Raw genomic sequence first — 57,539 nt, forward strand, 5'->3', positions numbered from 1 at the left:
GCCCGGTGTCGGTCAGCGACCGCAGCCGGGCCGGGTCGGCCAACGCGGCGATCTCGACAGCCGGCCGTTCGCTGCGCTCGGTCATCGACCACCTGTCTGCCGTGGAGGGGGGCGCCGTGCGACGTCCGACCCTCGGTTATACCCGCCCTGGCCGACCAGCGCCTGCGGACGTGGGCGACGTCGCCCGGTGCGGCGTCGTTCGGCGGCCCGTCGGCACCGCCCGCCGTCGGAGGGCTATCGTCGGCACGTGTGAAGGTATGGATTCCGCATCCCGCCGGTGTCGAGCTGCTCGGGCCGTTGCCGGCCGGTGTCACCGTACAGCCGTGGACCGACCCGGAGAACCCGCCCGGCGACCCGGCCGACGTCCGGTTCTGGGTGCCGCCGTTCCTAGCCGGTGCGGACACCACGGCGATGCTGGACCGGCTGCCGGATCTGGCGGTGGTGCAGCTGCTCTCCGCCGGGGCGGACGCCTGGACCGGCCGGGTGCCGGCCGGGGTCACCCTGTGCGACGCCGGGGGGGTACACGACGCCGGCACCGCCGAGTGGGTGGTCACGGCGATCCTCGCCCAGTTGCGCGGCTTCCCGGCGCTGGCCCGCGCCCAGGCGCGGCGGGAGTGGGCGTACGACCAGGTCGCGCCGACCGACGAGCTGACCGGCAAGCGGGTGCTGATCGTGGGGGCCGGTTCGATCGGTGCGGCGGTCCGGGCCCGGCTGGCCCCGTTCGACGTCACCTTCACCCTGGTCGCCCGGACCGCCCGGCCGGCCGAGGGGGTGCACGCGGTGACCGAGCTGCCCCGCCTGCTGCCCGGGGCCGACGTGGTGGTGCTGCTGGTGCCGTTGACCGCTGCCACCCGGGGGTTGGTCGACGCCGACTTCCTGGCCGCCATGCCGGACGGGGCGCTGCTGGTCAACGCCGCCCGGGGCCCGGTGGCGGATACGTCGGCGCTGGTCGCGGAGCTGACCTCGGGCCGGTTGCGGGCGGCCCTGGACGTGACCGACCCGGAGCCGTTGCCCGCCGACCATCCGCTCTGGGAGCTGCCGAACGTGCTGCTCACCCCGCACGTCGCCGGCTCGGTACGCGGGCTGCTGCCCCGCGCGTACCGGCTGGTGGGGGAGCAGGTGCGCCGGTTCGTCGCCGGGACGCCGCTGGTCAACACGGTGGTCGACGGCTACTGACGCCGGCGGTGCCGGGCGGGCCGGGGCGGCGGCGGGCCGCACGGGGTGGTGCCGGGCGGGCCGGGAGCGGTGGTCGGCCGGCGGGTCGCGGGCCCCCGGATCAGTGGGGGTCGGGCAGGGTCTGCCCGGTGATCGAGACCAGGCGGGGCAGGTCCACGCCCCGGACCGCCGGCAGGGGCAGCTGCTGCCCGTCGGCGAGCCGGACGACGGCCCGGCCGCGTGGGTCGGCAGCCAGCTCGACGACCTGTTCCCAGGGGATTCGTCGGCCCCCGGCCAGCGCCCGCAGCCGCAGCTCGCGCGGGTCGGCGTCGGTGCCGGAGCGCCAGGCCCAGATCGCGACGGCCAGCGGGACCAGCAGCACCGGCAGCAGGTACCACCGGGCGGCGGCCAGGGGCAGCGCGCCGATGGTGGCGATGACGGCCGCGACCAGGATGGCCTGGTTGTGCCGGAAGCGGATGGTGTCGGCGCGACTCACTGTCCGATGATCCCACCCCTGGCCGAGGCGGCTCCGGCCGGGCGGGCGACCGACCGCGACCACCGGCAGCTGGTGACCTGGATCACGGTGGGCGGGCGTAACCCGGTGAGTGATGCCTCGTTGAGCCGATAACCCCCTGTCGCACCGCCCCGTGTTCCCCCTCACGAAGGCGACCGCCGTGACCGTCGCTCACCTCCTCCGTCGCTCCCCGTCCGCACCGGTCATGCTGTCGGTGCTGGTCACGCTCCTGATCGGCGTCAGCCTGGTCGGTCTCCTCCGGCCGCTGGCGGCCACCACGATGGCCGGCGCCGCCGGTTGCGCCCTGGCCACCGTCCGGCTGTTCCAGTTGACCGCGACGGGCGGGCGGGAGCGCCAGGCCCGGCACCGGCGTCGGGCCGCCACCCTGCTCAACGTCGCGGTGACGGTGGTCGGGCTGACCGTGGCGGTCCTGCCGGTGGCGCCGACGTCCCGACGGGCCGAGGTCGTGGCGACCGGGCTCGGCGCGGCCACGCTGGCCTGTGCGATCGGTCTGCTCCTGCTGCCCGGCCACTCCCGCTTGACGCCCCGGGCCCGGTGTCGCCGTGGCGTGGACGTGCTCGGTCTCGGCACCGCCCTGCTCTTCGCCGGCTGGGTGCTGGTCCCGCCCGGCCCGGTGCCACCGGTGGTCCGGGTGGTCACCGTGGTCGGCGCGGGCGGGCTGGCCGGGCTGCTGGTGAGCGCGTTGGCCGACCGTCGTCGACGCCCCGGGGCGGCCCGCTGCCGGGTCGGGGTGGCGGCCGTCCTGCTCGGGCTGGCCGACCTGGTGGTGCTGCTCGCCTACCGGGCGCCGGAAGCGGCGCTGCTGACCGCGACGCCACTGCTGGTCGGTGGGGCGCTGCTGACCGCCGCCGGGATGGCCCGGGTCGCGGCGGGCGACCCGGCCGATCCGGTCGGCCCGCCGTCGGCCTGGCCCCGGGTGACCGCACCGGCGGTGGTGGCCACCGTGGCGGCGGCCGGCCACCTGGTGTTCGTCGACGGCTTCACCCCGACCGAGGTGCTGCTGGGGCTGGCGGTGATCCCGTCGTTGGTGGCCCGGGAGTTGATCTCCGCGACCGACAACCGGCGGTGGGCCGGGCGGCTGGCCGCCCGGGAGGCGTACTTCCGGACGCTGGTCTCCGGCGGCCGTGACCTGATCGTGGTGCTCGACGACGGGTTGCGGGTCCAGTGGCTCTCGGCGGCCGGTGAGCGCTGGTTCGGGTTGTGCCAGGACGAGGTGTGCGGGCTGCCGCTGGCCGACCTGCTGCACCCGGAGGACGCGCCGGTGGTGCTGGCCCGGCTGGCCGCCCGGCCGGACGACGGCGCTCCGCCGCTGGTGGCCCGGATGCGCACCGGTGACGGCGGTTGGCGGGAGATCGAGTCGACGGTGAGCGACCAGCGTGCCGTGCCGGAGGTGGCGGCGGCGGTGCTGTACGTACGCGACGTGGGGGACCGCCGTCGGCTGGAGCGGGAACTGCGTCGGGTCGCGGCCCCCGACCCGCTCACCGGGCTGGCCAACCGGCAGGAGCTGCTCCGGGTGCTCGGCGAGCGGGGCGGTCCGCCCGGTGCCCTGCTCCTGGTCGACGTGCACGTGCCCGGCCCGACGCAGGACGGTCCCGGCCCGGCGGTGGACGGCGACGCGCTCCTGGTCACCACCGCCCGTCGGCTGCGCGACGTGGTCGGCCCCCGGGACCTGGTCGCCCGGTTGTCCGGGGAGGAGTTCGCGGTGGTCACCGACGCCGGCTCGGTGCCGGCGTACGCGTTGGGCGAACGGCTGTTGGCCGCGTTGACCGAACCCTGCCCGGTGCCGACCGGGATGGCCCGGTTGCGGGTTGCCGTGGGCCTGGCCGAGCTGACCGGAACGGGACCGCAGGACGTGTTGCGCCAGGCCGACCTGGCCCGTCGCCGCGCCGTCCAACTCGGCCGGAACCGGATCGAGTGGTACGACGCCTGCCTGGAGGAACAGTTGGTCCGCCGGCTGGACCTGGAACGGGAGCTGCCCGGCGCGGCGGCCCGGGGCGAGCTGGACCTGGTCTACCAGCCGGTGCTGGCGCTGGCCGATCGACGGCCGGCCGGCATCGAGGCGTTGCTGCGGTGGCGCAGCCCCGTGCTGGGCACGGTGCTGCCGGCCGAGTTGCTGCCGGTCGCCGAGGATCTCGGCCTGCTGGGCGAGCTGGGGCGGTGGGTGCTGGACCGGGCCTGTCGGCAGCTCGCCGACTGGTCGACCGGGGGTCGGGAGCTGTGGCTGGCGGTCAACCTCACCCTGGCCGAGTTGTTGGCACCTGATCTGGTGCCCCGGGTGGCGGCGGTGCTGGCCGGGCACGGTGTCCCGGCGGAACGGCTGGTGCTGGAGATCGCCGAGTCGCGGCTCGGCGCGGATCTGCCGACGGTGGTGGCCCGGCTGACCGGGCTCCGGTCGATGGGGGTGCGTACCGCGTTGGACAGCTTCCGGGCGGAGCATGCCTCCCTGGCGCAGCTGCGTCGGCTGCCGATCGACCTGCTGAAGGTGCAACCCCGCCCGGTCGGGCCGGACGAGGATGCCCGGCCGCTGATCGACGTGGTGGTGGGCCTGGGGGAGCGGCTGGGGGTGACCGTGGTGATGGCGGAGCTGGAGTCGGAGCCGGAGGTCGACCGGGCTACGCGGGCCGGCTGCCGGTACGGCCAGGGCTTCGCACTGGCGCGTCCGGCGACCGCCGAGCGGGTGGAGGCGTACTTCGAGGAGTTCCCGACGACCTCCCGGTGACCTGCGCCGGCATGATCGCCGCTGAACCGGTTCATCTGACCCGGGGCGGTGCGGTGCTGCCGCGCGGGGTCAGGTGCGCCGTCTCGTCCTGGAACCCGCGCACCGACTCGCCGGCGATGACGGCGAGCAGTTGGCGGGCCGCGTGCGCGCCGTAGGCGGGAATGTCACGACCGAGCGCGGTCAACGGTGGGTGCACCAGTTGACAGAGCGGGGAGTCGTCCCAGGCCACGATGGACAGGTCGGCCGGGACGCCGAGGCCCATCTCCTGCGCCACGGCGAGCCCGGCGATCGCCATCACGTCGTTGTCGTAGATCACCGCGGTCGGGCGTCGGGCGGAGCTGAGCAGTCGTCGGGTGGCGCGCGCACCCTCCTCGCCGGTGTAGTCGGACCACACCGTCGCCGCGTCGGTCAGGCCGAGCCGGCCGCACACCTCGGCGAAGGCGTCGGTGCGGATCTCGGTGTGCAGCAGCGAGGGCAGCCCGCCGACCCGGGCGATCCGGCGGTGGCCGAGGGCGACCAGGTATTCCACCGCCTCGGCCAGCGCCGCGGCGTCGTCGGCCCAGACGTGGGCCAGGGTGCCGGTGTGGCCCGGCCCGCCGATCACCACGGCGGGCAGTTGCCACTCCTCCAGGGCGGGCACCCGGACGTCGTTCGTCCGCAGGTCGCAGACGAGCACGCCGTCGACCCGCCGTTCGGCCCACCACCGCCGGTAGACGGCGATCTCCGCCTCCTGGTCGGCGACCACCTGGAGGGTCAGCGCGTACGACCGGGCGGAGAGTTCGGCCTCGACGCCGCTGATCAGCTCCATGAAGAACGGCTCGATGCCCAGTATCCGGGCCGGTCGGCACAGGGCCAGGCCGACCGCGTCGGCGGTGGCGCCGGAGAGCGCGCGGGCGGCGCTGCTGGGACTGAAGCCGATCTCGGTGGCGATCGCCAGGATGCGTTGCCGGGTGGCCTCCGAGACACCCGGTTGCCCGTTGAGCGCATACGACACCGCGCCCTTGGACACCCCGGCGCGTCGGGCGACGTCGGCGATGGTCGGCCGCTTCACCGGCGTGTCTCCTCCATTTCCCACGGCCTGGGCGGGCCGTCCACGGGGCCGGGGTCGCCGGCGGTGCCCACGCTACCGGTGTCCGGTCGGGTCGACGCTCCCGGCCGGGGCGGTCATCCGTTACCGCCGACAAGGATTTGCTTGCCCGGTTAAGCGTACGGGGTGGGATGTGCGCGGGTGCGCCTCAGCAGCAGGTCGAGCGGGGTGAGGAGCGTCCCCGACCGCGCTTTCCCGCGCCGATGATCACGTGCAGATTGCCGGGTCGAGACGCTGTTAACCGGTCGTTGACACCGTGAGGGGTGGCCCGTACGGTGACCTCACTTATCCGGTTCAGTCAACGCCTGTCGATGTCATGGGCGTCCTCGACGTGTGCGCGGAGGATGAGACGAAACGGTCCTGGACGGCCGGCAGATCGTCCGGGGAATCATGGAAGGCGCGGTGAAGTCGTGAGTGAGCTGGCGTTGCGCGAGGGTTGGCAGCTGCGGGCGGTGGCCGGGGCGCAGGTGTCCGGCGCGGTGGCCGGGCGGGCGGTGCCGGCCACGGTGCCGGGCTGCGTGCACACCGATCTGCTCGCCGCCGGCCTGATCGACGACCCCTACCTCGACGACAACGAGACGGCGCTGGCCTGGATCGGCCGCACCGACTGGGAGTACGCGACCACGTTCGTGCACCGGCCCGGCGACGACGACCGGGTCGACCTGGTCTGCGCCGGGTTGGACACGGTCGCCACGATCACCCTCAACGGTGTCGAGGTCGGCCGCACCGCGAACATGCACCGGTCGTACCGGTTCGACGTGCGGTCAGCGCTGCGGCCGGGGGAGAACACCCTCGCCGTCCGGTTCGACTCGGCGTACCGCTATGCCGAGGAGCAGCGGGAACGGCTCGGCGACCGGCCGAACGCCTACCCGGAGCCGTTCGCGTTCATCCGCAAGATGGCCTGCAACTTCGGGTGGGACTGGGGGCCGACGGTGGTGACCGCCGGGATCTGGCAGGAGATCGGGCTGCACGCCTGGTCCACCGCCCGGCTCGGCACCGTCCGTCCACTGGTGACGGTCGTCGGCGGCCAGGCGCGGGTCGAGCTGCACGTCGAGGTCGAGCGGGTGGCCGACGTGCCGCTGACCGTCCGCGCCGAGGTCGCCGGGGTGGTCGGGGAGACGACCGTTCCGGCCGGGCAGCGCACGGCCGCGCTGACCCTCACCGTCGCCGACCCCGAGCTGTGGTGGCCCCGGGGGTACGGCGCGCAGCCGTTGCACCCGCTGACGGTGACCCTGTCGACGGCGGAAGGCCGCCCGCTGGACACCTGGTCGCACCGGATCGGGTTCCGCTCGGTACGCCTCGACACCACCCCCGACGCCCACGGCACCCCGTTCACCCTGCATGTCAACGACGTGCCGGTGCTGGTGCGGGGGGTCAACTGGATCCCCGACGACGCGTTCCCCACCCGGATCACCCGCGACCGGCTGGCCCGGCGGTTCACCCAGGCCGCCGACGCCCACGTCAACCTGCTCCGGGTCTGGGGCGGTGGCCGCTACGAGTCGGCCGACTTCTACTCCCTCGCCGACGAGCGGGGTCTGCTGGTGCAGCAGGACTTCCTGTTCGCCTGCGCGGCGTACCCGGAGGAGGAGCCGTTCGGCGCGGAGGTCGAGGCGGAGGCGCGGGAACAGGTGACCCGGCTGGCCGGCCACCCGTCGCTGGTGCTCTGGACCGGCAACAACGAGAACATCTGGGGTTGGCACGACTGGGGCTGGCAGGAGCCGTTGGCCGGGCGCAGCTGGGGGCGGGGCTTCTATCTCGACCTGCTGCCCCGGGTGGTCGCCGAGCTGGACCCGACCCGCCCGTACTGGCCGGGTAGCCCGTGGTCGGGCGTGGAGGCGATCCACCCCAACGACCCGGCGCACGGCACCACGCACATCTGGGACGTGTGGAACACCGACGACTACCCGAAGTACCGCGAGTACGTCCCCCGGTTCGTCGCCGAGTTCGGCTACCAGGCGCCCCCGGCGTACGCGACGCTGCGCCGGGCGCTGTCCGACGAGCCGCTGGCGCACGACTCGCCGGGGATGGCCCACCACCAGAAGGCGGCCGACGGGGACGCCAAGCTGCAACGCGGTCTCGACGCGCACCTGCCCGCCCCGGCCGACTTCGACGACTGGCACTACCTGACCCAGCTCAACCAGGCACGGGCCATCCAGCTGGGGGTGGAGCACTTCCGGTCGCACCGGGACATCTGCTCCGGCACCATCGTCTGGCAGCTCAACGACTGCTGGCCGGTCACCTCGTGGTCGGCCGTCGACGGTGACGGCCGGCGCAAACCCCTGTGGTACGCGCTGCGTCGGGCGTACGCCGACCGGCTGCTGACCGTCCAGCCCCGCGACGGCGGGTTGGCCCTGGTCGCGGTGAACGAGACCGGCACCCCGTGGCGGGCCCCGGTGACGGTGACCCGGACGACGCTGACCGGCGAGCCGAGGGCGAAGACGTCGTACCCGCTCGACGTGCCGGCGTACGCGGCGGTGACGGTGCCGCTGCCGGTGGACCTGGCGGTGGCGGAGGAGGGTCGTCGGGAGCTGGTGGTCGCCGAGGCCGGTGACACCGCCGAGCGGGCGCTGTGGTTCTTCGCCGAGGACCGGGACGCGCAGTGGCCGGCGGCCCGCTTCGACGCGACGGTGGAGCCGGTCCCCGGCGGGCAGCGGGTCCGGGTCACCGCCCGTACCCTGCTGCGCGACCTGACGCTCTTTCCGGACCGGCTCGACCCGGCGGCCGAGGTCGACGCGGCGCTGGTCACCCTGCTGCCGGGGGAGTCGGTCACGTTCAGGGTGACCTGCGGTGCGCCGCTGGACCCGGCGGCGCTGACCGCCCGGCCGGTGCTGCGCTGCGTCAACGACCTGGTCGACGGCGCGGCCCCGGCCTCTTGACACCCCCGATGCGATCAGCGAGGGTCGATGCATTCCGGGTGCGGCGGCGCGCTCCTCCCCTCGTTTCCGAAGGGCAGCCGTGATGTCGTCTGCGTTCACCCGCCGTCACCTGATCCGCCTCGGCGGGGCCACCCTCGTCGTCGCCGGCGTCGGTCCCGGCCTGCCCGCCCTGGCCGCCGGCACCGGTCTTGACCTGCCCGCCCTGGCCGCCGGCACCGTCACCGCCGACCTGGTGGTCTACGGTGCCACCTCGGCCGGCATCGTGGCCGCCGTGCAGACCCGCCGGCTGGGGCGGACCGCCGTGATCGTCGAACCGGGCAGCCACGTCGGCGGGCTCACCACCGGTGGGCTCGGCTACACCGACAGCGGCACCAGCGCCGCGATCGGCGGTCTCGCCGGGGAGTTCTACCGCCGGGTGTACGCCAGGTACCAGGGCGTCCCGGTCACCCCCGACTCGCCGATGCGGCTGGTCTTCGAGCCGCACGTGGCCACCGAGGTCTTCGACGAGTTGCTCGCCGAGCACGGGGTGCCGGTCTACCTGAACGCCCGACTGGCCACCGTGCAGCGCAGTGGTGACCGGATCACCGGCCTGGTCACCGACAACGGGCAGCTCTTCACCGGCCCGATGTTCGTCGACGCCACCTACGAGGGTGACCTGATGGCCGCCGCCGGGGTGTCGTACACGGTCGGGCGGGAGGCCAACGTCGCGTACGGCGAGACGATCAACGGGGTGCAACTGCGCGGGGCACACCAGTTCACCCTGCCGGTCGACCCGTACGTGGTGCCGGGCAACCCGGCCAGCGGGCTGCTGCCCGGCATCTCCGCCGGCCCGGTCGCGGCGAACGGCACCGGTGACGACCGGATCCAGGCGTACAACTTCCGGATGTGCCTGACCCAGTCCGCCGGCCGGGTCCCGTTCCCCCAGCCGGCCGGCTACGACCCGGCCGACTACGAACTGCTGCTGCGGTACGTGCAGGCCGGGTACACCGGGCCGTTCTTCACCACGCAGAGCGTCGGTGGTGGGAAGACCGACTCGAACAACACCGGGGCGTTCTCCACCGACTTCATCGGCGCGAACTACGCCTACCCGACGGCGACCCGGGCGCAGCGGGACAGCCTGACCGCCGACCACCGGACGTACCAGCAGGGGCTGATGTGGTTCCTGGCCAACGACCCCCGGCTGCCGGCGTCGGTCCGGGCGGGGGTCGCCCGCTGGGGCCTGGCGGCCGACGAGTTCACCGCTACCGGCGGTTGGCCCCCGCAGCTCTACGTCCGCGAGGCCCGCCGGATGGTGTCGGCGTACGTGATGACCGAGCGGGACTGCCGGGGCGCCGTCCGGGCCACCGACTCGATCGGGCTGGCCAGCTACACCATGGATTCGCACAACTGCCAGCGGGTGGTGGTGGACGGGCTGGTCAGGAACGAGGGCGACGTGCAGGTCGGGGTGCCCGGCCCGTACCCGGTCAGCTACCGGGCGATCGTGCCCGGCGCGGCGCAGTGCGCCAACCTCCTCGTCCCGGTCTGCCTGTCGGCCAGCCACATCGCCTACGGCTCGATCCGGATGGAACCGGTCTTCATGATCCTCGCCCAGTCCGCGGCGACGGCGGCGATGCTGGCCGTCGACGCCGGGGTGCCGGTGCAGCAGGTCGACGTCGCCGCCCTCCAGGCCCGGTTGCGCCGGGACGGGCAGCTCCTGAGCTGGCCGCCCACCGCCGACGGCGAGATCGTGGTGGACAACCGGGCGGCCGGGGTCACCCGGGCCGGGGTCTGGGTGGCCAGCACCGCCATCGGCGGTTACCAGGGGCCGGACTACGAGCACGACGGCAACACCGGCAAGGGCGTCAACCGGCTGCGCTTCACCCCGTCCCTGCCGACGGGCGGGAGCTGGGCGGTCCAGTTGCGCTGGACGGCCGACCCGAACCGGGCCGGCAACGTCCCGGTCGACGTGGTGCACGGCGGTGGGGTGACCACCCGGCTGGTCGATCAGCGCACCTCGGGTGGGCAGTGGGTGTCGTTGGGGACCTACCAGTTCCCGGCGGGTACGGCCGGCAGCGTGCTGATCCGTACCGACGGCACCGACGGGTACGTGGTCGCCGACGCGGTCCGCTTCCTGCCCGCCGTCGCCTGAGCCGGGGCGCGGTCCTCGGCAGCCCGGAAGCGGTGTTGCGGCGGTGCTGTGGCGTCGAGTACGTTTTTCCGGCACGCCGTCGAGCCGGAAGGAGGTCAGAACAATGTCCGATGTTCTGCGCCCCCTCCGCGTTCCGGCGTCCACGCGGAGCTGACCGGGGCGTTCGCCTTCCGGAGGATTCCCCATGACCGACCTGGTCATCCGCCCGCTCGTCGCGGGCGAGGAAGATCTGTTCGAGTCCATGCCCGACCCGCTGCCCCCACTACGCAAGATCGGTTACGCCGACGGCGTCGCCGGAGGTGGCTACCGCCCGGAGCGCACCTGGGTCGCCCTGCGGGGCGGCCGGGTGGTCGGCCGGGCCGCGTGGCTCCTGCCGCCCGGAGCCGCCGGCGCACCCTGGCTGGACCGCTTCGACCTGGTCGCCGAGCCGGAGGTGGGTGCGGCCCTGCTGCGCGCGGCCCACGACGCGCTCGGCGGTCCGCACCGGTACTACGCCGGCCTGCCGGCGCACTGGCGGCGTCGGCCGGAGGTGCTCGCCGTGGTCCGGGCACCACTGGCGGCGGCCCGGCTCGCCGGGCTGGTCGAGCAGGGTGAGCGGCTCCGGTGCTCGTGGGCGGGCACACCACTGCCGGCGGCCTCCGGCCGCTACGCCTTCCGTCCGGCCACCGACAGCACGGAGATCGACTCCCTCGTCGGCCGGATCGCCGAGCCGGACGTGCTGACCGGCCGCGAGATCGCCCAGGCGGTGGCCGGGGTGGACCTGGCCAGAGATCCACTGGCCTGGCTGACCGGTCCGGCCGCGACCTGGCGGATCGCCCTGGCCGCCGGGGAGCCGGTGGGGTTGGCCGGGCCGGCCGGGGACGCCTGTTTCCCGCTGCTCGGCTACCTCGGCCTGGTGGACGGGGCGGCGCGCGGCGACCTGCTGGCCGACTCGGTCGCGGCGTTGGCGGCCGAGGGCGCCCGGGAGGTGGTGGCCGACGTGGACGCCCACCGGGTGGCGGTGGTCGCGGAGTTGGAACGTACCGGCTTCCGGCAGCTGCGCTCCCGGTTGATCTTCGCGCCGGCCGACGGTGCCCTGGCTGCGGCGACCCGCGACCCGGGCGGGCCACGCTGACCATCGCCGTGCCTCGTCGGCCCAGCCTCGACTGACCCGCGTGGTGTGCCCCCGGCAGATCCGCCGGGGGCACACCACGCGATCGGGGTACCGAACGGGGAGTCACGAACCACGCGACAGGCTATTTGAAGAATTTCGCAAGTGCTAAAGTCTTCATGACTTCGAACGGAAGAAGGTCGCCGGTGTCGGTGCCGCTGTACCAGGCCAAGGCGGAGCTGTTCCGCACCCTCGGGCACCCGGTGCGCATCCGGGTGCTCGAACTGCTCCAGGACGGCCCGAAGCCGGTCCGCGACCTGCTCGCCGTCATCGAGGTCGAGCCGTCCAACCTCTCCCAGCAACTCGCCGTGCTGCGCCGGGCCGGCCTGGTCACCTCCTACCGGGACGGCCCGCTGGTGATGTACTCGCTGAGCACCCCCGACGTGGCCGACCTGCTGGCCGCCGGGCGACGCATCCTCGGCACCGTCCTCACCGACCGGGACGCCCTCCTCGACGAACTCCGCGCCGCCCCCGACCCGGCCACCGGCACCGTACCCGCCGTCGCCGTACCCGCCGTCGCCGTACCCGCCGTCGGTGGTCCGCCCGGCACCGGCGGGGCTGGGCGCGCGCCGCGTACCCCCGCCACGAACGGCTCGCCGACCCGGCCGGGCCGGTGAGCGTCACCGCCGTCGCCGACCGGGTCCTCGGCCTGCTGCCCGACCGCGCCGACTGGCAGGCGGTACGCCGCGCACCCCGCCGGGACCTGGTCGCCGGGCTGACCGTGGCGGTGGTGGCCCTGCCGCTCGCCCTCGCCTTCGGCGTCACCTCCGGGCTGGGCGCGCAGGCCGGGCTGGTCACCGCCGTGGTCGCCGGGGCGGTGGCGGCCGTCTTCGGCGGCTCCCACCTGCAGGTGTCCGGCCCCACCGGGGCGATGACCGTGGTGCTGGTGCCGGTGGTGCAGCAGTTCGGCCCGACCGGGGTGCTGATGGTCGGCGCGCTGGCCGGGTTGCTGCTGATCGCCCTCGCCCTGGCCCGCCTCGGCCGGTACGTCCGCTACCTGCCCACCCCCGTCATCGAGGGCTTCACCGCCGGCATCGCCGTGGTCATCGCCCTGCAACAACTCCCCGCCGCGCTCGGCGTGACCGACGCGCACGGCGACCGGGTCTGGGCCGTCGCCGCCGACGCGGTCGCCCGGTTCGTCGTCCATCCCCGGCCGGTGGCGTTGGCGGTGGCCCTCGGGGTGGCGGCGCTGATGTTGCTCGGCGCGCGCTGGCGCCCCGGCCTGCCGTTCTCGCTGCTCGGGGTGGCCGCCGCCACGGTGCTCGCCGAGACCGTCCCGGTCGACCTGGTCCGGATCGGCGCCCTGCCGCAGGGGTTGCCCGCGCCGTCACTGGGCTTCCTCGACCCCGGCGCGGTCGGGGTGCTGCTGCCGTCGGCGCTGGCGGTGGCCGCGCTCGCCGCGCTGGAGAGCCTGCTGTCGGCCACCGTCGCCGACGGGATGACCGTCGGGCAACGGCACGACCCGGACCGGGAACTGTTCGGCCAGGGCCTGGCCAACCTCGCCGCGCCGCTGTTCGGCGGCATCCCGGCCACCGCCGCGATCGCCCGGACGGCGGTCAACGTCCGGGCCGGGGCGGCGTCGAAGCTGGCCGCGCTCACCCACGCGGTGGCGCTCGCCGCGATCGTCCTGGCCGCCGCCCCGCTGGTGGGCCGGATTCCGCTCGCCGCCCTGGCCGGGGTGCTGCTCGCCACCACGGTACGGATGGTCGAGGCCGGCGCGCTCTGGGCGCTGGCCCGCGCCACCCGGGGCGACGCGCTGGTGCTGGTGCTCACCTTCGTCGTCACGGTGGCCTGGGACCTGGTCACCGCCGTCGCCGTCGGGGTGGCCGTGGCGGTGGTGATCGCGCTGCGCGCGGTGGCCCGCAGCGCCCGGCTGGAACAGGTCCCGCTCGACCGGGGTGAGCACAGCGCCGAGGAGCACGCCCTGCTGGCCGAGCACATCGTGGCGTACCGGCTGGACGGTCCGCTGTTCTTCGCCGCCGCGCACACCTTCCTGCTGGAGCTTTCCGAGGTGGCCGACGTCCGGGTGGTCATCCTGCGGATGTCGCGGGTGTCGGCGCTGGACGCCACCGGCGCACACGTGCTCGGCGACGCGATCCGGCGGCTGCGGGGCCGGGGGATCACCGTGCTGCTCTCCGGCATCACCCCCGACCACGACCAGGTGCTCGCCACCCTCGGGGTGGCCGACGACCTGCGCCGCGACGGGCTGGTCTTCGCCGACACCCCGGCGGCCATCGCCCACGCCCGGGAGATGCTGCGCGGCACCGTCACCACCTGACCGTGGCCGGCCGGCGCGCGGCGGTGGGCGACACCGTCGCCCACCGCCCGACGGGCGACGCGCACCTCGCCGCCCGTCGGGCTCCGGCCGGACCGGCCGCCGTCCTGGTCAGGCGCAGAGCGGCGAGCTGGTGTACGTGGTGCCGTTGTAGACGACCTCGCCGACCGCGCAGATCGTCGAGGTGTCGCCGTAGAGCTGGTCGCCGTAGTACTGGGCACCGGTGCCGCCGTACCACGACGTCGACTTGCGCGGGCTGTCCCGGTAGACGGTGACCTGCACCCGGTTCGGGGTCACCCGGTTGCTGATCTTGCCCCAGTTGGTGCCGCAGGTGGCGCTGTACCGCAGCTCCACCACCGCCAGCGTGGTCGCCCCCTTCACGATGTACGCCGGCTGACTGGTCGCGTTGCGGGCGTCGGCCGAGCAGCCGGTGTTGATCGGGTCGGTGCCGTCGCAGCCGGTGGTGGTGCAGCTGACGGCGCTGGCCGGGCTCGCCACGAGCAGGCTCGCGGCGACCAGGGTGCCGGCGGCCACGCTGGCCAACGTCCGGCGGGCGGCCCTCGACGTACGGGGTGCGGTGGTCATCGTTCCTCCGGTGTGGATGGTCGACTTTCGGTTCGGGATGAGTCGACTCCCATCTCTACCTTCCGTCGACGGCCGTCTCTACGCTGTGTGGCGTCGGACAATCAATAGCCGGCGCTGGTCAATCAATTTCGAGGAGTCACGGATGGCCCGGACGGAGCGGCCCCTCGATCCCGGCGCCGACCCGGTGCAGGCATTCGCCGCCGACCTGCGCAGCCTGCGCGAGCGGGCCGGCCGGCCGACGTACCAGGCGATGGCCCGGCGGGCCCACCGGTCGTCCAGCTCGCTGTCGGAGGCGGCCGGCGGCCGGAAGCTGCCCACCCTGGACACCACCCTGGCGTACGTCCGGACGCTCGGCGGTGACGAGACGGCCTGGGCCCGCCGCTGGCACGAGGTCGCCGCGCGTACCCCCGATCCTGCGCCCGACGACCTCGAACCTCCCGCCGCCGAGCCCCTGCCCGCCGGTGAATCGCCGTCCCCCGCCGCCCCGTCTCCCGTCGAACCGGCGGCCGTCGGGCGTCCGGCCGGGGACGCCGGTGCGGCTACCGGTGTGCGGGAGACCTCGCCCACCGGGCAGCCGTCGGGTGCGGTGCGGGCCGGCCGGTCCGACCGTCGGCTGCTGCTCCCCGCTGCCGGCGCGGGCCTGCTCATGGTGCTCGTCGTCGGCCTGGCCTCGATCGGCTGGCGCTCCGCCGACCGGCCGCAGGACTCGTCCGCCCCGCCCGCCGGGGTGGCGACCCCGACACCCGTCGGGTCCGTCCCCGCCGTGCGGGTGCACGACGGGGCGGACCCCAAGGACGCCGGATGTGCCGCCGATCCCGCCGTCGCCACCGTGGACAGCGCGGCGGTGCTGATCGACGAGCGGGTGATCGGCCTGGTGGAGCTGAGGTACTCACCGGTCTGCGGGGCGAGTTGGCCCCGGTTCATGCCGGCCCCGGCGGGCGCTCCGACCGTGCCCCGGCCGGCCCGGGTGGTGCTCGCCGTCACCGACGGGGACACCCCGGCCCGCAGCCACGACTTCACCATCGACTACGCCGGCATCTCGGCCTACGGCAACCTGCTGACCAGCACCCGGACCTGTGTCTGGGCCCAGGTGCTGATCACCGGCGCGGGCTGGTCGTCACCGCCGGCCCGGACCGGCTGTTACCGGGGCGCCACCCAGGTCCGCCCCATTCCCTGAGCCCACCGGGTCACTCCTGAGACCGGCCGGCCGACCCGTGTCGCACCGCCGGACCGTCGAACTCCGGGGCGTCCTGGGAGGAGATGGCGGTGGAGACGAGACTGGCGGCCACCGGCTGCACCGGGGTGACGTCGTCGGGGGTACGCAGCCGGGGTGGCGCAGGCATCCACGGCTTCAGGTTCTGGATGATGTGCTGATAGAAGTCGTCGACCGCGTGCAGCACGGAGTCGATGAACGCACCCCGGCCGGTGCCACGCTTGGTGCCTGCGGTGGTGCTCTGGGCGACCCGGAAGGCGCGCAGTTCACGGGACGGGTCGGTGATCAGCGTCGTGGGCTCCTCGCGGACCTGGCGCAGGAGGTCGGTCGCGCCGCCGCCCCGGGCATGCATGGCGAACGCCTCGATCCGCAGGCTGTCCGGTGCCTCCTTCAACTGGCGGACCAGCCAGTTCACCCTCGTCGTCGGTCGACCGGAGCGCGGGGCGTCCACGTCGACGTGGCAGACGATCTGCCCGGCCCGCAGGTCGGCCGTGACCTGAAGCGCGCCGACCGCACCGGGAATCCTGATGCTGCCGGTCAGGGTCCCGGTGGTGACGAGCTGGTTCACCAGCGACTGGGTACGGGCGGCCGGATCGGCGAGGTCACGACGGCTCAACGCGGGGGTGACCTCGGTGCCCAACTGTCGGCCGAGACGCAGGCAGGCGTAGCGGATCAGCGCGTCGAAGCGGCCGGCCACCTCCGCCGCGCCGCCGTCGTTGGCCCGTAGCGTCCCGGCGGACACCCCGTCGCGTACCGGCACCCAGGCCGGTCCCATGTCACTGAACTCCAGCGCGCCGGAGCGGGGATGTTCGAGGTATCTGATCAGCTCGCCGAGGACCCAGGCCTGGTCCGGGTCGGCGACGCCGCGATACTCCTTCTGGATCACCGCCTGGGTCAGGATCTCCGACCAGGGCAGGTGGTACAGGGCGACCTTGCGCAGCTTGCGCCGGTCGACGGTGGTCGGATGCTGGCCCGGCACGGGGGCGATCTCGTTGGAGATCGTGATGAGGGCGTCGAAGCCCTGCTCCCGGGCGATGTCGAGGTACGCCTCCAACTGGTCGGACTTCAGCGTGTTGCCGCCGGTCTTCACCTCGACCAGGGCGGTCCACTGCCGCTGTCCCCGGGTGACGCGGATCAGGCCGTCCGGGAAGAGTTGCTGGGTGCCGAGCTTGAAGGGGACCTCGATGAAGGTCTGCACGGTGCCGGCCGGCGCTCCGAGGGACTGGGTCAGGACCCGCCCGAACTCGCGTACCGCGCTCATCACCGCCAGCAGGGCGGAGGTCGCCCGGCGTTCCTGTTCCTCTGCGCCGTTGATGCCTGAGGTGGGGATCAGACGGGCGGCGAGCCAGGTCTCCTCGGACATGCGATGACTCCTCGTGAAGGCGGTGGTACGAGAAGTTACTCGGCGAACCGGGGAGAAACCGGCGCGACTGTCGGCGCGAACGCACCGAAGAAGCTGCCGGATCGGGCGTCAGTCGAGTCGCCCGGTCGGCTGCGGCTGTCGGACGGAGCTGTCGACATCATCGCTTTGGTCCGTCACGACACTTCTGTCCGGTAGCCGACTGCGGCCAGCCAGCGAAGCGCGTTGGTGCCGACGCCCGGGGTTGATTGATCGACTCTTTGGGGGCGATGTAGCGGTGTCCCCGTGTAGGGATACCGCTACATCGCCGACGTGGAGACGATCAACCCGCCCGGCCGGTCACTCCGGGACGCGGCGGTACGCGCCGTCGCTGGCCGAGGTCGCCATCGAGGCGTACGCGCGCAGGGCGGCGGACACCGGGCGCTGCCGGTCGAGCGGGGTGTAGGGCCGGTCGCGCTTCTCCTGTGCCACCCGGCGGGCCTCCAGCACGTCGTCGGGCACGTTCAGCTCGATCGACCGGGCCGGGATGTCGATGACGATCTCGTCGCCGGGCTCGACCAGCGCGATCAGGCCACCGGAGGCCGCCTCGGGGGAGGCGTGCCCGATGGACAGCCCGGAGGTGCCGCCGGAGAACCGGCCGTCGGTGAGCAGCGCACAGGACCGGCCCAGCCCGCGCCCCTTGAGGAACGAGGTGGGGTAGAGCATCTCCTGCATGCCGGGGCCGCCCTTCGGGCCCTCGTAGCGGATCACCACGACGTCGCCGGCGACGATCTCCTTGGCGAGGATCGCCGAGACCGCGTCGTCCTGCGACTCGTAGACCTTGGCCGGGCCGCGGAAGGTCAGGCAGTCGTCGGGCACCCCGGCGGTCTTCACCACGCAGCCCTCCGGCGCGAGGTTGCCGTGCAGGATGGCCAGCCCGCCGTCGGCGCTGTAGGCGTGCGCCCGGTCCCGCACGCAGCCCTCGGCGGCGTCGGTGTCCAGGGTCGACCAGCGGTTGGTGGTGGAGAACGGCTCGACGGTACGCACCCCGCCGGGCGCGGCGTGGAACAGCTCCACGGCGGCCGGCTTCGGCGAGCCGCCCCGGACGTCCCAGTCGGTGAGCCACTGGGCCAGCGAGGGGGAGTGCACCGCGTGCACGTCGCGGTGCAGCAGGCCGGCGCGGTCCAGCTCACCGAGGATGGCCGGGATGCCGCCGGCCCGGTGCACGTCCTCCATGTGGTAATTCGGGGAGTTCGGGGCGACCTTGGCCAGGCAGGGCACCCGGCGGGAGACGGCGTCGATGTCGGCGACGGTGAAGTCCAGCTCGGCCTCGCGGGCGGCGGCGAGCAGGTGCAGGATCGTGTTGGTCGACCCGCCCATCGCCACGTCGAGGGCGACCGCGTTGTCGAACGCCTTGCGGTTGGCGGTGTTGCGGGGCAGCACCGAGGCGTCGTCGTGGTCGTACCAGCGCTTGGCGATGTCGACGACGGTGCGGCCGGCCTCGACGAAGAGCGACCGGCGCGCGGCGTGGGTGGCCAGCGTCGAGCCGTTGCCGGGCAGGGCCAGGCCGATCGCTTCGGTGAGGCAGTTCATCGAGTTGGCGGTGAACATGCCGGAGCAGGAGCCGCAGGTCGGGCAGGCGGAGCGCTCGATCTCGCCGAGCTGGTCATCGGTGACCGCCTCGTTGGAGGAGGCGATCATCGCGTCGATCAGGTCGATCTTGGAGTGCACCACGCCCTCGATCGCCACCGTCTTGCCGGCCTCCATCGGGCCGCCGGAGACGAAGACGGTCGGGATGTTGAGCCGCAGCGCGGCCAGCAGCATCCCGGGGGTGATCTTGTCGCAGTTGGAGATGCAGACCAGGGCGTCCGCGCAGTGCGCGTTGACCATGTATTCCACCGCGTCGGCGATCAGCTCCCGGCTGGGCAGCGAGTAGAGCATCCCGCCGTGGCCCATGGCGATGCCGTCGTCCACGGCGATGGTGTTGAACTCGCGTCCCACCCCGCCGGCCTCGGCCACCGCGTCCGCGACCAGGCCACCCATGTCCTTGAGGTGGACGTGACCGGGGACGAACTGGGTGAAACTGTTCGCGATGGCGACGATCGGCTTGCCGAAGTCGTCGTCGGTCATCCCGGTGGCCCGCCAGAGGGCCCGGGCGCCGGCCATCGTCCGACCGTGGGTGGAGGTCCTCGACCGCAGCTCAGGCATGGGTACCAGTCTTGCACCGTCCGGCGGGCGACAACCACCGCGCACGCCGTGTCCCAACAGTTGCACACCCGGTACCCCGTGGCCGACGCCGATCCGGCACAGTTGAGGTCGTGCGTTTACCCCCGGGCATGGTCGCCGTGGCGGTGTTGAGCGGCCTGCTGGCCGCCGCCGCCACCGCACTGCTGGCCGACTCGGCCCGGCGACGCGGCGGGCCGCACCGTCAGGCGCACCTGCTCTTCGCCCTGGCCGCCGCCGTCGCCCTGGCCACCCTGGTGGCCGGCACCGTCGCGTTGCTCGGCGCGACCGAGCACGGGGCGCACCAGCGCGGGCAGAAGATGGGTTGGGCCTCGCTGATCTCCGTCGGCACCGCGCTGACCGGGCTGGCGTTCTGCGCCGGGCTGCTCCGGCTGCCCGGCGCGATGGTGGCCCGGGCCGCCGCCGCGCGGTTGCTGCTCGACGGGTTGACCGTGGCCGCCGCGATCTGGTTCGTCGGCTGGGTGCTCTTCTCGGAGCCGACCCGGCTGCTCGGGCCGGCGACGCCGACCGCCTGCCCGGCCATCCTGCTCGCGTCGGTGACCGCGGCGCTCACCGCCGGCCTCACCTCGATCGTGGTGGCCCGCGCCGACGGCCCCCGGGCCCGGCTGGCCGTGCTCGGCACCGGCATCACCGCGACCGCCACCGGTGGTCTCGGGGTGGCCGCCGGGGTCTGCCAGGGCGGCTCGGGGATGGCGGTGACCGGTATGGCGCTGCTCGCCGTGGGCCTGCTCGCCGGGGCGCTCGCCGTGCACCGGGTGGACGCCCCCGGCCAGGTCGACATCGACCTGATCCGCCGTGACGGCGAGTACGCCTTCATCCCGATGGTCGCGATGGCCGGCTCGGCGATGTACCACCTGGTGCAGGGCGGCCGGTTCGACGCGCTGGCCATCATCGCCGGCAGCCTGGAGGGGTTCGCGCTGGTCACCCGGCAGTACCTCACCCTCAACGACGTCCGCCGGTACGCCAGCCGGCTGGCCGAGCGGGAGGCGCACTTCCGTGAGCTGGCGCACACCGATCCGCTGACCAGCCTGGCCAACCGGCGCGGCCTGCTGCGGGAGATGCAGCGCTGTGCCGCCGAGGGGGCTGACTGCGTGCTGCTCGGGCTCGACCTGGACGGCTTCAAGAACGTCAACGACATGCGTGGCCACGACGTCGGTGACATGGTGCTGGCCGAGGTGGGCCGGCGGCTACGGAGCAACCTGCGCCCCGGTGACCTGGCCGCCCGGCTCGGCGGCGACGAGTTCGCGGTGCTGATGCGGGGCCGGCCTACCGACGCGGATGTGGTGGCCGAGCGGCTGCTGGGAGTGCTCGGCCGGCCGTACGACCAGGCGGGCGGGGCGGTCTTCCTCTCGGTCAGCATCGGGGTGGCCGGCCAGGCCGGCGATCCGGACGTGGTCGGCCTGCTGCGCCACGCCGACCTGGCCCTGCGCTACGCCAAGCAGCGCGGCAAGAACCGGATCGAGCGCTACGACGGCAGCTACGACCGGCTGCTGACCCGGCGGACCCGGCTGGAGCACGAGATGCGCGGCGCGATCGAGCGCGACGAGTTGCGGCTGGCCTTCCAGCCGGTCGCCTCGCTGCCCTCGGTCCGGCCGGTGGGCGCCGAGGCGCTGCTGCGGTGGCACCATCCCGAGCTGGGCAACATCCGGCCGGACGAGTTCATCCCGCTGGCCGAGGAGTGCGGGATGATCGCCAAGCTGGGGGCCTGGGTGCTGCACCAGGCGTGCTGGCAGTTGTCCCGCTGGCTCGCCGACGGCCACGACGTCTGGGTCTCGGTCAACGTCTCCCCGCGTGAGTTGCACGCCCCGGAGTACGTGGTGCAGGTCGCCGAGGCGCTGCGCGCCCACCACGTGCCGCCGCAGCGGCTGGTGCTGGAGGTCACCGAGCACGCCGTCGCCACCGATCTGGACGAGTTGATCCGCCGGCTGACCGCGCTGCGGCTGACCGGCGTGCGGATCGCGTTGGACGACTTCGGCGCGGGGTACTCGTCGCTGGGGCAGCTGCGCCGGCTGCCGATCGACATCCTCAAGATCGACCACAGCCTGGTCGCCGAGCACGAGCCGGTCCGCCCGGTGGGCCGGGACGGGCCGGCCTTCGCCCCGATGGTCGACATCGTCATGCGGCTGGGCCATCAGCTCGGCATGGAGGTGATCGCCGAGGGGGTCACCACCCCGACGGAGCTGGCCGCGGTGGTCGCCGCCGGGTGCCGGTTCGGTCAGGGCGCGCTCTTCGGCTGGGGGGTGCCGGCCGAGCATCTGGAGGCGATGCTGGAGGCGGCCACCTCGCCGGGAGCCCGCCCGGCCTCGGCCCCGCCGGCCCCACCGCCACCGCCACGGCTACCCACCCCGTCGCCGCTGCTGCCCCGGCTGCGATCCCACCCACCGGTGTCGCCGCCGGTGCCCACCCCACGCCCCGCGTACGAGGAGTCTGCGCAGGCCGGGCCGGTTGACGAGACGCCCACCGGAGACGGTGTCCCCCGTTCGTGAACCAACATGTGGGATCAGTTGACTCATCGCGTGAGATGCGTCAGGCTTGGCCCATGTCGTCGAACCGGTCGCTGCGAGTACTTACCTGAGCGCACTCTCCTGCTGTCGAGAGTGCGCTGGCCCCGTGCATCTGCACGAGGGCCGTTTTTATTGCCGTCGGAACCACCGGGGCGCGCAGTCGCCCCCGTCGCACCTGCCGTAGCAGCTCCACCCAACTCCAGCCGAAGGCCTGAACCGCCATGACGAGACCCACGCCAGAGACCCTCGCCCACTCCGCCCGGCGGGCCCGCACGGTCACCGAGCCGGCCGGCGACGCCGACCCCACCACCACGCCGCGAGCCACCGCCGCTGCGGCCACCCCGGCCGTACGGCCGTCCGGCCCGGTCCCGGTCTCCGGCGCCGGTTCGCTGGTGCGGTCCCTGGAGGCGCTCGGCGTCGACGTCGTCTTCGGCATCCCCGGCGGGGCGATCCTGCCCGCCTACGACCCGCTCTACGACTCGTCGGTGCGGCACATCCTGGTCCGGCACGAGCAGGGCGCGGGTCACGCCGCCACCGGTTACGCGCAGGCCACCGGCCGGGTCGGTGTGTGCATCGCCACCTCCGGGCCGGGCGCGACGAACCTGGTCACCCCGATCGCCGACGCGTACATGGACTCCGTCCCGATCGTCGCGATCACCGGCCAGGTGGCCCGCCCGTCGATCGGCACGGACGCCTTCCAGGAGGCGGACATCCAGGGCATCACGCTGCCGATCACCAAGCACAACTTCCTGGTGCAGACCGCCGAGGAGATCCCGCAGGTCCTCGCCGAGGCATTCCACCTGGCCGCGACCGGTCGTCCGGGACCGGTGCTGGTGGACATCCCCAAGGATGTCCTCCAGGCGGCGACCAGCTTCTCCTGGCCGCCCACCCTGGACCTGCCCGGCTACCGGCCGACCCTGCACCCGCACGGCAAGCAGATCCGCGAGGCGGCCCGGCTGATGAGCGGCGCCCGCCGGCCGGTGCTCTACGTCGGCGGCGGGGTGCTCAAGGCCGGTGCCACCGAGGCGCTGCGCCAGCTCGCCGAGCTGACCGGCATCCCGGTGGTGACCACGCTGATGGCGCTGGGCGCGTTCCCCGACTCGCACCGCCAGCACCTGGGCATGCCCGGCATGCACGGCACCGTCGCCGCGGTCTACGGCCTGCAGAAGGCCGACCTGATCGTCGCGCTGGGGGCCCGGTTCGACGACCGGGTGACCGGCAAGCTGGACTCGTTCGCCCCGGACGCGACGGTGGTGCACGCCGACATCGACCCGGCCGAGATCGGCAAGAACCGGCACGCCGACGTCCCGATCGTGGGCGACGCCAAGCACGTCATCGAGGAGTTGATCGCGGCGGTGACGACCGACCAGAAGGCCGGCCGCCGCACCGACCTCGGTGACTGGTGGCACCAGCTCGACGACCTGCGCGAGCGTTACCCGCTGGGCTACGACGAGCCCGCCGACGGCACCCTGTCCCCGCAGTACGTGATCAAGCGGCTGGGCGAGATCGTCGGCCCGGACGCGATCTACGTGGCGGGGGTCGGCCAGCACCAGATGTGGGCCAGCCAGTTCATCTCGTACGAGAAGCCGGGCACCTGGCTCAACTCCGGCGGCCTCGGCACCATGGGGTACGCCGTCCCGGCGGCGATGGGCGCGAAGGTCGGCCGGCCGGAGACGGTGGTCTGGGCGGTGGACGGCGACGGCTGCTTCCAGATGACCAACCAGGAGCTGGCCACCTGTGCGCTGGAGGGCATCCCGGTCAAGATCGCCGTGATCAACAACGGCAACCTGGGCATGGTCCGGCAGTGGCAGACCCTGTTCTACGAGGGGCGCTACTCCAACACCGAGTTGGGCACCCACAAGCACCGCATCCCGGATTTCGTCAAGCTGGCCGAGGCGCTCGGCTGCATCGGCCTACGCTGCGAGAACGCCGACGACGTCGACAAGACGATCGAGGCGGCGATGGCGATCACCGACACCCCTGTGGTGATCGACTTCGTGGTCGGCAAGGACGCGATGGTCTGGCCGATGGTCGCCGCCGGCACCAGCAACGACGAGATCATGTTCGCCCGGGGCGTCCGCCCGACGTTCGACGAGGACGACCTCTGACATGAGTGCCCGATTCCCCGTGACCGTGCGCTGGCACGGCCCGACCGAGCGAAGCGAGACGGCGGCATGACCCTGCACACCCTGTCCGTGCTGGTGGAGAACAAGCCCGGTGTCCTGGCCCGGGTCTCCGGCCTGTTCTCCCGGCGCGGGTTCAACATCGACAGCCTCGCCGTCGGCGAGACCGAGAACCCCGACGTCTCCCGGATCACCATCGTGGTCAACGCCGACTCGTCGCCGCTGGAGCAGGTCACCAAGCAGCTCAACAAGCTGGTCAACGTACTCAAGATCGTGGAGTTGGACCCGCAGGTCTCGGTGGCCCGGGAGCTGCTGCTGGTCAAGGTCCGCGCGGACCGCACCGCCCGGGCGCAGGTGCTGGAGACGGTCGCCCTGTTCCGGGCCCGGGTGGTCGACGTCGCGCCGGACACCCTCACCGTCGAGGCCACCGGCACCCCCGACAAGCTCGACGCGCTGCTGCGCGACCTGGAGCCGTTCGGGATCAAGGAGATGGTCCAGTCCGGCACGGTGGCGATCGGGCGTGGCTCGCGGTCGATCACCGCCGGCCCCGCGCTGCGCGCCGCCTGACCGCGCGCCGCCCACCCGCCACCGCACACAGTCCACGACGGTCCGACGAGACCGCCGTACGAAAGGGAAGTCAATGAGCGTTGAGGTGTACTACGACGACGACGCCGACCTGGGCCTGATCCAGGGCCGCAAGGTCGCCGTGATCGGGTACGGCAGCCAGGGGCACGCCCACGCGTTGTCGCTGCGCGACTCCGGTGTCGACGTGGTGATCGGCCTGCCGGCGGGCTCCAAGAGCCGGCCGAAGGCCGAGGAGCAGGGCCTGCGGGTGCTCACCCCGGCCGAGGCGTCGGCCGAGGCTGACGTGATCATGATTCTGGCGCCGGACACCGCCCAGCGGAGCATCTACGCCGAGTCGATCGCCCCCAACCTCGCCCCCGGCAAGGCCATCTTCTTCGGTCACGGCTTCAACATCCGGTACGGCCTGATCACCCCGCCGGCCGACGTGGACGTGGCGATGGTCGCCCCGAAGGGCCCGGGCCACCTGGTCCGCCGCCAGTACGTCGACGGCAAGGGCGTGCCCTGCCTGGTCGCCGTCGAGCAGGACGCCAGCGGCAACGCCTTCCCGCTCGCCCTGGCGTACGCCAAGGGCATCGGCGGCACCCGGGCCGGCGCCATCAAGACCACCTTCACCGAGGAGACCGAGACCGACCTCTTCGGCGAGCAGGCGGTGCTCTGCGGTGGCGCGGCGGCCCTGGTGCAGACCGGGTTCGAGGTGCTCACCGAGGCCGGCTACGCCCCCGAGGTGGCCTACTTCGAGTGCCTGCACGAGCTGAAGCTCATCGTCGACCTGATGTACGAGGGCGGCATCGCCCGGATGCGCTACAGCATCTCCGACACCGCCGAGTACGGCGACCTCTCCCGGGGCCCGCGCGTGGTGGACTCCCGGGTCAAGGACGAGATGCGCAAGATCCTCGGCGAGATCCAGTCCGGCGAGTTCGCCCGCGAGTGGGTGGCCGAGGACGAGGCCGGCCGGCCGAACTTCGCCAAGTGGCGGGCCGAGGGCGCGGCGCACCCGATCGAGGAGACCGGTCAGAAGCTGCGTTCCATGATGAGCTGGGTGGACCGCCCGCTCACCGAGACCGCCTGACCCCTCGCGCCACCCCTCGACCGGTGTGACCAGAGGGGTCTCCGGCGCGCGCTGGGCCCTAGACGGGCCTGTGCGGGTCGTCCGGGCCTGTGCGGGTCGTCGGGCCTGTGCGGGTCGTCGGTTCCGCCGGGTGTGTCGCGGGCTGACTGGTCTTGTGGAGTAAAGCGGTATGCCTGGTTGGCATGAATATGCCAGCCAGGCATACCGCTTTATGGGTAACACCGGCCGCCAGGTCGCCGTGCCGCAGGGAGGCTCGGGGCGGTTGCGCTGCCAGAGGGTGGCGGCCGGGATCGTTGCGGTGCCACGCGGGGTGGCCGCCGAGATCGTTGCGGTGCGGCCGACATGCCGTGGCCGCGGGTGACCTGCATGCGGAGGATCTGCCGTGCCGCTGCTAGGCCCGTGGGGCGGCGTCCCCGCTCCGCCGCCCGCCGTCCCCGCCCGCCGCCCGCCGCGCGGCCCTGCCTTGCCCCCGCCGCCCGCCGCTCCGCCGCCCGCCGCCCGCCCGGCGGCGGGCGAGGTTCACCTGGCGGGATGGGGTGAGCGACGCCTCATCGGGCCGAACCGGGCGGCACTGCGCGCTCCGGGCCGGATGAACGGGGGATGACAGGCGTGCGACAACGCTGTGTGAGGGCCCTCACCCCACAGACCGGGACCTGCCGGCCGGGGTGCCCCCTACGATCCTTGGATAGGTGCGTGACCGGCACCTGACGGCCATGGCACGGATCGGCGCAGGGCGCATCGCGGCGCCCGGTCGCCCCGGCCGACCTAATACGACGTCTACGAGGACCGATGAATCCTGTCGTACTGATCGCCGAAGAACTCGCTCCCGCTGCCATCGAGGTGCTCGCGCACGACTTCGACGTGCGCCATGTCGACGGCACCGACCGCCCGGCCCTGCTCTCCGCGCTGGCGGAGGCCGACGCGGTGATCGTGCGCAGTGCCACGCAGATCGACGCCGAGGCGATCTCCGCCGCGCCGCGCCTGAAGGTGGTCGCCCGGGCCGGCGTCGGGCTGGACAACGTCGAGGTTCCGGCCGCCACCGCGCGGGGCGTCATGGTCGTCAACGCCCCCACCTCCAATATCGTCTCCGCCGCCGAGCAGGCCGTCGCGCTGCTGCTCGCCGTCGCGCGGAACACCGCCAGTGCCAGCGCCGCGCTCAAGGCCGGCGAGTGGAAGCGGTCCAAGTACACCGGCGTCGAGTTGCAGGGCAAGACCGTCGGCGTGGTCGGTCTCGGCCGGATCGGCGTGCTCTTCGCACAGCGCATCGCCGCCTTCGGCACCCGGCTGATCGCGTACGACCCCTACATCCAGCCGGCCCGCGCCGCCCAGCTCGGCGTCCGCCTGGTGGGGCTGGAGGAGCTGCTGCGGGAGGCCGACTTCATCTCCATCCACCTGCCGAAGACCCCGGAGACGGTCGGCCTGATCGGCGAGAAGGAGCTGGCGATCGTCAAGCCGGGCGTCCGGATCGTCAACGCCGCCCGGGGTGGGCTGGTCGACGAGCAGGCCCTGGCCGACGCGATCGCCGAGGGTCGGGTCGCCGGCGCCGGCGTCGACGTGTACGCCAAGGAGCCGTGCACCGCGTCGCCGCTGTTCGCCTTCGACAACGTGGTGGCCACCCCGCACCTGGGCGCGTCCACCCACGAGGCGCAGGACAAGGCCGGCCTGGCCGTGGCCAAGAGCGTCAAGCTGGCCCTGCAGGGCGAGTTCGTGCCGGACGCGGTGAACGTGCAGGCCGGTGGCGTCGTCGCCGAGGACGTCCGGCCCCTGCTGCCGCTGGCCGAGAAGCTGGGCCGGGCGTTCACCGCCGTGGCCGGCGGGATCGCCGCCAGCGTCACCGTCGAGGTACGCGGCGAGATCGTCAACCACGACGTGTCGGTGCTCAAGCTCGCCGCCACCAAGGGGCTGTTCAGCTCGGTGGTCGAGGAGCAGGTCACCTACGTCAACGCGCCGCACCTGGCCGCCGAGCGGGGCGTCGAGGTGGCCCTGGTCACCCAGGCCGAGACGGTGGACCACCCGAACCTGGTCACCATCCGGGGCGCGCTGCCCGACGGCCGTACGGTCAGCGTCTCCGGCACGGTCGCCCACACCGGTGCCCGGGACGTCCTCAAGCTGACCGAGGTGGACGGTTTCGATGTGGAGATCGGCGCGGAGGGCATCCTGCTCTTCCTGCGTTACGCCGACCGGCCGGGCGTGGTCGGCACCGTCGGCACGCTGCTCGGTGAGGCCGGCATCAACATCGCCGCGATGCAGGTGGCCCGCCGGGAGGCCGGCGGCGAGACCCTGATGACCCTCACCGTCGACCAGGCGCTCGGGGCGGAGCTGCTCACCTCGGCGGCCGACTCGATCGGCGCGACCGCCGCCAGCGCGGCCGACCTGCGCGACGAGTAGTTCCACGGCACAGCATCCGGAGGGGCCCGACCGTGCGGTCGGGCCCCTCCGTCGTCCACACCCGACGGCAGTCGGGTCAGGCCACACCCGATGGGACAGGAACCGGGTCAGGCCACACCCGACGGGACAGGAGCCGGGTCAGGGCCGGGGTGGGGTCGGGCGTCGGGTCAGCGGGCGACCCGGGACGGCGGTGGGTAGACCGAGCCGTCCTGCGGGTCGAAGAGCATCAGGTCGTACTCGCCGGCCAACCGCTCGATGTCGAGCAGCACCTGGTCGTCGCAGGTCGGGACGAGGCTCAACGCCACATGGTCGGCCGCCGCGTGCAACGGCGAGACCTCCCAGGGGGTGCCCTGATGGGCGGGCCGGTCGGGATAAGAGGCGGTGACGGCCCGATAGAAGCCCACCACCCGGGGGTCCGGATACCGCTCGGCGTGCTGCCCCTCGCGGCACCGCCGCACCGCCGCCCGGACGTCCTCGGGCGTGGCCCCGTCGTGGAGGGCCCACACGCTCAGATCGAAACTCACGGCGGACAGCGTGCCATCACGCGTTCACCCGGGCGACACTGACCCGCCGTGATTCCCGCAGGTAGTTCGAGTGTCCGGAGAAAACAGTCCGCTGTGGAGACTCTTGCGTCGAGTTGCGTCGATTCGATAGCGTATCGGGGCGGTCACCGGGAAGTCAGATGTCGACCCGTCTTCGGGTGACGGGGCCGAACGTCCGGCCGGCCGGCCCGCACCCCTCGAATGCGCGAGCCACGCGCACTCGTCGCTGACCGGCCCCCACGGTCGTTGCCGAGACCGTGGGGGCCGATCGCCGGCCCGTCGACCGCGCCACCCCGTGGACCCCCTCCACAGGTCGGCCGACGCGCCGCAGCGCCGCTCAGCGGCGCCGGTGGGCGAAGAGAGCCTGATATGCCGAGTCGGTGCGGAACCATGACAGCCCCACCGGCCCGGCCGCGTACAACGCGGTGGCGTAGGCGTCGGCCACCGCCAGATCCGGCCCGACGACGGTCGCGGCGACCAACTGCCGGGCCGGTTCGCCGGTGTGCGGGTCGACCACGTGTCCCTGCCGGCCGCTCACCCCGGAGGTGCCCACCGCGCCGGCCGTCATCTCCAGCACCAGGGGGGCCCGCCGGCCGTCGGTCGGGTGGTGCACCGCGACCCGCCACGGGCCACCGTGCGCGGCGTGGCCGCGTACCGTCAGGTCGGCGCCGGAGAGCACCGCGTAGTCGGTGATGCCGGCGGCCCGCAACCGGGTCGCGGCCCGCTCCACCGCCCAGCCGTTGAGCAGGCCGCCGGGGTCGAAGCCGCCGGGGACGGCCCAGGCGTCGAACCAGCCGTCGGTGGCGGCCCGCATGGCCGCGCAGCGGTCGACCAGGTCGGTCAGCGGCGGGTACGACTCGGGGCTGATCTCGCCGCGTCGCAGCCGGGAGACCAGGCTCTCCGGCCGGTTCGGCCCGTAGGTGAGGTCGATGGCCCGCAGCTCGGCGACGGCGTCGCGCAGCGCGTCACCGACCGCCCGCCGGCCCAGGTCCTCGGGGGCGTTGAGCAGGAGCGAGTACTCGGCGGTGCCGGTCCGGACGGAGTGCTGCACGGCGATCCGGCCGCCGGGCGAGTCGCCGGGCCGGTCGAGGCGGTGGCTGCGGGCGCCCAGGCGCAGGTCGGGGCGGCGTCGGGAGAATGCCGCCTGGTCCACCCAGCGGGTGCGCGGTTGCTCGTCCAGTCGGCCTGGCCCCCGCTGCTGCTCGGTCCGCATCACACTGCTCCTTCACCGACGGTGCCGCGGCGTCGCGACCGGTCCGTCCCGGGTCCCCACGACCCGTCCTGCACCGACCCTAGGCAGTGGAGATGACCGCACCATGAATGCTGCCTGGGAGCCTGCTGAGCATTTCGCCCTCCCAGATAATGGAAGGCTCGTACCGGGAGCCGGGACGGCGACGTACCGTTCACCCCAGCGGACGAGGTGAGGAGCGGCAGGTGGCACGGATCGCGGTGGTGGCCGGGGACGGGATCGGACCCGAGGTGGTCGCGCAGGCCCTCAAGGTCCTCGACGCCGTGCTCCCCGGGGTCGAGGCCACGGAGTACGACCTCGGCGCGGCGCGCTACCACCGCACCGGTGAGGTGCTGCCCGACTCCGTGCTGACCGAGCTGGCCGGCCACGACGCCATTCTGCTCGGCGCGGTCGGCGACCCCACCGTGCCGCCCGGCGTGCTGGAGCGCGGACTGCTGCTGAAGCTCCGCTTCGCCTTCGACCAGTACGTCAACCTGCGCCCGTCCCGGCTCTGGCCCGGCGTGCCCGGCCCGCTGGTCAACGTCAAGCCGGGCGAGGTCGACCTGGTCGTCGTCCGGGAGGGCACCGAGGGGCTCTACGCAGGTGCCGGCGGCAGCCTGCACCGGGACACCCCGGCCGAGGTGGCCACGGAGGAGAGCCTCAACACCCGGCACGGGGTGGAACGGGTCATCCGGGACGCCTTCGCCCGGGCGGGTCGCCGCGAGCGCCGCAAGGTCACCCTGGTGCACAAGACCAACGTGCTGACCCACGCCGGGTCGCTGTGGGCCCGTGCCTTTGCGGCCGTCGCCGCCGAACACCCCGACGTCACCACCGAATACCAGCACGTCGACGCCGCCGCCATGTTCCTGGTCACCCAGCCCCAGCGGTACGACGTGGTGGTCACCGACAACCTCTTCGGCGACATCCTCACCGACATCGCCGCCGCGGTGACCGGGGGAATCGGCCTGGCGGCCAGCGGTTGCATCAACCCCACCGGGGCGTACCCGTCGATGTTCGAGCCGGTGCACGGTTCGGCGCCGGACATCGCCGGCAAGGGTGTCGCGGACCCGGTGGCCGCCGTGCTCTCCGCCGCCCTCCTGCTCGACCAGCTCGGCCACGCCGACGCCGCCGCCCGGGTGACCGGCGCGGTCGCCGCCGAACTGGCCGGCCGGACGCCGGGCGTGGCGTTGCGCACCGACGAGGTGGGGGACCGGCTCGCCGCGCACGCGGTGGCCTGATCCCACCGGGGGCGGACCTATCCGCTGAACGACCGTTCGGGGTAGGTTTCTGAACAGCAGCTCGGTGCGTGGTCCCCGCGTGCCGTCAACCCGCAGGGAGGTCAGCGCGATGAGCGGTGGTGACATGCTCGATTTCGAGATCCGTCCGAATCCCGCGCCGGTATCCGCCGTCGAACGGGCCGCCCTGCTGGTCGACCCCGGCTTCGGCCGGGTCTTCACCGACCACATGGTGACCATCCGGTACGCCGACGGCAAGGGCTGGTACGACCCCCGGATCGAGGCCCGTGCGCCGATCCCGATGGACCCGGCGAGCGCCGTCCTGCACTACGCGCAGGAGATCTTCGAGGGGCTGAAGGCGTACCGGACGGCCGACGGCTCGATCACCATGTTCCGGCCGGAGGCCAACGCGGCCCGGTTCATCGCCTCCGCGCGGCGGCTGGCCATGCCGGAGCTGCCGGCGGAGCTGTTCGTCGAGTCGCTGCGCAAGCTGGTCGAGATCGACCGGGACTGGATTCCCGAGGGCGCCGACACCAGCCTCTACCTGCGGCCGTTCATGTTCGCCAGCGAGGTCTTCCTCGGGGTCCGCCCCGCCAACGAATACCTCTACTGCGTCATCGCCTCGCCGGCCGGCGCCTACTTCGCCGGTGGGGTCAAGCCGGTCACCGTCTGGGTCTCCCCGGACTACACCCGGGCGGCTCCCGGTGGCACCGGCGCGGCCAAGTGTGGCGGCAACTACGCCGCGTCGCTCTCCGCCCAGGCGGAGGCGATCGAGGCCGGGTGTGACCAGGTGGTCTTCCTGGACGCGGTGGAGCGCCGCTACGTCGAGGAACTGGGCGGCATGAACGTCTTCTTCGTCTACGACGACAACACCCTGGTCACCCCGCCGCTGACCGGCACGATCCTGCCGGGCATCACCCGGGACGCGCTGCTCGCCCTGGCCGCCGCCTCCGGGCACCAGGTCGTCGAACGACCGGTCAGCTTCGCCGAGTGGCAGGCCGACGCGGAGAGCGGCCGGCTGCGCGAGGTCTTCGCCTGCGGCACCGCCGCGGTGATCACCCCGGTCGCCCGGGTGCGTCACCCCGGCGGCGAGTTCGTGATCGGCGGCGGTGAGCCGGGCCGGTCCACCTCCGCGCTGCGGGAGCAGTTGGTGGCGGTCCAGCGCGGCGACGCCCCCGACCCGCACGGCTGGGTGACGCACATCCGCTGACCGCCCGGGGCCGGGTCACTCCGGTGTGGGCTGCTCCAGCAGGTGGTCGCGGAGGGCGGCGAGCTGGGCGTCCGTCACACCCGCGTGGTGCAGGTAGTCCTCGATCGAGCCGTGCCGCTGGCGGAGTTCGGCGAGGAAGAGCGACATCGCCTCGGCGGGGGAGCCGAGGAAGGGGGCGGGTGGCTTCTGGGCGTCCGGCATGGCCTCCGCCAGCCAGGCGCTGAACCGCTGGGACGCCTCGGCGCTCAGCGCGTAGTCCGCGGCGATCCGGTCGTCGTCGACGCCCAGCACCGACAGGGTCAGCGCGCAGACGATGCCGGTGCGGTCCTTGCCCGCGACGCAGTGCACCAGGACGGGGGCGTTGGCGCTGTCGGCGATCAGGCCGACCGCCTCGGCCAGCCCGGCGGTGCCGGTCTCGGCGAGGTCGGCGTAGCGGTCGGCGAGGTAGCGGGCCAGGCTGGAATCCGGGTCGTGCGTCTGCGCCGCCCAGTCGGCGTGTTCCGGGTGGATGTGCCGGTAGGACAGGCCGTCCAGGTCGGGCACCCGGCCGTCCCGGTCCACCTCGGTCGGGCGGCGCAGGTCGATCACGGTGCGGATGCCGAGGGCGCTGAACGCTTCCCGGTCGGTGCCGTCGATCCGGTGCGGGGAGTCCGACCGGTAGAGCCGCCCCCAGCGGACGGTGCGGGCGTCGTGGCCGGGATAGCCACCCACGTCGCGGAAGTTGAACATCGCAGCGAACGGGATCCGGCGGCTGTCCTCGGTGGGGTTCACCCGGACACGGTAACGGCCGGCGGGGCGTGTGTACGCCCCGCCGGCCGTGGCCTTCGATCGACCGCCATGCCCGTCGACCGCCTACCGGGCCGTCCGACCGGCTACCGGGCGGTGCCCGGGGGAAGGTTGCCGTAGGTGTCGTCGTAGTAGCCGCCCAGCTTGTCCCGGTAGGCCGGGTCGCTGTGGCTGGTCTCGTCGTACTCGGGAGCGGCCTTGATCTGGTCCTTGGTGCGGTCGACGTGGACCTTCCGGTCGTCGTGGTCGACCTGGTTGATGGTGCCGGCGGGGAGCATCACCTTCTTGCCGAAGATCCACGGGCCGGTGTCGACGACCAGGTAGCTGCCGCCGACCTCGTGGCTGGCCTCGTCGATCTTGCCGATGCCGCCGTCGGTCGCCTCGACCTTGTAGCCGACCAGGTCGGCGTCGGCGACCCCGGCCTCGTCGCGGTAACTCCACGGGTTGAACGCCCCGCCGGGGGCGCCGCCGGCGATCGCGCCCTGGCCGTCGTCGACCATCGGGTCCGTGGTGCCGTGGGCGGTGTGCGGGTCGAGCCTGTCCATGAGAACTCCTGCCTCGACTGCCGTAGTCGTTATCGGAGAAAAGCGCTTCGTGTCCGCATCTGAGGTACCCGAGGGGAGACGTCCCACACATCCCGTCCCGGGATGTGGATTCTGCCTCCCAGAATCGGGGCGGAGTGGCAGAGTGGCGACCGTGACCAGCTCCGCCCGCATTATTGGCAGCTAGCGCGCCGGCCTCCCCTCCGCCGAGCGCGCAGACCTCCCGCATCCGCGGGGGGTCTTTTTGTTGCCCCCGCAAGGTTCGACGGTCCGAAGAAAGGGACTCGCGATGACGTTCCAGGTCTACGACACCACGCTGCGTGACGGCGCCCAGCGCGAGGGGCTCAGCTACTCGGTGATCGACAAGCTCGCGGTGGCCCGGCTGCTCGACGAGTTCGGGGTCGGCTTCATCGAGGGCGGATGGCCGGGCGCCGTGCCGAAGGACACCGAGTTCTTCCGCCGGGCGCGCACCGAGCTGGATCTGCGGCACGCCCTGCTGGTCGCGTTCGGGGCCACCCGCAAGGCCGGGGTCGCCGTCGCCGACGACCCGCAGGTGCGCGCGCTGCTCGACGCGCAGACCCCGGCCGTCGCGCTGGTCGCCAAGGCCGACATCCGGCACGTCGAACGCGCCCTGCGCACCACCGGCGCGGAGAACCTGGCGATGGTCCGGGACACGGTCACCCACCTGGTAGCCGAGGGGCGGCGGGTCTTCGTCGACGGCGAGCACTTCTTCGACGGGTACCGGCACGACCCGGCGTACACCGCCTCGGTGGTCGAGACCGCGCTCGCCGCCGGTGCCGAGCGGTTCGTGCTCTGCGACACCAACGGGGGGATGCTGCCGTCCCAGGTGACCGCCGCGATCGCCGACCTGACCGTGCGGACCGGGATCGCCCCGGAGCTGTTCGGCATGCACGCCCAGAACGACACCGCCTGCGCGGTGGCCAACACGATCGCGGCCGTCGAGGCCGGGGTCCGGCACGTCCAGGGCACCGCCAACGGGTACGGCGAGCGCCCCGGCAACGCCGACCTCTTCGCCGTCGTGGCCAACCTCCAGCTCAAGCTCGGGCTGCCCGTCCTACCCGACGGCTGCCTGGAACAGATGGTGCGGGTCTCGCACGCCATCGCCGAGATCGCCAACATCGCCCCCGACACCCACCAGGCGTACGCCGGGGCCGCCGCCTTCGCCCACAAGGCGGGGTTGCACGCGAGCGCGATCAAGGTCGACCCGTTGCTCTACAACCACGTGGACCCGTCGGTGGTGGGCAACGACATGCGGATCCTGGTGACCGAGATGGCCGGCCGGGCCAGCATCGAGCTGAAGAGCCGCGAGCTGGGTCTTGACCTGGCCGGCCATCCGGACGCCGTGTCGAAGGTGACCACCCGGGTCAAGGAGCTGGAGGCGGAGGGCTGGTCGTTCGAGGCCGCCGACGCGTCGTTCGAGCTGCTGGTCCGCTCCGAGCTGCCGGATGCCGCCCCGGTGCGACCGTTCGCGCTGGAGTCGTACCGGGTGCTGGTCGAGCACCGGGAGGACGGCGCGGTGGTCTCCGAGGCGACCGTGAAGATCCGGGTACGCGGTGAGCGGGTGATCGCCACCGCCGAGGGCAACGGCCCGGTCAACGCCCTCGACGAGGCGCTGCGGGTCGGGCTGTCCCGGTACTACCCGCAGCTGCGCCACTTCGAGCTGGCCGACTACAAGGTGCGCATCCTGGAGGGCACCCACGGCACCGGCGCGGTGACCCGGGTGCTGGTGGAGACGGCCGACGGGACCGGCCGCGACTGGACCACCGTCGGCGTGCACCCCAACGTGGTGGAAGCCTCCTGGCACGCCCTGGTCGACGCCCTCACCTACGGCCTCGACCGGGCCCGGGTCTGAGCCGGCGTTCCCGCCGTCACGGGGTGGGCAGGCGCAGGGTGGCCAGCACGGCGCGGTGGTCGGTGGCGGGTATCTGGTGGACGGTGACCGCGTGGACGGCGATCCGGCGGTCGACCAGGACGTGGTCGATGGTGACCGGCGGGATCGGGTCGCCGTCGTACGGGCCCCACGTGCCCACCAGCCCTGCCCCGACGGCGTCGGCGGCGTCCACGTATCCGCTCGCCAGGAGGGCACGCAACGGGGAATGGTCGAGGGTGGCGTTGAAGTCCCCGGCGAGGATGCCGAGCTGACCGTCGGGGGTGGCGCGCGGCTGGGCCGCCAGGTCGGTGCGCCACTCGCCGACCACCCCGACCGACCAGGGTGCCGCCGGGTGGGCCGACTCCACCCGTAGCGCCGGCGCACCGGGCACCGCCACCGTCGCGTACGCCTGGGTGAACGCGAAGCCGGCGTTGCGTCGGAAGCCTCCGGCGGAGAGCGGGAAACGGGCGTAGAGCCCGGACCCGGTCGTGCCCACCTCGGGGTGGAGTTGGCGGTGGGGGAGCAGGTCGGCGAGGCCGGCCCGGTCGAGGGCGCCCCGCGCCGCCGGGGTGAACTCCTGCACGGTGAGCACGTCCACCTGGTGCCGGCGGACCAGCGCGACCAGGGTGGCCGCGTCGGCACCCCCCTTGAGCAGGTTGGCGGTGAGCAGTCGCAGCTCGGGCCCCTGGACCGCCGGCTGCCCGGCGGGCAGCGCGCGGGGTGCCACCGCACCGACCAGGGCCAGCGCCGCGACCGTCGCGGCCACCGCCGGCCACCGGCGTCGCAGGGCGAGGGTCAGGGCCAGCGCCAGCAGGCTCCACCCCGCGACGTACGGCGTGAAGGCGAGCGCCTGCACCAGCGGGCCCCGGTCCAGCCCGGCGAGGCGGACCACCGCCCAGGCGAGGCCGGGTGCCACCGCCAGCCAGCAGATCAGGGTGGCGGCGGGACGTCGGGTGGTGGACGGCGTCGAGATCAGGAGCACGGCGGCCAGCCTAGTGGCCGACGCCGTTGCGCAGGGACGCCGGAGCCGATTCATGAATGGGTGAGAGTTCATCTTTCGCAATTTCCAACATCATTTTAAAGATGGCAAAACGGATTGGCTCGCTATTGACGCTCCGCTTTTGCTGATGTTACGTTCCTCCTCGTTGAGGTGCCGCAACGGAGCGTAGTAATCCCAGCTCAGACCGGTTGGAAGCGTTGTTCGTCCAACACTTCCGGCGCGGGTGGAGTTCTTCTGTCCGCGTCATTTCCGGCCCGTCCGCACCAGACCCATCCGGCTCTCCGAACGGTGGGCCGGCCGTATTGCCACGGTCACAAAAGGGAGACCTGTCATGGCCACATTCTTCAGGCGTAAGGCGGCGGCGGTGACGCTCGGCGTCCTGGCGCTCACCCTGGCCGGCGGCGGGATCGCCGTCGCCCAGCCGGCGACCAAGGCCCCGGCCGAGGTAGCTCAGCCCGGGGCTCAGCAGGCCGGCGTCGCCGGTCAGCCGTCCGTAACTGCGGCCGAAGCCCAGCAGGCCCGCGCGGCGCTGAAGGTGTCGCTCGCCCCGCCGGCCGCAGGTTCGGTCGCCTGGGCGGTCGTCACCAGCGGCGGCACCCTGCTCCAGCACTCGGCCAACGTCGTCTCGGCGACCAAGTACGGCACCGGCCAGTACCAGGTGCTGCTCGACTACAGCGTGGTCGGGAAGGCGTTCCAGGCCACCATCGGCACCAACGACCAGTTCAACGTGCCGCCGGCCGGTGAGATCTCGGTCGCGCCGCGCAACCAGACGCCGAACGGCGTCTTCGTCCAGACGTACAGCTCCGGCGGATCGGTGTCCAGCAAGCCGTTCCACCTGTTCGTCGCCAACTGAGGCGCGGCCCCGTCGACGGTGTCGGCCCCCACCCGGGGGTCGGCACCGTCTGCTGTGGAGGCCCGTCGTCGACACCGGCCGGGGTACGGCTCCTACCGCCTCACGGTGTTGCCGCCCCAACGGGCAGGTCGTCCCGATCCGGGTGGGAAACCGCCTGACAGGAGCGGAAATTCCGACGTTTGCCTGCCGGCCGCCCCGGGAAGCAAGCACCGTGACGGACATCTCGGACACCCTGGCCAGCCTGCCCAGCCCGGTCGAAGCCGACGCGGCAGGCGCCGAGTTGGAACAGACCCTCTTCGAGGTCAGACGCGTGATCGTCGGGCAGGATCGGCTCGTCGAAAGACTGCTCACCGCGCTGATCGCCAACGGGCACTGCCTCCTGGAAGGGGTGCCCGGGGTGGCCAAGACGTTGGCCGCGCAGACCCTCGCCACCGTCGTCGGCGGCACCTTCACCCGGATCCAGTTCACCCCCGACCTGGTCCCCTCCGACATCGTCGGCACCCGGATCTACCGCGCCTCCAAGGAGAGCTTCGACGTCGAACTCGGCCCGATCATGGCCAACCTGGTGCTCGCCGACGAGATCAACCGGGCCCCGGCCAAGGTGCAGTCCGCGCTGCTGGAGGCGATGGCCGAGCGGCAGGTCACCATCGGCGGCCGGAGCTGGCCGGTGCCGGAACCGTTCCTGGTGCTGGCCACCCAGAACCCGATCGAGTCCGAGGGGGTCTACCAACTCCCCGAGGCACAACGCGACCGCTTCCTCATGAAGATCGTCGTCGACTACCCGAGCGACGCCGACGAGTTGGCCATCCTCTACCGGATGAGCAGCGACCGACCCCGCCCACGTCGGGTGCTCGACCCGGTCCGGCTGCGCGACTACCAGCGCCGGGCCGCCCACGTCTTCGTGCACCACGCGCTCGCCGAGTACGTGGTCCGGCTGATCCTGGCCACCCGTGACCCGGCCCGCTTCGGGGTGCCGGAGATCGCCCCGCTGCTGGCGTACGGGGCGAGCCCCCGGGCCACCCTCGGCCTGGTCGCCGCCGCCCGCGCCCAGGCGCTGCTGCGGGGCCGCGAGTACGTGCTCCCCGAGGACGTCCGCGAACTCGCGGTCGACGTGCTCGCCCACCGGCTGGTGCTCTCCTTCGACGCGGTCGCCGACGGGGTCTCCGCCGAGGCGGTGGTGCACCGGCTGGTCCAGGCGGTGCCGCCCCCGGTGCTCGCCACCGGCCACCCCGAGTACACGCCCGTCCTGGCGGCGGCGTGAGACCCCCGACCGCCCCGGCACCCGCCGGCCCGGCGCTGGCCGACCTCGCCCCCGAACAGCGGCTGCGCCGCCTCGAACTGACCGTCACCCGCCGCCTGGACGGGCTGCTCCAGGGTCAGCTGCGCGGCCTGCTGCCCGGCCCCGGCAGCGAACTCGCCGGCAGCCGGGAGTACCGCCCCGGTGAGGACGAGGTACGCCGGATGGACTGGGCGGTCACCGCCCGCACCACCGTCCCGCACGTGCGTGAGGTCGACGCGGACCGGGAGCTGACCACCTGGTTGCTGGTCGACGCCAGCCCCAGCATGGAGTACGGCACCGCCGAGTTGGACAAGCGGGAACTCTCGGTGGCGGCCGTCGCCGCGGTCGGCTTCCTCACCGCGGGGACCGGCAACCGGCTCGGCGCACAGGTGCTCAGCACCGACGGGCTGCGCCGGTTCCCGGCCCGCAGCGGGCGTACCCACCTGCTGAGCCTGCTCCGCACGCTGCTGCACGCCCCCCGGGCGGACGCCGAACCACCGACCACCCCGCCGGCCGGCCCCGACCTGGCCGCCGCCCTCGCGGCGGTGCAACGGACCGCCGTGCGGCGGGGGCTGGTGGTGGTGGTCTCCGACTTCCTCGACGGGCTCCCCGACGACCACGACGCCCCGGCCCCCTGGGAGCCGACGCTGCGCCGGCTCGCCGCCCGGCACCAGGTGCTCGCGGTCGAGGTGACCGACCCCCGCGAGCTGGAGCTGCCCGACGTCGGCCTGATCACCCTGGTCGACCCGGAGACCGGCCGGCGGCGCGAGGTGTGGACCGGTGACCCGGGGCTGCGCCGCCGGTACGCCAGCGCCGCCGCCGCGCAGCGCGCCCAGGTGGCCCGGGCGCTGCGCCGCAGCGGGGCCGGTCACCTGGCGTTGCGCACCGACCGGGACTGGACCGCCGACATCGTGCGGCACGTGCACACCCAGCGTCGGCTGGCCATGGCGCCCGCCGCGTCCCGGGGAGGTGTCGCGTGAACTGGCAGTCACCCACCCGGCTCCTGCTGCTGCTGGGGGTGGTCGTGCTGGCCGCCGGCTACCTGCTGATGCAGCGCCGACGCAGCCGGTACGCGGTCCGCTTCACCAACCTGCGGCTGCTCGACCGGGTCGCCCCGCAGCGACCCGCCTGGCGGCGGCACGTGCCCGCCGGTCTCTTCCTGGCCATGCTGGCGCTGCTGGTGGTCGGCTTCGCCCGGCCCACCGCCGAGGTGCGGGTGCCCCGTGAGCGGGCCACCGTGATGGTCGCCGTGGACGTCTCCACGTCGATGCTCGCCACCGACGTCGAACCGGACCGGTTGACCGCCGCCAAGGAGGCCGCCCGGACCTTCGTCGACGGGCTGCCCGACGAGTTCAACGTGGGGCTGGTCGCGTTCGCCGGCAGCGCGGCGGTGCTGGTGCCGCCGAGCGCCGACCGGGGCGCCCTGCACGACGGCATCGACCGGCTCGCCGAGGGGATCACCGGGGTGCAGGGCACCGCCATCGGCGAGGCGATCAGCGCCTCCCTCGGCGCGGTGAAGAGCCTCGACGAGAAGGCGGCCGAGCAGCCGCCGCCGGCCCGGGTCATCCTGCTCTCCGACGGGGCGAACACCTCCGGTGCGGACCCGATGGAGGCGGCCTCGGCGGCCGTCGCGGCGAAGGTGCCGGTGCACACCATCTCGTTCGGCACCCCGGGTGGCTTCGTCGACCGGGGTGGCCGGCCGATCCAGGTGCCGGTCGACGGGCAGACCCTGCGGGCGGTCGCCGACCAGACCGGGGGCGGCTTCCACGAGGCGGGCAGCAGCGCCGAACTGCGCAACGTGTACGAGGACATCGGCTCCTCGGTCGGCTACCGCAAGGAACGTCAGGACATCTCCGCCCGGTTCATCGGGCTCGGACTGGTCTTCGCCATGGGTGCGGCGGCCGGATCGATGCGCTGGTTCTCCCGCCTGCCCTGAGGTGGACGGCGCTGGCCCACCTGCCCCTGATCCGTCGCAGCGCACAGTGAGGAGCGGACGTATGGCAGTACAGACCGGTCTGGGGGAGCCCCGGGGTCCCTGGTTCCTCTCACCCGACCTGGGACCGGACGGCCGGCCCCGGTGGGACGTACCGGGGCCGGGGGAGGACCCGTCCCGGCGGCGCTGGCGTGGCCGGTTGTGGACCGCCGCGGCGGTGGTCGCCCTCTCCACCGTCTCCGGCGCGGCGGCCGGCGGCTGGGTGGCCGGCCAGGGCGGGGCGGGCCCGACGGCGGCCTCCGCCGCCCCGGTGCCGGCGGAACTGGTCACCGCCGCCCAGAAGACCGTCCCCGGGGTGGTGTCCGTGCTGGTCGGCGGGGGTGCCACCGGGCAGTCGGCGACCGGCTCCGGCTTCGCCATCGACAACGAGCAGCACATCGTCACCAACGACCACATCCTGGCCAAGGGGGGTGGTGGCGCGGTGACCGTGGAGATGCCGGACGGCCGCCGGTACGCCGCCGAGGTGGTGGGCCGGGAACCCGGCAGCGACCTGGCCGTGCTGAAGGTGCCGTCGGCCGCCGGGTTGGCCCCGTTGCCCCTGGCCAAGCCCCGGTCCACCCGGGTCGGCGAGCCGGTGCTCGCGGTCGGGTCGCCGCTCGGCCTGGCCGGCACGGTGACCGCCGGGATCGTCAGCGCCCTCAACCGGCAGGTACGGCTGGGCACCAACCGGCGCAGCGCGGTGCAGACCGACGCGTCGATCAACCCGGGCAACTCCGGTGGCCCGCTGGTCAACGCCCGGGGCGAGGTGGTCGGGGTGAACACGGCGATCGCCACCATCGACGGCAGTGGCTCGATCGGCATCGGCTTCGCCATCCCCATCGACCAGGTGCAGCAGACCGCCGACACGATCATCGGCAAGGGTGGCTGAGCCGGTGCCGGCCCGACCACGACCGGGCGGAACCGGCTCCCGGCCCCTCGCCCTCGGTGACCGCGACGCACGGGGTCAACCGGGGGCGTTAGCCTCGCGGGGTGGACGACGGACTGCGGGTGACCGATCGGTGGACCGTGTCCGCCGCCGAGCTGCGGGAACGGTTCTCCCGCTCGTCCGGGCCCGGCGGGCAGGGTGTCAACACCACCGACTCCCGGGTCGAGCTGAGCTTCGACCTGGCCGGCACCACCAGCCTGCCCCCGGTGCTGCGGGAACGGGCGCTGGAGCGGCTCGCCGGCCGGCTGGTCGACGGGGTGCTCACCATCGCCGCCAGCGAGCACCGGGCGCAGCTGGCCAACCGGGAGGCGGCCCGGGAGCGCCTGGCCGCGTTGCTGCGCGACGCCGTCGCCCCGCCCCCGCCCCCCCGTCGCCCCACCCGACCGTCGCGGGGTGCCAAGGAACGCCGTCTCGCCGACAAGAAACGGCAGTCGCAGCGCAAGCGGGACCGCCGCGCCGACGGCGACTGAGTCGTACGGCCCGCCGCCCGGTCCGCACCGCTGCGCCCGGGTGGGTCCGCCGCTGCACCACGGGCCGGCTGCGCGCCGGAAAACCGGGGCCGGGGCGGGCCGGCGCTGCCTAGGCTGGCGGGCATGTCCACCGACACCCTGGTCACCCTCGCCGGCTGCACCGCGCTCGCCTGCGCTCCCGACGGGCCGAAGATCTGCGGCGGCGACGACGCCACCGACGTGATCGGTGCCGCGCTGGGCCACGGGGTCGAGCTGGTGGTGCTGCCGGTCCGCCGGCTCGCCGTCGAGTTCTTCACGCTGCGTACCGGGGTGGCGGGCGAGGTGGTGCAGAAGTTCGTCAACTACCGGCTGCGGCTGGCCGTGGTCGGCGACATCTCCGGGCACGTCACGCGGAGCACCGCCCTGCGCGACTTCGTCGTCGAGGCCGACCGGGGCCGCCAGCTCCGGTTCGTCGACACCCTGGCCGAGTTGGAGGAGCGGCTGCGCGTCGAAGCGCTTCGTCAGGATGCGGGAGGGCGTTGAGTCGGGGCGCGCGGTCTGCTGGGATGTCCGTGGGAGCAACCGGGCCGTCACCGACCGCACGTCGTCACGTGACAGGAGTCCCCTCGCCATGCTCCGAAGGCCGTTCCTCGCCGCCCTGCTCGCCGCGTTCGCGGCGGTCCCCCTCACCCTGCTCGTCGGGCTGGTCGCCGCCAGCCCGGCCCGGCCGGCCGCCGCCACCCCGGTCCGCGTCATGCCGCTCGGCGACTCGATCACCGGCTCGCCCGGCTGCTGGCGGTCCGTGCTCTGGAACCGTCTCCAGTCCACCGGCCACACCAACACCGATTTCGTCGGCACCCTCGGCCCGCAGGGCTGCGGCCAGCCGTACGACGGGGACAACGAGGGCCACGGTGGTTACCTGGTGACGAACGTCGCCGACCAGAACCTGCTGCCCGGCTGGCTCGCCGCGACCCGCCCCGACATCGTGCTGATGCACTTCGGCACCAACGACGTGTGGAGCAACATCGCCCCGGCCACCATTCTCGCCGCGTACTCGAAGCTGGTGGACCAGATGCGGGCCAGCAACCCGGCGATGCGGGTGATCGTCGCGAAGATCATCCCGATGGCCCCGTCCAGCTGCGCCGAGTGCGGCCAGCGGGCGGTGGCCCTGAACGCCGCGATCGACGGCTGGGCGGCGGGGAAGACCACCGCCGGGTCGCCGATCGTGGTGGTCGACCAGTGGACCGGGTTCAGCACCACCACCGACACCTACGACGGGGTGCACCCCAACGCGGCCGGCGACCAGAAGATGTCCGACCGGTGGTACCCGGCGCTGGTGGCCGCCCTCGGCGGGACCACCCCGACCGCCTCGCCCACCCCGACCGCCTCGCCCACCCCGACCGCCTCGCCCACCCCGACGGTCAGCCCCACCACCTCACCCACCCCGACGGCGAGCCCCACGGGTGGTCCGACCGGGTCGCCCACGGTCGACCCGCCGACCACGTCGCCGCCCGCCGGGGTGGCCTGCACCGCCAGCTACCGGATCACCAACCAGTGGCAGGGCGGTCACCAGGGTGAGGTGACCGTGCGCAGCACCGGCGTCGCGCGGACCACCGGCTGGCGGGTCACCTTCACCCTGCCCGCCGGGCAGCAGATCACCCAGACCTGGAACGCCGAGCTGACCCAGACCGGCAGCGCGGTCACCGCCCGCAACGTCAACTGGAACGGCGCGCTGGCCCCGGCCGCCGAGGCCACCTTCGGGTTCCTCGGCACCCACACCGGCACCGCCACCGCCCCGACGGCGACCTGCACCGCCAGCTGATCCGACGAGGGTCCGGGCCGGAATCGACCCGGACCCTCGCCCGACGGTCGGCAGGGTCAGGCGGCGGCAGGCGGAACGGCGTGATCCAGCGCGGTCAGCAGGCGGGCGCGGAGCACGGCAGCCTGCTCGGCGAAACCCCGCTGCGCCGCCGCGTACTCGGCCCGCCCCTCGGGGGTCTCCACCCGGACCGGGGGATAGCCGAGGGCCGCCAGGTCGTAGGGGCTGGCCCGCATGTCCAGCGCCCGGATCTGCCGGGCCAGCGCGAAACAGTCCGCGACCAGCTCCGAGGCGACCAGCGGGGAGAGCTTGTACGCCCACTTGTAGAGGTCCATGTTGGCGTGCAGGCAACCCGGCTGCTCCAGCGCGTGCTGGGTCTCCCGGGTGGGCTGGAGCAGGTTCAGCGGCCGGGCCGGCGCGGTGAAGAACCGGAACGCGTCGAAGTGGCTGCACCGCACGCCCCGCTCGCGTACCACGGCGGCGGTGTCGTCCGGGCTGAGCCGCAGCGGCCAGGCGTTGTGCCGGACCTCCTCCTGGGTCTGCCGGTAGACCATCGCCCACTCGTGCATCCCGAAGCAGCCCAGATGCGCCGGCCGGCGCGCGGTGGCGGCCAGCAGCTCCCGGACCCAGCTGATCGACTCGGCGCGGCGGTCGCGTACCCCGTCGGTGTCGAGGGTGACCCCGGTGGGGCCGGCGCGGTAGTCCCGGCCGAACTCGGCCTGGTCCGCGTCACGCAGCAGCACTCCCGCGCCCGGGTGCCAGCGGCGCAGCTGCGCCGGGCGGTAGGAGTAGTAGGTGAAGAGGAAGTCCTCCACCGGATGCCGGCCGCCGGTGCGACGCCGGGCCAGGTGCGGGTCCAGCCAGCCGGCCATCCGCGCCTCGTGGGCCGCCCGCCGGGCCCGCCAGTCGGCCGCGTCGAGGGCGGCGGGTGCGAGGGCGGCGGTCACACCCTCCAGGGTACGACCGCCGCCCGCCCCCGCTCAGCGCACGTCCCCCGGCACGTCTCTCCGATCGGGGCACGTCGCCCGTCCGGCGTGTCCCGCCGGCCGGGCCCCTTTCCCGTCCGGTGCGTCCCGCCGGCCAGGGGACGGCTCTTCCATTCGGCGTGCTCCGCCGGCCAGGGACGTCTCCTCCCGTGGGGCGGGTCCTGACGGTCAGGGCACGTCCACCCGGACGCCGGCGGAGAACACCCCGCTGCGCAGCTCCAACTGCTTCGGCTTCTGCATCCCGTGCACGGTGAAGACCAGCGGCAGCACCACCCGGCTGCCCGCCGAGACGGGTTGGGCGAAGACGTCCCGCCCCAGGTTCGCCAGCCGGGTGGCGTCCTCGTCGGTGCTCACCCAGGTGCCCCCCGGCAGGTACGCCCGCTGGAGCTGACCGTGCCAGCTCTGCTGCTCCGGAGTGACGTTGCGTACCCCGACCGTGGCCTGGCACTGCTGGCGCGCCGCCTTCGCGGTGCCACAGGCCACCCGGTAGACGGTGAACTCGAACGCCTTCTCCCGCAGCGGGGTGCCGACGGCTCCGGTTATGCTGGTGCCCGTCCACGCCCCGGCGGTCGGCTGCTTGGTGGTGTCGATCGCGGCGACCTGCCGGGTGGCCGTCCAGGTGGCGGCGAGGACCACCCCGGCCAGCACCGTCGCGGCCACCCCCACCACCAGCCACACCGACGGGCTGCGTCGTCGCCCGACCGGTCCCGGTGCGGCGGGGCGCGGGTACACCGTCCCGCCACCCGGGGCTGCCGTCGCGCCGGCGGACGGGTACACCGTCCCGCCACCCGGGGTCGTCGGGCCGCCGGTGTACGGCGGGTGGCCGGTCGCGGCCGGTGCGACGCCGCTCACCCGTCGCCGGGCCCGCAGCCACCACCAGAGCCCGCCGGCCAGCAGCGCCAGCAGCACCAGGGCCAAGCCGAGCAGGATCGGTGGTTGCCGCCAGGCCGGCGTCGCGGGCACCGCCGCCTCCGGGGTCCCCGCGCTGTGCCAGGTGGCGGTCGCGCAGTCGTACGGCTGGTCGCCGTCGCTGGCGTACGCGCAGGCCGGTGCGGTCAGGTCCTGGCCCGGCGCGGTGGCGGCCAGGGCGGTGTCCAGGGTCCGGGTCGCCCCGGCCGGTACGACGAGCCGCCAGGTGACCTCCCCGCCGCCGGTGGCGCCGCCCGGCCGGGTGGTCAGCCCGCCCGCGCTGACCGCGGTGATCGAGGCGTCCGCCGGCACCCCCTGCCGGACCATGGTCCGCACCGTCGCGCTACCCGTGTTGCGCACGATGATCCGGTAGCCCGGCACCGATGTCGCGGCGGGCGCCACGGCGACGGTGACCTGCGGAGCCGGTCGGGGTACGCCGGGGTTGCCGGCGGTGGTCATCCCCGGGGCGGGTGCCGTCGGGGTGACCGGCACGACCGCGCCGCTGGCCGCCACCCGCGGTGCGGCCGGTGCGGCCCGGGCCCCCGCTGCCGGTGACGCCTCCGGGGCGGCGGGACGCGCCGCCGTGGCGGGGCTTGCCGCCGGGGTGGCCGCCGTGGCCCGGGTGGCGGGGCCCGTACTGGGCAGCGCCGGTACGGCGGCGAGAATGCCCAGGCAGTTCACGAAAACCGCGAGGGCCCTGTGGTGTCGTCTCGATGCAGGCATACCAACGAACCTCCGGAGCCGACGTTAGGAGCGGGGACCCTCCGGGCGGGTACGAAGCCCCGAACCCCGCCCGCAGCGGCGACCGATGGCCTACGCTGCGCCGACGTTTCCCGGTGGCCGACGGGCGACGCCACCGTGGGGGATAGATTGGCCGGGTGCGTATCGCTCGTTTCGCTCATGCCAAGGGAATGTCGTTCGGAGTCGTCGAGGGCGAGTCGGAGGCCGGGCCGCAGGGCCTGACCATCGCCGAGATCGACGGCCACCCGTTCGGGCAGATCCAGTTCTCCGGTGCCCGCTGGGCACTCTCCGACGTTCGGCTGCTCTCGCCGATCCTGCCGAGCAAGGTGGTGTGTGTCGGGCGTAACTACGCCGAGCACGCCGCCGAGCACGGCAACGAGGTGCCGAAGGAGCCGTTGCTCTTCCTCAAGCCGTCCACCTCGGTGATCGGCCCCCGGGACGCGATCCGGCTGCCGATCTTCGCCAAGCAGGTCGAGCACGAGGCCGAGTTGGCCGTGGTCATCGGGGCACCCGGCGCCCGCCGGGCCGACCGGGCCGCCGCCGCGCGGGCCATCTTCGGCTACACCTGCGCCAACGACGTCACCGCGCGGGATCTCCAGCGGTCCGACTCGCAGTGGACCCGGGCCAAGGGCTTCGACTCGTTCTGCCCCATCGGCCCCTGGATCACCACCGGTCTCGACGTCTCCGACCTGGAGATCCGCTGCGAGGTGGGACGCAACCCGGACGAGATGGAGGTACGCCAGCTCGGCCGGACCAAGGACATGGTGTTCGACGTGCCGGCGCTGGTGTCGTACATCTCGCACGTGATGACGTTGCTCCCCGGGGACGTGGTGCTGACCGGCACCCCGGCCGGGGTTAGTCCGCTCACCGACGGGGATACGGTCACCGTGCGGATCGAGGGGATCGGCGAACTCACCAACTCGGTCGTGCCGGTCGTCTGACCGTACGTCACCCCCTGTTTCCGCAGCTCAGGGGCGCTTTGGGGGATTGGATTTGGCCTGTTGGCGCGGGGAGGGTAAAGTTCCTTCCCGGCGCCACAAGGGGCCAATGGGGTATGGGGTAATTGGCAGCCCAACTGATTCTGGTTCAGTTAGTCTAGGTTCGAGTCCTGGTACCCCAGCGCAACCGCGGGTTCATCCGAATCCGCGGACGCTGGATTCTGATGGAGATCCATGTCGTTCCCGCAGGGGAGCGAAGTTGATCTCTGGTAGAGTGCAGCTTCCCCGCCCGGCAGGGCAGGGAAGCACAAGCTATGTTCTGGCCCCGTCGTCTAGTGGCCCAGGACGCCGCCCTCTCAAGGCGGTAGCGCCGGTTCGAATCCGGTCGGGGCTACAACGCTGACAGCCCGTCCCATCTGGTTGGGGCGGGCTTCTTCGCGTCTCCGTGTGGTGGGACGGGTTCCTCCGCCCGTACACCGCCTCCCGCTCCGTACCCACGCACTGCCGGGTGCTGCTGAGGGCCGACACGCATGCTGCTGGCTGATGCGCCCCCGCCCCACCCCCGTACTGCCGGCCCGTGCCGCCCGTGCCGCCCGCCTCGCCCGCCGCGACCCGTCGGCTCTCCTAGCTGGGCGGGCCGTTCCCGTCGTGCGGGCCGTCCCCGTCGTGCAGGCCTGCGCCTCCGGGGCGATACCGCATGGTCCTGAGCACCCGAATGCCGCTACTTCGCCACCCGGGCGCCTGCTCTCCCCGGGCACGCCGGCAGGGTCCGACCCCCGTCTCGGGGGCCGGATGTCGGTGCCGTTAGACTAATGCCGCACCGCCCCACGGGGTGGTGAAGCAGGAAAAGTGCCTGGCCCCGTCGTCTAGTGGCCCAGGACGCCGCCCTCTCAAGGCGGTAGCGCCGGTTCGAATCCGGTCGGGGCTACCACACGATCGGCCCGTCTCGCCCGTCGAGTCGGGCCGATCGCCATTCCCGCCCCACCCACTCCACACCCCCACCCGGTCCCACCCGACCCGGGGCGGTTCGCCCACTCTGCTGCTCAACTCCCCCCAGCCGGCCCCGCACTCGTGGACCTGCCCTCCCCGCCCCGACTCGCTTTTGGTGTTGATCAAGAGGTTTGCGTCAACCCTGAAGATCAAAGTGACGTAAACCTCTTGATCAACACAGCCAGCGGGCCGGGGGCGGGGCCGGGCGGGCGGGGTCGGGGTGGGTGGGTTAGAGGCCGGAGAGGCGTTGGCCGGCGCGGACGACGGCCATGGCGTGGCGTTCGCCGGGGCGGCGGCCGAGGCGCTCGATCGGGCCGGAGATGCTGATCGAGGCGATCACCCGGCCGGTGCGGTCCCGGATCGGGGCGGAGACGCTCGCCACACCGGCCTCCCGTTCGGCGACGCTCTGTGCCCAGCCCCGGCGGCGTACCTCGGCGAGGGTGCGGCCGGTGAACTTGGACCGGGGCAGCAGCGGCATGACCGCCTCGGGCGGCTCCCAGGCGAGCAGGATCTGCGCGGCGGAGCCGGCCGTCATGGGCAGCACCGAGCCGACCGGCACGGTGTCCCGCAGGCCGCTGGCCCGCTCGGCGGCGGCCACGCAGACCCGTTCGTCGGCCCGGCGCAGGTAGAGTTGGGCGCTCTCCCCGGTGGCGTCGCGCAGCGCGGCCAGCAGTGGCTCGGCGGCGGTCAGCAGGACGTCCGGGGCGGCGTTGGCCAGCTCGCCGAGCCGGGGCCCGGGACGCCATCGCCCCTGGGTGTCCCGGACCAGCATCCGGTGGATCTCCAGTGCCTGGGCCAGCCGATGTGCGGTGGCTCGGGGCAGCTTGGTGCGTTCAACGAGTTCGGCCAGGCTGGCGCCGTCGACACAGGCGGCCAGGATGACCACCGCCTTGTCGAGCACGCCGACACCGCTCATACTGTGTCCCACAAGCCGAAATTTACCTCCCAGAATTTAGGATGTCCAGATGGTGGGAGTCACTCAACCGAGGACCCTGGCCGAGAAGGTCTGGGACGCACACATCGTACGGACCGCCCAGGGCGAGCCGGATCTGCTCTATATCGACCTGCACCTGCTGCACGAGGTGACCAGCCCGCAGGCGTTCGACGGGCTGCGGCAGGCCGGCCGGGGGGTCCGCCGACCCGATCTCACGCTCGCGACCGAGGATCACAACACCCCGACCGGGTACGACGATCCCGCGTTCCGGCTGCGTCGGGGTGACCTGCTGACGATCGCGGACCCGACCTCGCGTACCCAGATCGAGACGTTGCGCCGCAACTGCGCCGAGTTCGGCCTGCGGCTGCACCCCCTGGGCGACGAGAACCAGGGCATCGTGCACGTGATCGGCCCGCAGTTGGGGGTGACCCAGCCCGGAATGACGATCGTCTGTGGCGACTCGCACACCGCCACCCACGGCGCGTTCGGCGCGCTGGCCTTCGGTATCGGCACCAGTGAGGTCGAACACGTCCTGGCCACCCAGACCCTGCCGCAGGCCCGCCCGAAGACCATGGCGGTCAACGTCACCGGTCAGCTCGGCCCCGGCGTCACCGCCAAGGACCTGGTCCTCGCGCTGATCGCGCAGGTGGGCACGGGCGGTGGCCGCGGCCACATCGTGGAGTACCGGGGCGAGGCGATCCGGGCGCTGTCCATGGAGGGCCGGATGACGGTGGCGAACATGTCCATCGAGTGGGGCGCCAAGGCGGGCCTGATCGCGCCGGACGAGACCACCTTCGCGTACCTCAAGGGTCGGCCGCACGCGCCGGCCGGGGCGGACTGGGACGCGGCGCTGGCCTACTGGCGGACGCTGCCCACCGACGCCGACGCGGCCTTCGACGCCGAGGTGACCCTGGACGCGAGCCGGATCACCCCGTTCGTCACCTGGGGCACCAACCCCGGCCAGGGGGTGCCGCTCGGCGCTGCCGTGCCGGACCCGGAGGACTTCGACACCGACGCCGAGCGGACCGCCGCACGCCGGGCCCTGGAGTACATGGACCTCACCCCCGGGACCCCGCTGCGCGACCTCGCCGTCGACGTGGTCTTCGTCGGTTCCTGCACCAACGGCCGGCTGGAGGACCTGCGGGCCGCCGCCGACGTGCTGCGCGGCCACCGGGTCGCCGACGGGGTACGGATGCTGGTGGTGCCCGGCTCCGCCGCCGTCCGGGAGGCCGCCGAGGCGGAGGGGCTGGACAAGGTCTTCGCCGACGCCGGGGCGGAGTGGCGGTTCGCCGGCTGCTCGATGTGCCTCGGCATGAACCCGGACACCCTGAAGCCGGGCGAGCGTTCGGCCTCGACGTCCAACCGCAACTTCGAAGGCCGGCAGGGCCGGGGCGGGCGTACCCACCTGGTGTCGCCGCCGGTCGCCGCCGCCACCGCCGTGACCGGCCGGCTCGCCGCCCCGGCAGATCTGTAGAAGGGCAGCCGAGAGATGGACAAGTTCACCACCCACACCGGCACCGCCGTGCCACTGCGCCGTTCCAATGTGGACACCGATCAGATCATCCCGGCCGTGTACCTCAAGCGGGTGACCCGGACGGGTTTCGCCGACGGACTCTTTCGGGCCTGGCGGGACGACCCCGCATTCGTGCTCAACGACCCGGTCTATTCCGGGGCGTCGATCCTTGTCGCCGGGCCGGAGTTCGGCACCGGGTCGTCCCGGGAGCACGCCGTCTGGGCGCTGCGCGACTGGGGTTTCCAGGCGGTCATCTCTCCCCGGTTCGGTGACATCTTCCGGGGCAACTCGCTCAAGGAAGGGCTCCTCCCGGTCGAATTGGAACTGACCGCGATCGAGCAGATCTGGGACCGGGTGGAGGCCGATCCGACCACGCCGGTGACGGTCGACCTGACCACCCGTGAGGTCCGGGTCGGGGAGTCCACCTGGTCGTTCCCGCTGGACGACCACAGCCGTTGGCGGCTGATGGAGGGTCTCGACGACATTGGACTCACCCTGCGGCACCTCGCCGACATCGAGGCTTACGAGGCGGGTCGGCCGTCGTTCAGCCCCGCCGTGGTCTAGCCGTACGCCCGACCACGGCACCGTTTTCGCCCCCACCGGTTCATCCGGTGGGGGCGAATCCGTTACGACACAAGGGCTTTTTTCCACCGAATGTTTGTGTCCAGGCAGCGCAGGGCATACGGTGCGCGCAGAATGGCTCGCGTCGAGTCAGTTGCACAATCGGGAGGAAGTCGTGAACAAGGCCGAGCTCATCGAGGCGCTCGCCGCTCGCCTGGGGGACCGGAAGTCGGCGACGGCGGCGCTCGACGCGGTCCTCGCTGAAGTCCAGGCGGCGGTCACCAAGGGCGACAAAGTGGCGATCACCGGATTCGGATCGTTCGAAAAGCGTGTCCGGGCGGCGCGAACAGCGCGCAACCCGCGTACCGGCGAGGCGGTGAAGGTCAAGAAGACATCCGTGCCGGCCTTCAAGCCGGGCGCCGGTTTCAAGGAGATGGTGGCCACCGGCAAGGTGCCGAAGACCGCTGCTCCGGCGAAGAAGACCGCCACCACGGCGGCGGCCAAGACCACCGGCACGAAGGCCACCGCGGCCAAGGCGAGTGGGGCCAAGGCGACCGGCGCGAAGGCGACCGGCGCGAAGGCGACCGGCGCGAAGGCGACCGGCGCGAAGGCCACCGCCGCCAAGAAGACGACCGCGGCGAGCAAGGCGACCGGGGCGAAGGCCACCGCCGCCAAGAAGACGACGGCGGCCACCAAGACCACCGCGGCGAAGGCCACCAAGGCCGCCACCGCGACCAAGGCGGCCACCAAGAAGGCTGCTCCGGCGAAGAAGACCGCCACGGCGACCAAGTCGACCCCCGCCCGGAGCACGGCGGCCAAGAAGACCGCCGCGGCCAAGAGCACGACGGCCAAGGCCACCACGGCCAAGAGCACCACGGCCAAGGCCACCACGGCCAAAGCCACCACCGCGAAGAAGGCGCCGGCGAAGCGGAGCGCCGCCAAGCGTTGATTTCTCGGTACGACGAAACGGGCGTCCACCGGTGCGGTGGACGCCCGTTTCCGGTATTCAGAGCCGGTCGGCGGCGAGCAGCCGGTCGGCGGTGAAGGCGAGCAGCCAGCCCCCGCCCTTGGCGGTGCTGAAGTCGGCCTCCCGCCCGGCGAGCCGGGCCAACGCCCCCGGGATCACCTTGCCCTGGCTGCACACCCCGACCGACTCCCCGGCGGTGGCCAGCTCGACCAGCCGGCCGGCGGCGGCCAGCGCGCACTCGTCGACCTGCTGACCCGGCTGCGGCTCGTCGAAGTCCCCGCACACCTCGATCGGCAGGTCCAGCAGGGCGGCCGCCGGCTCCAGGGTCTGCACGCAGCGGCGGGGCGAGGCCGACAGCAGCCGGACCGGACGGACCAGGGCGACCAGCGGTGCCAGCGCCCGCGCCTGGGCCGTCCCCTCGGCGTCCAACGGCCGGCCGGTGTCCGGCCCGGACCAGGTCGCCCGCTTACCGGCGTGCGCGTGCCGGACCAGCGCCACCGTGCCGGTGACCGCAGGCAGGGCGGCGAACGCGGCCAGCACCTGCGCGTCGTGCGGGTAGCTGACCCGTCGGACCGCCGCGTCGACGTCGAGCCAGCACACGTCGTCGACCTCGGTGTCCGGCTGGAAGCCGCCGGTGGCCACGGCCCGCATCGACCAGTAGTCGACCACCTTCGACCGGCCCTCGCTGCGGTACCGCACGGTGGGCAGCCGGACCTGCGGCACGGCCTGCACGTCGGACTCCTCGGCCACCTCACGGACGGCGGCCAGCAGCGGGTGTTCGCCGCGCTCCAGCTTGCCCTTGGGCAGCGACCAGTCGCCGTAGCGGGGCCGGTGCACCAGACAGACCTCGATCCCGCCGCCGCTCGGCCGCCACGCCACCCCACCGGCCGCCCGGATACCGGCCGGCTCCTCGTCCATCATCTGGTCACCCTACGTCCGAAGGATTCGTCGTACCGGTCGCTCGTCCGGCTCGCCGGACGGTCGCCCCCGGTCAGCCGGCGGAGCCGCCCACCCGGCGCAGCAGCAGCTCCTGGAGGTCGTGCAGGGGCTCCTCGGCGCTGCCGGTACGCCGGGTCCAACTGCCGTCGGCGGCCAGCTCGAACGCGTCCACGTCCGGGCTCATCGCGGCGGTCATCACCTGGTCCAGTTCGGCGCGGGCGATCGGGTCACCGACCTGCACCAGCGCCTCCACCCGGCGGTCGAGGTTGCGGTGCATCAGGTCGGCCGAGCCCATCCAGAACTCGGCGTCGCCGCTGTTGCCGAACCGGAAGATCCGCGAGTGCTCCAGGAACCGGCCGAGGATCGAGCGGACCCGGATGTTCTCCGACAGCCCCGGCACCCCCGGCCGCAGCGTGCACATGCCCCGGATCAGCAGGTCCACGTGCACGCCGGCCCGCGACGCCCGGTAGAGCGCGTCGGTGATCTCCTCGTCGACCAGCGAGTTCACCTTGAACTGCACCAACCCCGGCATACCCAGCCGGACGTGCGCGATCTCCCGCTCGATCCGTTCGATCAGGCCGCTGCGGATGCCCTGCGGGGCGACCAGCAACCGCCGGTACGCGGTCTGCCGGCTGTAGCCGGTGAGCACGTTGAACAGGTCGGTCAGGTCGGCGCCGATCTCCGGATCGGCGGTGAGCACGCCGAAGTCCTCGTACAGTCGGGCGGTCTTGGGGTGGTAGTTGCCGGTGCCGATGTGGCAGTACCGGCGGATCTGGTTGCCCTCCTGGCGCACCACCAGGGCGGTCTTGCAGTGCGTCTTCAACCCGACCAGGCCGTAGACGACGTGGCAGCCGGCCCGTTCCAGGGTGCGCGCCCAGCCGATGTTCGCCACCTCGTCGAAGCGGGCCTTCAACTCCACCAGCACCACCACCTGCTTGCCGGCGGCGGCGGCGTCGACCAGCGCGTCGACGATCGGGGAGTCCCCGCTGGTGCGGTAGAGGGTCTGCTTGATGGCCAGCACGTTCGGGTCGGCGGCGGCCTGCTCGACGAAGCGCTGCACGCTGGTGGCGAACGAGTGGTACGGGTGGTGCACCAGCACGTCGCCGTCGCGCAGGGTGGCGAAGACGCTGCGGGGCACCTCGCCCTCGGCCAGCCGGGGATGGGTGGCCGGCACGAACGGCTTGTCCTTGAGGTCGGGGCGGTCCGCCTCGCCGTAGAGCTGCCACAGCGCCGACAGGTCCAGCAGACCGGGCACCCGCAGCACGTCGTGCCCATCCATGTCCAGCTCCCGGACGAGCAGCTCCAGCATGTGGTCGGAGATGGAGGCGGCCACCTCCAGCCGCACCGGGGGGCCGAAGCGCCGGCGGGCCAGCTCCCGCTCCAGCGCCTGGAGCAGGTCCTCGTCGCGGTCCTCGTCGACCTCGACCTCGGCGTTGCGGGTGACCCGGAACAGGTGGCACTCGACCACCTGCATGCCGGAGAAGAGCTGACCCAGGTGCACCGAGATGAGTTCCTCGACGGGCAGCATCCGCAGTCCCGGCTGGTCCCGGGCCACCCGGACGAAACGGGGCACGTTGTTGGGCACCTTCACCCGGGCGAACAGCTCCGAGCCGCCGTCGGGGTCGCGTACCGCCACGGCCAGGTTCAACGACCGCCCGGAGATGTACGGGAAGGGGTGCGCGGGGTCCACCGCGAGCGGGGTGAGCACCGGGAAGATGTGTTCCCGGAAGTAGGTGCGCAGCCGTTCCCGCTCCGGGTCGTCCAGCTCCGCCCAGCGCAGGATCCGGATGTCCTCCCGGGCCAGCTTCGGCAGCAGGTCGTCGACGAAGCAGGCGGCCTGCCGGGCGACCAGTCCGGCGGCGCACTCGGTGATCCGTTCCAGCTGGGTACGCAGCGGCAGCCGGTCCCCGCCGCGCACCGGCAGCCCGGCGGAGAGCCGGCGCTTGAGCCCGGCCACCCGCACCATGTAGAACTCGTCGAGGTTGCTGGCGAAGATGGCCAGGAACTTGGCCCGTTCCAGCAGCGGGGTGCGGGGGTCCTCGGCCAGCGCCAGCACCCGGCCGTTGAAGTCGAGCCAGGACAGCTCCCGGTTGAGGAACCGGTCGGCCGGCAGCGGCTCGACGGCGGGCGGCCCGTCGGCCGCGCCCGGTCCTCCGGCGGTGGGCCCGCCGTCGGAGGACCGGTCGCCGGTGTCGAGCACCTCGTCCAGGCCGGCGGACGCCCCGGCGGCGCTGGCGGCGGGGGAGTCGGGCACCGTGGCGGCGACGTCCTCGGGGGCGCGGCGGGTGCGGGAACCGCCCCGGCGGCGGGTGCCGTTGCGGGTCGGGTCGGTGGCGGCGGACGGACTGGTGGGGTGCTCGCGAGGGGTGCTCACCCGCTCATAATCACCCGATTCTGGTTAACGCAAAATGAACTTGGGCCGGGTTGTTCAGGCCATCGTCGGCAACGTCACCCGGACGACCCCGCCGTCCGGATCGGTTTCCACCTTGAGCCGCTGGCCGAGGCGGAGCAGGCGCAGCCCGGAGGCGTCGAAGGCGCGGGCCGGGAAGGGCAGCTCGGTGCCGTCGTCGAGGAGCAGCACACCGGTGCGGGTCTGTGTGTCGAAGGTCGCCACGGTGCCCTGCATGCCAGCACCGTACACCGGTGGGTCGGCCGGGGTGGGTGGTCGGTCCGGGCCCGCCGACCGGTTCAGTCGGGTCGGCCGGGGCCCGCCGGGGCGACACCGGTCAGCGCGCCGGTGGCCGGGCCGAGGCCGAGCCGGGCCGCGTCGGCCAGGTCGGCGGCGGTGTCCACGTCGCGCCGCAGGCTCGGCCAGCCGCCGCGCAGCGGCACCGCCCCGGAGGCCAGGTGGGCGGCGGCCGAGTCGACCCCGAACCGGGGGTCGAGCGGCACCCCGGGCGGTGTGGCGAGCAGCACGGTGCCGGTGCCGGGGGCGTCGGCCACGAACCGGCGTACCCCCGCCGGGCCGGTGCGGACCGCGTGCAGCGCGGCGGCCAGCTCGGCCGGGCGTAGCGCCGGCAGGTCGGCGGTGAGGGCCGCCACCCAGGTCCGGGAATCACCGTCGGTGACCGCCACCTCGACGCCGTGCCGCAGGGCGGCGTTCAGCCCGGCGTCGGGGCGGTCCGGCACCACCCGGGCGCCCGCCGGGCCGACCGTCGCCGTCACCTGCGGGTCGTCGGTGACCACCAGGACCTCGGCGACCGCCGGGCAGGCCAGCGCCGCACCAACCGTGTCGGCCACCAGCGCCAGCGCCAGCTCCCCGTGCGGTACGACCGGCAGCGCGCCCCGCAGCCGGCTCTTGGCCGCACGGAGCCGCTTCATCGGCACCACCACCACCCACCTCGCCTGGCCCACGTCGACAATCCTGCCAGCGTCGACGGCGGTACCCTCACTGGCCGTACCCGGGACGAGCAGGCATGATTTCCGCTGCGGGCACGCAACGGTGGGGGTGCGGCGCGCGGGCGGGGTGACGAGGAGGCAGGGGTGACACGGCACAGGCTGGGTTTCTGGCCACGGTTCGCCGTGGCGCTGGTCAAGCCCGTGATGCTGGCCTGGACCCGGCGCACCTGGCACGGGGTCGGGCAGTTGCGCACCGACGGCGGCGTCATCATCGTCCCCAACCATCTCTCGCACACCGATCCGCTGGTCTGCGCACACTTCATCTACGACGCCGGCCGGTGGCCGCAGTTCCTCGGCAAGGCCAGCGTGTTCCGGATCCCGGTGGTCGGCTGGATACTGCACCGCTGCCGGCAGATCCCGGTGGAACGGGAGACCGCCGTCGCGGTCGAGTCGCTGGACCGGCTGGTCGCCGCGCTGGACGCGGGCGGCGCGGTGGTCATCTACCCGGAGGGCACCATCACCCGGGAGCCGCAGCTCTGGCCGATGAGGGGCAAGACCGGGGCGGCCCGGCTGGCGCTGGCCACCGGCGCGCCGGTGGTCCCGGTGGCGATGTGGGGGCCGGAGCGGCTCTTCGACCCGCGTACCGGCCGGGTGGGCCTGCGGCCCCGGACCCCGGTGACGGTGGTGGCCGGTCCGCCGGTCGACCTGAGCCGGTGGGCGGGTGCCACCCCCAGCCGGGTGGTGCTGGAGGAGATGACCGACCAGATCATGGTGACCCTGCGTGACCTGCTCGCCGGCATCCGGGGCGGGACACCGCCGCCGTTGTGGGAACGTCCCGTCCGTCCGCGTACTCCCGAGGTGACCGAATGAGCGAGTGGATCGACCGGCACGACGCAGGGACGGCAGGGGCATGAGCGGTCACGTGGCGGTGCTGGGGGCCGGTTCCTGGGGGACGGCGTTCGCCAAGATCCTCGCCGACGCCGGTCGGGAGGTGA

General features: G+C 73.4%; 47 protein-coding genes, 3 tRNA genes and 1 pseudogene (2 of these 51 running past the window's edge). 33 read left to right on the plus strand and 18 right to left on the minus strand.

Going from position 1 to position 57,539, the window contains the following annotated elements; genetic code table 11:
* A protein-coding gene (locus GA0070216_RS14435) for a GAF domain-containing SpoIIE family protein phosphatase (protein WP_091245553.1) crosses the window boundary here: on the minus strand, positions 1–85 show its start. 1,721 nt of this gene lie to the left of the window's left edge; only the first 85 of its 1,806 coding nucleotides appear in the window; its start codon is at positions 83–85; its stop codon lies off the left edge, out of view.
* Positions 86–249: 164 nt separating this feature from the next.
* On the opposite strand from GA0070216_RS14435, the gene GA0070216_RS14440 reads away from it, so the two are divergent.
* Positions 250–1,176 (plus strand): 2-hydroxyacid dehydrogenase, encoded by a 927-nt coding sequence (locus tag GA0070216_RS14440; protein ID WP_091245555.1) that lies wholly within the window; start codon positions 250–252, stop codon positions 1,174–1,176.
* Between the two features lie 100 nt (positions 1,177–1,276).
* Here GA0070216_RS14440 and GA0070216_RS14445 read toward each other — a convergent pair whose 3' ends face one another.
* Entirely contained in the window at positions 1,277–1,651 is a 375-nt protein-coding gene (locus tag GA0070216_RS14445; protein ID WP_091245558.1) for a PH domain-containing protein, read from the minus strand.
* A 178-nt stretch (positions 1,652–1,829) separates the two neighbouring features.
* Between GA0070216_RS14445 and GA0070216_RS14450 the strand changes: the two genes are divergently transcribed.
* Positions 1,830–4,409: a putative bifunctional diguanylate cyclase/phosphodiesterase gene (locus GA0070216_RS14450; protein ID WP_245722505.1), complete on the plus strand. Its 2,580-nt coding sequence runs from the start codon at positions 1,830–1,832 to the stop codon at positions 4,407–4,409.
* A gap of 31 nt (positions 4,410–4,440) precedes the next feature.
* Here the strand turns inward: GA0070216_RS14450 and GA0070216_RS14455 are convergent, their stop codons facing one another.
* Positions 4,441–5,460 carry a LacI family DNA-binding transcriptional regulator gene (locus GA0070216_RS14455; protein ID WP_091245560.1) on the minus strand — a complete coding sequence of 340 codons (1,020 nt, stop codon included), beginning with the start codon at positions 5,458–5,460 and terminating at the stop codon, positions 4,441–4,443.
* A 446-nt stretch (positions 5,461–5,906) separates the two neighbouring features.
* Between GA0070216_RS14455 and GA0070216_RS14460 the strand changes: the two genes are divergently transcribed.
* The 5 genes and pseudogenes from GA0070216_RS14460 (at position 5,907) to GA0070216_RS14480 (ending at position 13,928) form a co-directional block, all read left to right on the plus strand.
* Positions 5,907–8,372 carry a glycoside hydrolase family 2 protein gene (locus tag GA0070216_RS14460; RefSeq protein WP_245722506.1) on the plus strand — a complete coding sequence of 822 codons (2,466 nt, stop codon included), beginning with the start codon at positions 5,907–5,909 and terminating at the stop codon, positions 8,370–8,372.
* Positions 8,373–8,454: 82 nt separating this feature from the next.
* Positions 8,455–10,500: an FAD-dependent oxidoreductase gene (locus GA0070216_RS14465; protein WP_091245564.1), complete on the plus strand. Its 2,046-nt coding sequence runs from the start codon at positions 8,455–8,457 to the stop codon at positions 10,498–10,500.
* 184 nt (positions 10,501–10,684) lie between these two features.
* Entirely contained in the window at positions 10,685–11,614 is a 930-nt protein-coding gene (locus GA0070216_RS14470) for an acetyltransferase (RefSeq protein WP_091245567.1), read from the plus strand.
* Positions 11,615–11,796: 182 nt separating this feature from the next.
* Positions 11,797–12,120 (plus strand): annotated as a pseudogene (locus GA0070216_RS14475) (ArsR/SmtB family transcription factor); the annotation flags it as partial.
* A gap of 143 nt (positions 12,121–12,263) precedes the next feature.
* On the plus strand, positions 12,264–13,928 hold the full coding sequence (locus GA0070216_RS14480) for a SulP family inorganic anion transporter (protein ID WP_091245570.1): 1,665 nt from the start codon (positions 12,264–12,266) through the stop codon (positions 13,926–13,928).
* Positions 13,929–14,036: 108 nt separating this feature from the next.
* On the opposite strand, the gene GA0070216_RS14485 is transcribed toward GA0070216_RS14480, so the two are convergent.
* Positions 14,037–14,510, minus strand: a complete 474-nt coding sequence (locus tag GA0070216_RS14485) for a DUF2690 domain-containing protein (RefSeq protein WP_091245574.1) — start codon at positions 14,508–14,510, stop codon at positions 14,037–14,039.
* A gap of 142 nt (positions 14,511–14,652) precedes the next feature.
* On the opposite strand from GA0070216_RS14485, the gene GA0070216_RS14490 reads away from it, so the two are divergent.
* Complete coding sequence (locus GA0070216_RS14490) at positions 14,653–15,687, plus strand: transcriptional regulator (RefSeq protein ID WP_091245577.1); 1,035 nt, start codon at positions 14,653–14,655, stop codon at positions 15,685–15,687.
* Between the two features lie 10 nt (positions 15,688–15,697).
* On the opposite strand, the gene GA0070216_RS14495 is transcribed toward GA0070216_RS14490, so the two are convergent.
* On the minus strand, positions 15,698–17,086 hold the full coding sequence (locus tag GA0070216_RS14495) for a stress response protein (RefSeq protein ID WP_091245581.1): 1,389 nt from the start codon (positions 17,084–17,086) through the stop codon (positions 15,698–15,700).
* A gap of 336 nt (positions 17,087–17,422) precedes the next feature.
* Positions 17,423–19,270, minus strand: a complete 1,848-nt coding sequence (ilvD, locus tag GA0070216_RS14500; RefSeq protein WP_091245584.1) for a dihydroxy-acid dehydratase — start codon at positions 19,268–19,270, stop codon at positions 17,423–17,425.
* A 110-nt stretch (positions 19,271–19,380) separates the two neighbouring features.
* Between ilvD and GA0070216_RS14505 the strand changes: the two genes are divergently transcribed.
* The 5 genes from GA0070216_RS14505 (at position 19,381) to serA (ending at position 27,975) form a co-directional block, all read left to right on the plus strand.
* Positions 19,381–21,792, plus strand: a complete 2,412-nt coding sequence (locus tag GA0070216_RS14505; protein ID WP_141723098.1) for a putative bifunctional diguanylate cyclase/phosphodiesterase — start codon at positions 19,381–19,383, stop codon at positions 21,790–21,792.
* 239 nt (positions 21,793–22,031) lie between these two features.
* On the plus strand, positions 22,032–23,918 hold the full coding sequence (locus GA0070216_RS14510; protein ID WP_091245588.1) for an acetolactate synthase large subunit: 1,887 nt from the start codon (positions 22,032–22,034) through the stop codon (positions 23,916–23,918).
* Between the two features lie 66 nt (positions 23,919–23,984).
* Positions 23,985–24,500, plus strand: a complete 516-nt coding sequence (gene ilvN / locus GA0070216_RS14515; RefSeq protein WP_067307043.1) for an acetolactate synthase small subunit — start codon at positions 23,985–23,987, stop codon at positions 24,498–24,500.
* Positions 24,501–24,573: 73 nt separating this feature from the next.
* On the plus strand, positions 24,574–25,587 hold the full coding sequence (gene ilvC / locus GA0070216_RS14520) for a ketol-acid reductoisomerase (RefSeq protein ID WP_091245592.1): 1,014 nt from the start codon (positions 24,574–24,576) through the stop codon (positions 25,585–25,587).
* A gap of 789 nt (positions 25,588–26,376) precedes the next feature.
* Complete coding sequence (gene serA, locus GA0070216_RS14525; RefSeq protein ID WP_091245596.1) at positions 26,377–27,975, plus strand: phosphoglycerate dehydrogenase; 1,599 nt, start codon at positions 26,377–26,379, stop codon at positions 27,973–27,975.
* A gap of 167 nt (positions 27,976–28,142) precedes the next feature.
* Here the strand turns inward: serA and GA0070216_RS14530 are convergent, their stop codons facing one another.
* Together GA0070216_RS14530 and GA0070216_RS14535 are read right to left on the minus strand one after the other, a co-directional pair.
* The gene (locus GA0070216_RS14530; RefSeq protein WP_091245599.1) at positions 28,143–28,499 is read right to left on the minus strand and encodes a hypothetical protein; all 357 of its coding nucleotides are present in this window, start codon (positions 28,497–28,499) and stop codon (positions 28,143–28,145) included.
* Positions 28,500–28,854: 355 nt separating this feature from the next.
* Positions 28,855–29,730 (minus strand): FAD:protein FMN transferase, encoded by an 876-nt coding sequence (locus GA0070216_RS14535; RefSeq protein ID WP_091245602.1) that lies wholly within the window; start codon positions 29,728–29,730, stop codon positions 28,855–28,857.
* 221 nt (positions 29,731–29,951) lie between these two features.
* On the opposite strand from GA0070216_RS14535, the gene GA0070216_RS14540 reads away from it, so the two are divergent.
* The gene (locus GA0070216_RS14540) at positions 29,952–30,983 is read left to right on the plus strand and encodes a 3-isopropylmalate dehydrogenase (protein ID WP_091245606.1); all 1,032 of its coding nucleotides are present in this window, start codon (positions 29,952–29,954) and stop codon (positions 30,981–30,983) included.
* A 109-nt stretch (positions 30,984–31,092) separates the two neighbouring features.
* Positions 31,093–32,190 (plus strand): branched-chain amino acid aminotransferase, encoded by a 1,098-nt coding sequence (locus GA0070216_RS14545; RefSeq protein ID WP_091245610.1) that lies wholly within the window; start codon positions 31,093–31,095, stop codon positions 32,188–32,190.
* Positions 32,191–32,205: 15 nt separating this feature from the next.
* Here the strand turns inward: GA0070216_RS14545 and GA0070216_RS14550 are convergent, their stop codons facing one another.
* Both GA0070216_RS14550 and GA0070216_RS14555 read right to left on the minus strand, forming a co-directional pair.
* Positions 32,206–32,961 (minus strand): tyrosine-protein phosphatase, encoded by a 756-nt coding sequence (locus GA0070216_RS14550; protein WP_281190423.1) that lies wholly within the window; start codon positions 32,959–32,961, stop codon positions 32,206–32,208.
* Positions 32,962–33,062: 101 nt separating this feature from the next.
* Positions 33,063–33,521 carry a PRC-barrel domain-containing protein gene (locus GA0070216_RS14555; protein ID WP_091245613.1) on the minus strand — a complete coding sequence of 153 codons (459 nt, stop codon included), beginning with the start codon at positions 33,519–33,521 and terminating at the stop codon, positions 33,063–33,065.
* 286 nt (positions 33,522–33,807) lie between these two features.
* On the opposite strand from GA0070216_RS14555, the gene cimA reads away from it, so the two are divergent.
* Complete coding sequence (cimA, locus tag GA0070216_RS14560) at positions 33,808–35,391, plus strand: citramalate synthase (protein WP_091245616.1); 1,584 nt, start codon at positions 33,808–33,810, stop codon at positions 35,389–35,391.
* A 16-nt stretch (positions 35,392–35,407) separates the two neighbouring features.
* On the opposite strand, the gene GA0070216_RS14565 is transcribed toward cimA, so the two are convergent.
* Complete coding sequence (locus GA0070216_RS14565; protein ID WP_425413156.1) at positions 35,408–36,385, minus strand: endonuclease/exonuclease/phosphatase family protein; 978 nt, start codon at positions 36,383–36,385, stop codon at positions 35,408–35,410.
* Between the two features lie 355 nt (positions 36,386–36,740).
* Here GA0070216_RS14565 and GA0070216_RS14570 point away from each other — a divergent pair, with 355 nt between their 5' ends.
* From GA0070216_RS14570 to GA0070216_RS14605, 8 genes are all read left to right on the plus strand, one after another.
* Positions 36,741–37,262, plus strand: coding sequence for a hypothetical protein (locus GA0070216_RS14570; protein ID WP_091245623.1), 522 nt, complete (start codon positions 36,741–36,743; stop codon positions 37,260–37,262).
* 211 nt (positions 37,263–37,473) lie between these two features.
* Positions 37,474–38,523, plus strand: coding sequence for an AAA family ATPase (locus GA0070216_RS14575; protein WP_091245626.1), 1,050 nt, complete (start codon positions 37,474–37,476; stop codon positions 38,521–38,523).
* Entirely contained in the window at positions 38,520–39,521 is a 1,002-nt protein-coding gene (locus tag GA0070216_RS14580; RefSeq protein ID WP_091245629.1) for a DUF58 domain-containing protein, read from the plus strand. Before GA0070216_RS14575 ends, GA0070216_RS14580 begins: the two co-directional genes overlap by 4 nt.
* Positions 39,518–40,477: a VWA domain-containing protein gene (locus GA0070216_RS14585; protein WP_091245632.1), complete on the plus strand. Its 960-nt coding sequence runs from the start codon at positions 39,518–39,520 to the stop codon at positions 40,475–40,477. Before GA0070216_RS14580 ends, GA0070216_RS14585 begins: the two co-directional genes overlap by 4 nt.
* Before the next feature lie 61 nt (positions 40,478–40,538).
* Positions 40,539–41,402 (plus strand): S1C family serine protease, encoded by an 864-nt coding sequence (locus tag GA0070216_RS14590; protein ID WP_091245635.1) that lies wholly within the window; start codon positions 40,539–40,541, stop codon positions 41,400–41,402.
* A gap of 101 nt (positions 41,403–41,503) precedes the next feature.
* A complete protein-coding gene (gene arfB, locus GA0070216_RS14595; protein ID WP_091245637.1) occupies positions 41,504–41,929 on the plus strand; it encodes an alternative ribosome rescue aminoacyl-tRNA hydrolase ArfB in 426 nt (141 codons plus the stop codon).
* Positions 41,930–42,052: 123 nt separating this feature from the next.
* The gene (locus tag GA0070216_RS14600; RefSeq protein ID WP_091245640.1) at positions 42,053–42,451 is read left to right on the plus strand and encodes a DUF4180 domain-containing protein; all 399 of its coding nucleotides are present in this window, start codon (positions 42,053–42,055) and stop codon (positions 42,449–42,451) included.
* Positions 42,452–42,539: 88 nt separating this feature from the next.
* Positions 42,540–43,730 carry a cellulose binding domain-containing protein gene (locus GA0070216_RS14605; protein WP_091245643.1) on the plus strand — a complete coding sequence of 397 codons (1,191 nt, stop codon included), beginning with the start codon at positions 42,540–42,542 and terminating at the stop codon, positions 43,728–43,730.
* A gap of 56 nt (positions 43,731–43,786) precedes the next feature.
* On the opposite strand, the gene GA0070216_RS14610 is transcribed toward GA0070216_RS14605, so the two are convergent.
* Together GA0070216_RS14610 and GA0070216_RS14615 are read right to left on the minus strand one after the other, a co-directional pair.
* Positions 43,787–44,674: a 3-methyladenine DNA glycosylase gene (locus tag GA0070216_RS14610; RefSeq protein WP_091245645.1), complete on the minus strand. Its 888-nt coding sequence runs from the start codon at positions 44,672–44,674 to the stop codon at positions 43,787–43,789.
* 207 nt (positions 44,675–44,881) lie between these two features.
* Positions 44,882–46,345 carry a hypothetical protein gene (locus GA0070216_RS14615; RefSeq protein WP_091245648.1) on the minus strand — a complete coding sequence of 488 codons (1,464 nt, stop codon included), beginning with the start codon at positions 46,343–46,345 and terminating at the stop codon, positions 44,882–44,884.
* A 155-nt stretch (positions 46,346–46,500) separates the two neighbouring features.
* Here GA0070216_RS14615 and GA0070216_RS14620 point away from each other — a divergent pair, with 155 nt between their 5' ends.
* From GA0070216_RS14620 to GA0070216_RS14635, 4 genes are all read left to right on the plus strand, one after another.
* On the plus strand, positions 46,501–47,304 hold the full coding sequence (locus tag GA0070216_RS14620; protein WP_091245651.1) for a fumarylacetoacetate hydrolase family protein: 804 nt from the start codon (positions 46,501–46,503) through the stop codon (positions 47,302–47,304).
* Positions 47,305–47,411: 107 nt separating this feature from the next.
* Positions 47,412–47,483: transfer RNA gene (locus GA0070216_RS14625), tRNA-Gln, on the plus strand.
* A 139-nt stretch (positions 47,484–47,622) separates the two neighbouring features.
* Positions 47,623–47,695: transfer RNA gene (locus GA0070216_RS14630), tRNA-Glu, on the plus strand.
* A gap of 461 nt (positions 47,696–48,156) precedes the next feature.
* A tRNA-Glu gene (locus tag GA0070216_RS14635) sits at positions 48,157–48,232 on the plus strand.
* A gap of 288 nt (positions 48,233–48,520) precedes the next feature.
* On the opposite strand, the gene GA0070216_RS14640 is transcribed toward GA0070216_RS14635, so the two are convergent.
* Positions 48,521–49,207 (minus strand): IclR family transcriptional regulator, encoded by a 687-nt coding sequence (locus GA0070216_RS14640; protein ID WP_088646078.1) that lies wholly within the window; start codon positions 49,205–49,207, stop codon positions 48,521–48,523.
* 49 nt (positions 49,208–49,256) lie between these two features.
* Between GA0070216_RS14640 and leuC the strand changes: the two genes are divergently transcribed.
* The 3 genes from leuC to GA0070216_RS14655 all read left to right on the plus strand — a co-directional run bounded on the left by leuC (position 49,257) and on the right by GA0070216_RS14655 (position 52,248).
* Positions 49,257–50,699: a 3-isopropylmalate dehydratase large subunit gene (leuC, locus tag GA0070216_RS14645; RefSeq protein WP_091245655.1), complete on the plus strand. Its 1,443-nt coding sequence runs from the start codon at positions 49,257–49,259 to the stop codon at positions 50,697–50,699.
* Between the two features lie 15 nt (positions 50,700–50,714).
* A complete protein-coding gene (leuD, locus tag GA0070216_RS14650) occupies positions 50,715–51,302 on the plus strand; it encodes a 3-isopropylmalate dehydratase small subunit (protein ID WP_091245659.1) in 588 nt (195 codons plus the stop codon).
* A 172-nt stretch (positions 51,303–51,474) separates the two neighbouring features.
* Positions 51,475–52,248 (plus strand): HU family DNA-binding protein, encoded by a 774-nt coding sequence (locus GA0070216_RS14655; RefSeq protein ID WP_176738968.1) that lies wholly within the window; start codon positions 51,475–51,477, stop codon positions 52,246–52,248.
* A gap of 57 nt (positions 52,249–52,305) precedes the next feature.
* Here GA0070216_RS14655 and GA0070216_RS14660 read toward each other — a convergent pair whose 3' ends face one another.
* From GA0070216_RS14660 to cofC, 4 genes are all read right to left on the minus strand, one after another.
* Positions 52,306–53,187: an NUDIX hydrolase gene (locus tag GA0070216_RS14660; RefSeq protein ID WP_091245666.1), complete on the minus strand. Its 882-nt coding sequence runs from the start codon at positions 53,185–53,187 to the stop codon at positions 52,306–52,308.
* 70 nt (positions 53,188–53,257) lie between these two features.
* The gene (locus GA0070216_RS14665) at positions 53,258–55,459 is read right to left on the minus strand and encodes an RNA degradosome polyphosphate kinase (protein WP_245722523.1); all 2,202 of its coding nucleotides are present in this window, start codon (positions 55,457–55,459) and stop codon (positions 53,258–53,260) included.
* Positions 55,460–55,633: 174 nt separating this feature from the next.
* Positions 55,634–55,831: a cold-shock protein gene (locus tag GA0070216_RS14670; RefSeq protein ID WP_091246217.1), complete on the minus strand. Its 198-nt coding sequence runs from the start codon at positions 55,829–55,831 to the stop codon at positions 55,634–55,636.
* A gap of 62 nt (positions 55,832–55,893) precedes the next feature.
* Entirely contained in the window at positions 55,894–56,526 is a 633-nt protein-coding gene (cofC, locus tag GA0070216_RS14675; RefSeq protein WP_091246214.1) for a 2-phospho-L-lactate guanylyltransferase, read from the minus strand.
* Between the two features lie 162 nt (positions 56,527–56,688).
* Here cofC and GA0070216_RS14680 point away from each other — a divergent pair, with 162 nt between their 5' ends.
* Both GA0070216_RS14680 and GA0070216_RS14685 read left to right on the plus strand, forming a co-directional pair.
* Entirely contained in the window at positions 56,689–57,414 is a 726-nt protein-coding gene (locus GA0070216_RS14680; protein ID WP_091245671.1) for a lysophospholipid acyltransferase family protein, read from the plus strand.
* 40 nt (positions 57,415–57,454) lie between these two features.
* Positions 57,455–57,539: the 5' end (the start) of an NAD(P)H-dependent glycerol-3-phosphate dehydrogenase gene (locus GA0070216_RS14685; protein ID WP_091245673.1), read on the plus strand. It continues 923 nt past the right edge of the window; only the first 85 of its 1,008 coding nucleotides appear in the window; its start codon is at positions 57,455–57,457; its stop codon lies beyond the right edge, outside the window.

The sequence above is a fragment of the Micromonospora matsumotoense genome (assembly GCF_900091525.1).
Taxonomy (GTDB): domain Bacteria; phylum Actinomycetota; class Actinomycetes; order Mycobacteriales; family Micromonosporaceae; genus Micromonospora; species Micromonospora matsumotoensis.

What these genes read in the sequence shown, in the direction of transcription:
- GA0070216_RS14495 (WP_091245581.1), bottom strand. Translation starts at nt 17,086, where the DNA reads ATGTCCGAGGAGACCTGGCTCGCCGCCCGTCTGATCCCCACCTCAGGC.
- ilvC (WP_091245592.1), top strand. Translation starts at nt 24,574, where the DNA reads ATGAGCGTTGAGGTGTACTACGACGACGACGCCGACCTGGGCCTGATC.
- GA0070216_RS14485 (WP_091245574.1), bottom strand. Translation starts at nt 14,510, where the DNA reads ATGACCACCGCACCCCGTACGTCGAGGGCCGCCCGCCGGACGTTGGCC.
- GA0070216_RS14535 (WP_091245602.1), bottom strand. Translation starts at nt 29,730, where the DNA reads ATGCGGACCGAGCAGCAGCGGGGGCCAGGCCGACTGGACGAGCAACCG.
- ilvD (WP_091245584.1), bottom strand. Translation starts at nt 19,270, where the DNA reads ATGCCTGAGCTGCGGTCGAGGACCTCCACCCACGGTCGGACGATGGCC.
- GA0070216_RS14465 (WP_091245564.1), top strand. Translation starts at nt 8,455, where the DNA reads ATGTCGTCTGCGTTCACCCGCCGTCACCTGATCCGCCTCGGCGGGGCC.
- GA0070216_RS14640 (WP_088646078.1), bottom strand. Translation starts at nt 49,207, where the DNA reads ATGAGCGGTGTCGGCGTGCTCGACAAGGCGGTGGTCATCCTGGCCGCC.
- GA0070216_RS14590 (WP_091245635.1), top strand. Translation starts at nt 40,539, where the DNA reads ATGGCAGTACAGACCGGTCTGGGGGAGCCCCGGGGTCCCTGGTTCCTC.
- GA0070216_RS14670 (WP_091246217.1), bottom strand. Translation starts at nt 55,831, where the DNA reads ATGCAGGGCACCGTGGCGACCTTCGACACACAGACCCGCACCGGTGTG.
- GA0070216_RS14600 (WP_091245640.1), top strand. Translation starts at nt 42,053, where the DNA reads ATGTCCACCGACACCCTGGTCACCCTCGCCGGCTGCACCGCGCTCGCC.
- cofC (WP_091246214.1), bottom strand. Translation starts at nt 56,526, where the DNA reads ATGAAGCGGCTCCGTGCGGCCAAGAGCCGGCTGCGGGGCGCGCTGCCG.
- leuC (WP_091245655.1), top strand. Translation starts at nt 49,257, where the DNA reads ATGGTGGGAGTCACTCAACCGAGGACCCTGGCCGAGAAGGTCTGGGAC.
- GA0070216_RS14660 (WP_091245666.1), bottom strand. Translation starts at nt 53,187, where the DNA reads ATGATGGACGAGGAGCCGGCCGGTATCCGGGCGGCCGGTGGGGTGGCG.
- serA (WP_091245596.1), top strand. Translation starts at nt 26,377, where the DNA reads ATGAATCCTGTCGTACTGATCGCCGAAGAACTCGCTCCCGCTGCCATC.
- ilvN (WP_067307043.1), top strand. Translation starts at nt 23,985, where the DNA reads ATGACCCTGCACACCCTGTCCGTGCTGGTGGAGAACAAGCCCGGTGTC.
- GA0070216_RS14555 (WP_091245613.1), bottom strand. Translation starts at nt 33,521, where the DNA reads ATGGACAGGCTCGACCCGCACACCGCCCACGGCACCACGGACCCGATG.
- GA0070216_RS14615 (WP_091245648.1), bottom strand. Translation starts at nt 46,345, where the DNA reads ATGCCTGCATCGAGACGACACCACAGGGCCCTCGCGGTTTTCGTGAAC.
- GA0070216_RS14470 (WP_091245567.1), top strand. Translation starts at nt 10,685, where the DNA reads ATGACCGACCTGGTCATCCGCCCGCTCGTCGCGGGCGAGGAAGATCTG.
- GA0070216_RS14605 (WP_091245643.1), top strand. Translation starts at nt 42,540, where the DNA reads ATGCTCCGAAGGCCGTTCCTCGCCGCCCTGCTCGCCGCGTTCGCGGCG.
- leuD (WP_091245659.1), top strand. Translation starts at nt 50,715, where the DNA reads ATGGACAAGTTCACCACCCACACCGGCACCGCCGTGCCACTGCGCCGT.
- GA0070216_RS14510 (WP_091245588.1), top strand. Translation starts at nt 22,032, where the DNA reads ATGACGAGACCCACGCCAGAGACCCTCGCCCACTCCGCCCGGCGGGCC.
- GA0070216_RS14570 (WP_091245623.1), top strand. Translation starts at nt 36,741, where the DNA reads ATGGCCACATTCTTCAGGCGTAAGGCGGCGGCGGTGACGCTCGGCGTC.
- GA0070216_RS14490 (WP_091245577.1), top strand. Translation starts at nt 14,653, where the DNA reads ATGGCCCGGACGGAGCGGCCCCTCGATCCCGGCGCCGACCCGGTGCAG.
- cimA (WP_091245616.1), top strand. Translation starts at nt 33,808, where the DNA reads ATGACGTTCCAGGTCTACGACACCACGCTGCGTGACGGCGCCCAGCGC.
- GA0070216_RS14545 (WP_091245610.1), top strand. Translation starts at nt 31,093, where the DNA reads ATGAGCGGTGGTGACATGCTCGATTTCGAGATCCGTCCGAATCCCGCG.